Annotated in this window: 50 protein-coding genes and 1 pseudogene (1 of these 51 running past the window's edge); 18 read left to right on the top strand and 33 right to left on the bottom strand. The window is 51.4% G+C overall.

Annotated features, from left to right (window positions below; genetic code table 11):
- The 6 genes from RIC19_RS00565 to RIC19_RS00540 form a co-directional block, all read left to right on the top strand.
- Positions 1–364, top strand: partial view of a hypothetical protein gene (locus tag RIC19_RS00565; protein ID WP_350175740.1) — the 3' portion only. It extends 101 nt beyond the left edge of the window; 364 of the gene's 465 nt are visible here — the last part of the coding sequence; the start codon falls outside the window, past its left edge; its stop codon occupies positions 362–364.
- A 4-nt stretch (positions 365–368) separates the two neighbouring features.
- On the top strand, positions 369–3,584 hold the full coding sequence (locus RIC19_RS00560) for a type I restriction endonuclease subunit R (protein ID WP_350175738.1): 3,216 nt from the start codon (positions 369–371) through the stop codon (positions 3,582–3,584).
- The gene (locus RIC19_RS00555) at positions 3,584–4,297 is read left to right on the top strand and encodes a M48 family metallopeptidase (protein ID WP_350175736.1); all 714 of its coding nucleotides are present in this window, start codon (positions 3,584–3,586) and stop codon (positions 4,295–4,297) included. Before RIC19_RS00560 ends, RIC19_RS00555 begins: the two co-directional genes overlap by 1 nt.
- A gap of 128 nt (positions 4,298–4,425) precedes the next feature.
- A complete protein-coding gene (locus RIC19_RS00550; protein WP_350175734.1) occupies positions 4,426–5,100 on the top strand; it encodes a hypothetical protein in 675 nt (224 codons plus the stop codon).
- 27 nt (positions 5,101–5,127) lie between these two features.
- Complete coding sequence (locus RIC19_RS00545) at positions 5,128–5,493, top strand: phospholipase D-like domain-containing protein (RefSeq protein WP_350175732.1); 366 nt, start codon at positions 5,128–5,130, stop codon at positions 5,491–5,493.
- A gap of 95 nt (positions 5,494–5,588) precedes the next feature.
- On the top strand, positions 5,589–6,593 hold the full coding sequence (locus RIC19_RS00540; protein ID WP_350175730.1) for a hypothetical protein: 1,005 nt from the start codon (positions 5,589–5,591) through the stop codon (positions 6,591–6,593).
- A gap of 520 nt (positions 6,594–7,113) precedes the next feature.
- Here RIC19_RS00540 and tnpA read toward each other — a convergent pair.
- Positions 7,114–7,578, bottom strand: coding sequence for an IS200/IS605 family transposase (tnpA, locus tag RIC19_RS00535; protein WP_350175728.1), 465 nt, complete (start codon positions 7,576–7,578; stop codon positions 7,114–7,116).
- Between the two features lie 177 nt (positions 7,579–7,755).
- Here tnpA and RIC19_RS00530 point away from each other — a divergent pair, with 177 nt between their 5' ends.
- Positions 7,756–8,043, top strand: a complete 288-nt coding sequence (locus RIC19_RS00530; RefSeq protein WP_350175726.1) for a hypothetical protein — start codon at positions 7,756–7,758, stop codon at positions 8,041–8,043.
- A gap of 98 nt (positions 8,044–8,141) precedes the next feature.
- Here the strand turns inward: RIC19_RS00530 and RIC19_RS00525 are convergent, their stop codons facing one another.
- From RIC19_RS00525 to RIC19_RS00490, 8 genes are all read right to left on the bottom strand, one after another.
- A complete protein-coding gene (locus RIC19_RS00525) occupies positions 8,142–8,594 on the bottom strand; it encodes a hypothetical protein (RefSeq protein WP_350175724.1) in 453 nt (150 codons plus the stop codon).
- 238 nt (positions 8,595–8,832) lie between these two features.
- Positions 8,833–10,908 (bottom strand): alpha-ketoacid dehydrogenase subunit alpha/beta, encoded by a 2,076-nt coding sequence (locus tag RIC19_RS00520; RefSeq protein ID WP_350175723.1) that lies wholly within the window; start codon positions 10,906–10,908, stop codon positions 8,833–8,835.
- A gap of 428 nt (positions 10,909–11,336) precedes the next feature.
- Positions 11,337–11,999, bottom strand: coding sequence for a transglutaminase-like domain-containing protein (locus tag RIC19_RS00515; protein ID WP_350175722.1), 663 nt, complete (start codon positions 11,997–11,999; stop codon positions 11,337–11,339).
- Positions 11,999–12,259: a hypothetical protein gene (locus tag RIC19_RS00510; RefSeq protein WP_350175720.1), complete on the bottom strand. Its 261-nt coding sequence runs from the start codon at positions 12,257–12,259 to the stop codon at positions 11,999–12,001. Before RIC19_RS00510 ends, RIC19_RS00515 begins: the two co-directional genes overlap by 1 nt.
- A gap of 1 nt (position 12,260) precedes the next feature.
- Positions 12,261–13,037 carry an enoyl-CoA hydratase/isomerase family protein gene (locus RIC19_RS00505; RefSeq protein WP_350175718.1) on the bottom strand — a complete coding sequence of 259 codons (777 nt, stop codon included), beginning with the start codon at positions 13,035–13,037 and terminating at the stop codon, positions 12,261–12,263.
- 187 nt (positions 13,038–13,224) lie between these two features.
- Complete coding sequence (locus tag RIC19_RS00500) at positions 13,225–14,523, bottom strand: PQQ-dependent sugar dehydrogenase (protein WP_350175716.1); 1,299 nt, start codon at positions 14,521–14,523, stop codon at positions 13,225–13,227.
- 209 nt (positions 14,524–14,732) lie between these two features.
- Positions 14,733–15,296: a fasciclin domain-containing protein gene (locus RIC19_RS00495; RefSeq protein WP_350175714.1), complete on the bottom strand. Its 564-nt coding sequence runs from the start codon at positions 15,294–15,296 to the stop codon at positions 14,733–14,735.
- A 111-nt stretch (positions 15,297–15,407) separates the two neighbouring features.
- Positions 15,408–16,859 (bottom strand): SDR family oxidoreductase, encoded by a 1,452-nt coding sequence (locus RIC19_RS00490; protein WP_350175712.1) that lies wholly within the window; start codon positions 16,857–16,859, stop codon positions 15,408–15,410.
- A 143-nt stretch (positions 16,860–17,002) separates the two neighbouring features.
- On the opposite strand from RIC19_RS00490, the gene RIC19_RS00485 reads away from it, so the two are divergent.
- Together RIC19_RS00485 and RIC19_RS00480 are read left to right on the top strand one after the other, a co-directional pair.
- Positions 17,003–17,914 carry a peptidyl-alpha-hydroxyglycine alpha-amidating lyase family protein gene (locus RIC19_RS00485; RefSeq protein WP_350175710.1) on the top strand — a complete coding sequence of 304 codons (912 nt, stop codon included), beginning with the start codon at positions 17,003–17,005 and terminating at the stop codon, positions 17,912–17,914.
- Positions 17,915–18,017: 103 nt separating this feature from the next.
- Positions 18,018–18,146 carry a hypothetical protein gene (locus RIC19_RS00480; protein WP_350175708.1) on the top strand — a complete coding sequence of 43 codons (129 nt, stop codon included), beginning with the start codon at positions 18,018–18,020 and terminating at the stop codon, positions 18,144–18,146.
- Between the two features lie 811 nt (positions 18,147–18,957).
- Here the strand turns inward: RIC19_RS00480 and RIC19_RS00475 are convergent.
- From RIC19_RS00475 to RIC19_RS00465, 3 genes are all read right to left on the bottom strand, one after another.
- Positions 18,958–19,092, bottom strand: coding sequence for a hypothetical protein (locus RIC19_RS00475; protein ID WP_350175706.1), 135 nt, complete (start codon positions 19,090–19,092; stop codon positions 18,958–18,960).
- Positions 19,093–19,666: 574 nt separating this feature from the next.
- Positions 19,667–20,329 (bottom strand): hypothetical protein, encoded by a 663-nt coding sequence (locus RIC19_RS00470; RefSeq protein WP_350175704.1) that lies wholly within the window; start codon positions 20,327–20,329, stop codon positions 19,667–19,669.
- 466 nt (positions 20,330–20,795) lie between these two features.
- Positions 20,796–22,841, bottom strand: coding sequence for a transketolase family protein (locus RIC19_RS00465; protein ID WP_350175702.1), 2,046 nt, complete (start codon positions 22,839–22,841; stop codon positions 20,796–20,798).
- A gap of 325 nt (positions 22,842–23,166) precedes the next feature.
- On the opposite strand from RIC19_RS00465, the gene RIC19_RS00460 reads away from it, so the two are divergent.
- On the top strand, positions 23,167–23,604 hold the full coding sequence (locus RIC19_RS00460; protein ID WP_350175700.1) for a LexA family protein: 438 nt from the start codon (positions 23,167–23,169) through the stop codon (positions 23,602–23,604).
- Here the strand turns inward: RIC19_RS00460 and RIC19_RS00455 are convergent, their stop codons facing one another.
- From RIC19_RS00455 to RIC19_RS00440, 4 genes are all read right to left on the bottom strand, one after another.
- Positions 23,605–24,621, bottom strand: a complete 1,017-nt coding sequence (locus RIC19_RS00455; protein WP_350175698.1) for a TerC family protein — start codon at positions 24,619–24,621, stop codon at positions 23,605–23,607.
- A 405-nt stretch (positions 24,622–25,026) separates the two neighbouring features.
- The gene (locus RIC19_RS00450; protein WP_350175696.1) at positions 25,027–25,410 is read right to left on the bottom strand and encodes a YqaE/Pmp3 family membrane protein; all 384 of its coding nucleotides are present in this window, start codon (positions 25,408–25,410) and stop codon (positions 25,027–25,029) included.
- 114 nt (positions 25,411–25,524) lie between these two features.
- Positions 25,525–25,983, bottom strand: coding sequence for a hypothetical protein (locus RIC19_RS00445; protein WP_350175694.1), 459 nt, complete (start codon positions 25,981–25,983; stop codon positions 25,525–25,527).
- Positions 25,984–26,160: 177 nt separating this feature from the next.
- The gene (locus RIC19_RS00440; protein WP_350175692.1) at positions 26,161–27,603 is read right to left on the bottom strand and encodes a pyridoxal phosphate-dependent decarboxylase family protein; all 1,443 of its coding nucleotides are present in this window, start codon (positions 27,601–27,603) and stop codon (positions 26,161–26,163) included.
- A 111-nt stretch (positions 27,604–27,714) separates the two neighbouring features.
- Here RIC19_RS00440 and RIC19_RS00435 point away from each other — a divergent pair, with 111 nt between their 5' ends.
- The 4 genes from RIC19_RS00435 to RIC19_RS00420 all read left to right on the top strand — a co-directional run bounded on the left by RIC19_RS00435 (position 27,715) and on the right by RIC19_RS00420 (position 31,093).
- Entirely contained in the window at positions 27,715–28,845 is a 1,131-nt protein-coding gene (locus tag RIC19_RS00435; RefSeq protein WP_350175690.1) for a glycosyltransferase family 4 protein, read from the top strand.
- Between the two features lie 103 nt (positions 28,846–28,948).
- Positions 28,949–29,650 carry a glycosyltransferase family 2 protein gene (locus RIC19_RS00430; RefSeq protein ID WP_350175688.1) on the top strand — a complete coding sequence of 234 codons (702 nt, stop codon included), beginning with the start codon at positions 28,949–28,951 and terminating at the stop codon, positions 29,648–29,650.
- Between the two features lies 1 nt (position 29,651).
- On the top strand, positions 29,652–30,005 hold the full coding sequence (locus tag RIC19_RS00425; RefSeq protein ID WP_350175686.1) for a DUF2304 family protein: 354 nt from the start codon (positions 29,652–29,654) through the stop codon (positions 30,003–30,005).
- The gene (locus RIC19_RS00420; protein WP_350175684.1) at positions 30,002–31,093 is read left to right on the top strand and encodes a glycosyltransferase family 4 protein; all 1,092 of its coding nucleotides are present in this window, start codon (positions 30,002–30,004) and stop codon (positions 31,091–31,093) included. Before RIC19_RS00425 ends, RIC19_RS00420 begins: the two co-directional genes overlap by 4 nt.
- Here RIC19_RS00420 and RIC19_RS00415 read toward each other — a convergent pair.
- Positions 31,082–31,744 (bottom strand): sulfotransferase family 2 domain-containing protein, encoded by a 663-nt coding sequence (locus tag RIC19_RS00415; RefSeq protein WP_350175682.1) that lies wholly within the window; start codon positions 31,742–31,744, stop codon positions 31,082–31,084. The genes RIC19_RS00420 and RIC19_RS00415 overlap by 12 nt on opposite strands.
- Entirely contained in the window at positions 31,741–32,463 is a 723-nt protein-coding gene (locus RIC19_RS00410; RefSeq protein ID WP_350175680.1) for a sulfotransferase family 2 domain-containing protein, read from the bottom strand. The genes RIC19_RS00415 and RIC19_RS00410 overlap by 4 nt, the downstream gene beginning before the upstream one ends.
- Positions 32,464–32,764: 301 nt before the next feature.
- Between RIC19_RS00410 and RIC19_RS00405 the strand changes: the two genes are divergently transcribed.
- From RIC19_RS00405 to RIC19_RS00395, 3 genes are all read left to right on the top strand, one after another.
- Positions 32,765–35,869, top strand: a complete 3,105-nt coding sequence (locus RIC19_RS00405) for a lamin tail domain-containing protein (protein WP_350175678.1) — start codon at positions 32,765–32,767, stop codon at positions 35,867–35,869.
- A 349-nt stretch (positions 35,870–36,218) separates the two neighbouring features.
- Positions 36,219–37,412, top strand: coding sequence for a hypothetical protein (locus tag RIC19_RS00400; protein WP_350175676.1), 1,194 nt, complete (start codon positions 36,219–36,221; stop codon positions 37,410–37,412).
- Between the two features lie 24 nt (positions 37,413–37,436).
- Positions 37,437–39,137, top strand: coding sequence for a hypothetical protein (locus RIC19_RS00395; RefSeq protein ID WP_350175674.1), 1,701 nt, complete (start codon positions 37,437–37,439; stop codon positions 39,135–39,137).
- A 106-nt stretch (positions 39,138–39,243) separates the two neighbouring features.
- On the opposite strand, the gene RIC19_RS00390 is transcribed toward RIC19_RS00395, so the two are convergent.
- The 15 genes from RIC19_RS00390 to RIC19_RS00320 all read right to left on the bottom strand — a co-directional run bounded on the left by RIC19_RS00390 (position 39,244) and on the right by RIC19_RS00320 (position 57,190).
- Positions 39,244–39,546, bottom strand: a complete 303-nt coding sequence (locus RIC19_RS00390; RefSeq protein ID WP_350175672.1) for a hypothetical protein — start codon at positions 39,544–39,546, stop codon at positions 39,244–39,246.
- A 143-nt stretch (positions 39,547–39,689) separates the two neighbouring features.
- Positions 39,690–41,144 carry a cell division protein FtsZ gene (gene ftsZ, locus RIC19_RS00385; RefSeq protein WP_350175670.1) on the bottom strand — a complete coding sequence of 485 codons (1,455 nt, stop codon included), beginning with the start codon at positions 41,142–41,144 and terminating at the stop codon, positions 39,690–39,692.
- Positions 41,145–41,265: 121 nt separating this feature from the next.
- Positions 41,266–42,579, bottom strand: coding sequence for a cell division protein FtsA (gene ftsA, locus RIC19_RS00380; RefSeq protein ID WP_350175799.1), 1,314 nt, complete (start codon positions 42,577–42,579; stop codon positions 41,266–41,268).
- A gap of 33 nt (positions 42,580–42,612) precedes the next feature.
- Positions 42,613–43,386, bottom strand: coding sequence for a cell division protein FtsQ/DivIB (locus tag RIC19_RS00375; RefSeq protein WP_350175668.1), 774 nt, complete (start codon positions 43,384–43,386; stop codon positions 42,613–42,615).
- Between the two features lie 28 nt (positions 43,387–43,414).
- A complete protein-coding gene (gene murC / locus RIC19_RS00370) occupies positions 43,415–44,770 on the bottom strand; it encodes a UDP-N-acetylmuramate--L-alanine ligase (protein ID WP_350175666.1) in 1,356 nt (451 codons plus the stop codon).
- Between the two features lie 3 nt (positions 44,771–44,773).
- Positions 44,774–45,958 carry an undecaprenyldiphospho-muramoylpentapeptide beta-N-acetylglucosaminyltransferase gene (murG, locus tag RIC19_RS00365; protein WP_350175664.1) on the bottom strand — a complete coding sequence of 395 codons (1,185 nt, stop codon included), beginning with the start codon at positions 45,956–45,958 and terminating at the stop codon, positions 44,774–44,776.
- A 104-nt stretch (positions 45,959–46,062) separates the two neighbouring features.
- On the bottom strand, positions 46,063–47,202 hold the full coding sequence (locus RIC19_RS00360) for an FtsW/RodA/SpoVE family cell cycle protein (RefSeq protein ID WP_350175662.1): 1,140 nt from the start codon (positions 47,200–47,202) through the stop codon (positions 46,063–46,065).
- Between the two features lie 10 nt (positions 47,203–47,212).
- Positions 47,213–48,517: a UDP-N-acetylmuramoyl-L-alanine--D-glutamate ligase gene (gene murD / locus RIC19_RS00355; protein WP_350175660.1), complete on the bottom strand. Its 1,305-nt coding sequence runs from the start codon at positions 48,515–48,517 to the stop codon at positions 47,213–47,215.
- Positions 48,518–48,780: 263 nt separating this feature from the next.
- The gene (gene mraY / locus RIC19_RS00350; protein WP_350175659.1) at positions 48,781–50,049 is read right to left on the bottom strand and encodes a phospho-N-acetylmuramoyl-pentapeptide-transferase; all 1,269 of its coding nucleotides are present in this window, start codon (positions 50,047–50,049) and stop codon (positions 48,781–48,783) included.
- A 293-nt stretch (positions 50,050–50,342) separates the two neighbouring features.
- Positions 50,343–51,809 carry a UDP-N-acetylmuramoyl-L-alanyl-D-glutamate--2,6-diaminopimelate ligase gene (locus tag RIC19_RS00345; protein ID WP_350175657.1) on the bottom strand — a complete coding sequence of 489 codons (1,467 nt, stop codon included), beginning with the start codon at positions 51,807–51,809 and terminating at the stop codon, positions 50,343–50,345.
- 157 nt (positions 51,810–51,966) lie between these two features.
- Positions 51,967–54,120 (bottom strand): PASTA domain-containing penicillin-binding protein, encoded by a 2,154-nt coding sequence (locus RIC19_RS00340; protein ID WP_350175655.1) that lies wholly within the window; start codon positions 54,118–54,120, stop codon positions 51,967–51,969.
- Complete coding sequence (locus RIC19_RS00335; RefSeq protein ID WP_350175653.1) at positions 54,110–54,457, bottom strand: FtsL-like putative cell division protein; 348 nt, start codon at positions 54,455–54,457, stop codon at positions 54,110–54,112. The genes RIC19_RS00340 and RIC19_RS00335 overlap by 11 nt, the downstream gene beginning before the upstream one ends.
- Before the next feature lie 6 nt (positions 54,458–54,463).
- Positions 54,464–55,369, bottom strand: a complete 906-nt coding sequence (rsmH, locus tag RIC19_RS00330) for a 16S rRNA (cytosine(1402)-N(4))-methyltransferase RsmH (RefSeq protein ID WP_350175651.1) — start codon at positions 55,367–55,369, stop codon at positions 54,464–54,466.
- A complete protein-coding gene (mraZ, locus tag RIC19_RS00325) occupies positions 55,366–55,839 on the bottom strand; it encodes a division/cell wall cluster transcriptional repressor MraZ (RefSeq protein ID WP_350175649.1) in 474 nt (157 codons plus the stop codon). The genes rsmH and mraZ overlap by 4 nt, the downstream gene beginning before the upstream one ends.
- Before the next feature lie 520 nt (positions 55,840–56,359).
- Positions 56,360–57,190 carry a CvfB family protein gene (locus RIC19_RS00320; protein WP_350175647.1) on the bottom strand — a complete coding sequence of 277 codons (831 nt, stop codon included), beginning with the start codon at positions 57,188–57,190 and terminating at the stop codon, positions 56,360–56,362.
- 155 nt (positions 57,191–57,345) lie between these two features.
- Here RIC19_RS00320 and RIC19_RS00315 point away from each other — a divergent pair.
- Positions 57,346–57,537: pseudogene (locus RIC19_RS00315) on the top strand (YwbE family protein); the annotation flags it as partial.
- Between the last annotated feature and the right edge of the window lie 134 nt (positions 57,538–57,671).

The following is a 57,671-nucleotide window of genomic DNA, read 5'->3' as shown; positions in this document are numbered from 1 at the left end:
ATTTGAGCAACGTATACAAGCAGAAGACTCATTCTTGCTACCCTTTACCACTATTTTGGAATCTGGAAATCACATTGCGCAAATCAATAATGGCAATCAGCGTCGACACTTTGCAATACAATTTTCAACAGTGGTTTTAAAATCACTAGAAGGCAAATTACCTTGGAAGCCACTGGGATTCCCAACGGAAGACCTCCTGAAGCAATGGCTGCCGGACTTCTCAAATGAAGCTGCACGTTCCGTAGGACTTGGTGATTATATGATCATCAAGCAGTGGGAAAGCCAATGCGCGCGTTTTGGTGCCTACACAGTTAGAATATGGAGCTTAGATCAAGATTTACAAGGATACGAATGTAATACTTAAGAGTATGCGCACCCCATCGTTTCAAGAAGACCACATCTCCCAAATCCCCGCCCTGCGCTTTCTGCAAAGTCTGGGTTACACCTACCTAAGTCCAGAGGAAGCCCTCGCAGAGCGCAACGGCAAAACGGGCAATGTACTGCTGGAAAGTATCCTGCGGGCGCAGTTGCAGCGTATCAACCGCATACAATATAAAGGCGAAGCTTATCATTACACGGATGCCAACATCCAAACCGGTGTAAATGCCCTCAAAGAGGTCCCTTTGCAGGAAGGGCTGATCACCGCCAACCAATCGGTTTACGAATTGCTCACCCTGGGCAAGTCGCTGGAACAGACCATAGAGGGCGACAAAAAAAGCCATACGCTGCAATACATTGATTGGAAAGACTGGAGCCGCAATACCTTTCACGTTACCGAAGAGTACAAAGTGCAGCGGGCGGGCAGCCACGAGCACTACGTACCCGACATCGTGCTGTTTGTCAACGGCATTCCGCTGGTGGTCATAGAGTGCAAGCGGCCAGATATGAAGGAGCCGCTGCCGCAGGCCATTTCTCAACACTTGCGCAATCAGCGGGAAGACGGCATCCGTTTGTTGTATGCTTATTCGCAATTACTCTTGTCTTTGGCTACCCATGCTGCTGCCTACGCCACCACAGCCACCCGGGAAAAGTTCTGGTCGAAGTGGAAAGAACAAACCGTGCAGCCGGACCAATTAGAGCAGGAACTGGCTTCCGCCAAAAACGCCCCGCTCGATCCGGAGCAGGAGCAGAAGTTATTACAGAGCCGCAGCAGCTACACCCGGCATATGGTGCAAAATCTGCTGGCTGAGTCACAGTTGCCCACAGAGCAAGATCATTATCTATACTGCCTGTGCCGCCCGGAACGCCTGCTGGACCTGGTCTTCAACTTCATCGTATTTGACGCGGGCATCAAAAAGGTCGCCCGTTATCAGCAGTACTTTGCCATCAAGAAAACCATGCAGCGGATTGCGGTACTGCAACAGGGCAAGCGCACCGGGGGCGTGGTGTGGCACACCCAAGGCAGCGGCAAGTCGCTTACAATGGTCATGCTGGCTCAGGCGATTGCGCTGGACAACAACATCCGCAACCCCAAAATCGTCATCGTCACCGACCGGGTAGACCTTGACGACCAAATCTATGGCACATTCAACAAATGTCAGATTCCGGTTTTGCAGGCCAGAACGGGCAAGCACCTGGTGGAATTGCTGGGTAGCAAAAGCGATGCCGTCATCACGACCATTATCAACAAGTTTGAGACGGCCGTCAATCAGGTAAAAAAGCCTTTTACCTCCCCGGATATTTTTGTGCTGGTGGATGAAGGGCACCGGTCGCAGCACGGCATTTTCAATATCAGTATGGAGAAAGCGCTGCCCAACGCTTGTTTTGTGGCTTTCACGGGTACGCCTTTGCGCAAAAAGGAGAAAAATACGGCGAAAAAATTCGGTGGGCTGATTGATAAATACACCGTAGACCAGGCAGTGGAAGATGAAGCTGTAGTACCGCTGCTTTACGAAGGCCGCCACGCCCTGCAGGAGGTCAATGAGCGCCCCCTCGATGCCTATTTCACGAAAGTGTCTGAACCCCTTACAAAGTACCAGCGGGCAGACCTAAAGAAGAAATTCAGCCGGGCCGATCAGCTCAATGTAGCCGAGCAAAAAATCTATACCATCGCCTGGGACATCAGCGAGCACTACCTTGATATCAGTGACGGCACGGACTGGAAAGGGCAATTGGTTTGCCAGAGTAAGACTGCCGCTATTCAGTACAAAAAGTACCTGGATGAGATTGGTAAAGTCAGCGCCGAAGTACTCATTTCCCCTCCCGATATGCGCGAAGGGGAAGAAAGCGCGTATGAGGAGTCGAATGATATCGTCAAACGGTTTTGGAAAGCCAAAATGGACGAATTTGGCGGCAGCCCTAAGCAATACGAAAAGCAATTGATCAACCGCTACAAATACGACGACGAACCGGAAATCATTATCGTGGTGGATAAATTGCTCACCGGCTTCGACGCGCCTAGAAATGCCATTTTGCACATCACCCGCAGCTTGCGCGAGCACACTTTGCTGCAAGCCATCGCCCGGGTCAACCGCGTGCACCCCGGAAAGGATTACGGCTATATCATCGACTACTACGGAGTGCTCAAAGAACTCGATGAAGCCCTGCGCACCTACTCGAGTTATCAGGATTTTGATGCGGAAGATCTGGCCTTCACTATGATCAATGTTCTGGAGGAAGCACAAAAGCTGCCGCAGGCCCATTCCGAACTTTGGGATTTATTCAAAACGGTAGACAATCGCTACGATGAGCCGGCTTATGAAGAGGTGTTGAGAGATGAGGCCCGGCGCGCGCAGTTTTACGACAAGCTCAGCCAATTTGCCCGCCTCCTGAAAATGGCACTGTCCAGCGTGGAATGGCATACTCAAACCCCGGAAAAAGAGGTCAACCGTTATAAATTCGATCTGGGCTTTTTCTCCAAGCTCCGCGCTTCGGTACGGCAGCGCTTTGCCGATACCATCGACTTCAAATCCTACGAGCAGCAGATTCAAAAGCTGATCGACAAGCACGTCACTTCGCATGAGGTCAAGCCCATCACCGAACTCGTCAATATCTTTGACAAAGATGAGTTTGAAGAAGAGGTAGAAAAGATTGTGGGCAAAGCCGCCAAGGCAGACACCATCGCCCACCGCACCGCTAAGCACATCAACGAGCGCATGGATGAAGACCCGGTATTTTACAAGCGCTTCTCCGAGCTGCTCAAAGAAACCATCAAAGCGTATGAGGAGCGCCGGATTTCAGAGGCAGAATACCTGAAGCGCTCTCAGGAGATCGAAGAGGCCGTCCTTAATCGTACCGGGGATGATATTCCGGCCCCTTTGCAGGGCAGGGAAGTTGCGCAGGCCTTCTACGGCATCGCCTTTGAGTCCATCAAAGAAAAGATGGAAGCCCCTGAATCGGCTCGTTCTGTGGCAGTGGATGCCGGGCTGGGCATTGACAATTTGGTACAATCCATCGTACTCGACAACGGAACGCCCAAAGTAGACTGGAAAAACAAGACCAATCTGATCGGGCAGTTGGAAATAGCCATTGGCGACTTCCTGATGGATCAAATCCGGGACAAACACGGGCTGAAGCTTACCTTTGGAGAAATCGACCATATTGCAGCAAAAAGTATTGAAGTGGCAAAACTCAGATATCAGTAATGGGCAAAGAGCAAGGCGAACACTGCATTGCATTCGGGTCGGAAACCATAGCGTTTTCGTTGACTTATCAGGACCGGAAAACGCTGGGTATTACTGTGCATCCCGACCGTTCGGTCAGCGTTAAAGCGCCAACTGGTGCGGAATGGGAAAAAATCGAAGCCAAAATCCGCAAGCGTGCACCCTGGATTCTAAAACAACAAAGCTATTTTTTGTCCTTTGAGCCACGGACACCGCCGCGTAAGTATATCAGTGGAGAAAGCCATCTATACCTCGGGCGGCAGTACCGGCTGAAGGTTTACGAGCGCCCGGGGGAAGCCTCAGTCAAATTGAAACGCGGCTTTCTGGAAGTGTCCACCCCGGATAAAAACGATACGGAACGCCTGGTAAAGGCTTGGTACAAAAAGCAGGCGGAAATCCAATTTCCTGCAATTGCGGAAAAATGGGTGCAGCGATTCGAGAAATATAAGGTATCGCCGACCTCGACGGTTATCAAATGGATGGACAAGCGCTGGGGCAGTTGTACGCCTGCCGGGAAAATCATCCTCAACGTAGAATTGGTCAAAGCCCCGAAAGGCTGCATTGCGTATGTGGTCCTGCATGAGTTGTGCCATCTGCTGCACCCAAATCACAGCGCTGCTTTCTACGAATTGCAGACCAGGGAAATGCCGGATTGGCGGCGGTGGAAGGAGCGGCTGGAGGGGGTGGGGATATGAGGGGCTACGGTCTCTCATTGTCTTGAGGCGATGTAACAGTTTACATACGTTACCGTATAATTACGATTGAAACATAACGGGAACTATACAATGAGAGGTCAATTACTAACGAAGGCTAATAGAGACATATGAATGCAGCCCGTTCCAGTTCTTCCCTGTTCCTCTCCATAGAAACAATGCAGGAGAATGGTGTCTATGAAGTTTCATGGCGACTGGAAAGTGCTAACCAACAGGTATTAGACAGAAAAGCCTATAGGTTTAAGTCTGCTTCCGTTAGTCATAGCTTCAAATCCGGACTTTACTTTGACCATTTTGTAAGGGAGGAGGTAGCTTTGTTGAAAAACACTTACACTCCGGCTATCGTCCTCTCAGAGGAAAGCCAACTACACCTACTGAATGCTGTACTGATGCCGGAATTCAGTAAAGGTTGTCAAGTCAAAACGCTTGACAAACAAGCACTAGAACGGTTTACAGCATGCTTACGCTCGAAGACTCCTTCAGGGCAGCCTATTGAACCGAGTGTCAATAGAGCAGACTGTTTGGCTTCAGCCTATTTGAAAAAAGACGAAAAAAGTAACATTTTCGGACATACGCGCGTAAAAGAGGCTGTTACAGAGGCTATAAATAGCTTTGGCAGCACCCCCCTTTTCAAAAAGGGGAAAAAACATCATCAAAAAGCAGAATCGAAGAATTCAGCGGAAGAAGAGGGATGCGCATCAACGATCATATGGTTCTTCAAATGGGCTTTCTATCTTTATTTAATGTTCGTTGTTCTTTGGCTTCTTGGTGAGTTATTCCGATGAGAAAACCAATGTATGCACATCAAATAAATGGTAAAATCACACTTTACAGGCATTCAAAGTGCCATCCTGGAGGAACTGAAACAAGCAAGGTTTTCAATAAAGGTAGCCGTTGCCTGGTTTACCAGCGATACCCTTTTTGAAGCTTTATGCAGAAGGGCAGAGGAAGGATTAGACGTGCAGCTCATACTCAGTAATAGTATAAATGAATATGACAAAGGCGATTACTATGCCCGGCGTCTGAAAGCCTCGGGTGGTGAGCTATTCCGGCATGGCGCATCAGATTTCAAGTGTTTCAGCCCCCTAATTGCTCAGACTAGATTACCGATCAAAAACCGTAATTTCGATCATGGCAGGGCAAAAAACTATTGGCTCTATTCTAAATCGTGTGGGTAAAGCAAAAAGCGATTAAATTTGGCAAAAGAAAAGCCAGGCTTTGAAATAGAAATGGAAAGCCATCGTATAACCGTCCTTAAAAAATCATCAGGCCAATGAAAATTGAAATTGCTGAATCCCTTGTTTACAGTTATCTGAAACACGTTGAAGGATGTAGGATTGTTCAGACCAACTGGACCACGAGCGGGAACTGGACCGTGACCGAATATGAGAAAGAAAGGGCGAGAGCGTTGTTTGACAGGGTTGCTTCATCAGATCATTTTAGTGGAATTTTTAAAAAGAATTCATTTGATCAGCTGATTAAGCAGGCGGAAATTGATGTTTTGGGCATCAATACCGCAGAGGAAGCTATTTTCGGAATCGATGTGGCTTTTCATTCTGCGGGATTAAATTATGGGAGCAAAGCTGAAACGGCATTAAGAATCATCAAAAAGATATTTAGGACCATCTTTATCATGCAATCCTATTTTGATGAAAATGAGAAGTTTAATTCCTTTTTTATCACACCAAAGGTTAACCCTGCAACCCAATTGGTTATCAACGATTTGATGGTAAAAGCAAAAGAAGTGATCAACGATGATAATATCTCGATTGATTTTATAGCAAACGAGCAATTCTATTCCGAGATCGCAGATCCGCTTTTGGAAAAGATAGATAAAGAGCACGATACAACTGAGTTATTTTCCAGAGCCATAAAATTAGTGAAGCTGGATAACCGCAAAATGGATTCATCCAGAGTACCAACCAAACCTGTTGAGCATAAAGCTTCTGTTAAAAAACGGGAAGTCAACGGGATGAAAATAGGACAGTTCGTCCAATACAGTTTTAGAAAAGCGTTTGATCAAAATCTTCTCTCTGCCAGTGAAATTGAAGCACTGCAAAAACCTGAATACTCTAAGCAGGTTTTTAACTCCAATTTTGAGATTTTAAGAAGCGTCCATCGTTCAATTGAAGATGAAAAGGGTAGGAATAGGTACTATGTGAAAGAAATATTTGACGGAAAATACCATTTGACCTCCCAATGGTTTGAGCCTCAGTGGGAATTATTACTTGCCTGGCTGGGAAAAATAGGATTCCAATATGATACACCGGGCAGTTAAGCGTACCGGTTGGATATAGGCTTTGAGCTTACCCCAAACCAAGACTGAATGATGGGCAATTGTGTTTGGGATGATTGTCTTGTTTATGGTTGATGAAAATGGATACAGAATCTAAACTCAATCCCGTGTAAAAAATTACTAAAATATAATGCCGTCCTTACAGGACTGATTCCTGCTCTTCTTTCTTTGCAACAATCTTACGATTGTCGGAAGGAACTATCGTCCCTACGGGACTTATTCTAAATCTAAAAATAAGAGCGTGCTGGGACTTTTGTCTTTTAGAGCATATTTGGAGCTCGTTGATATTGCAAATCAACGCTTTATGAACCCCGCAGAAATGCGGGGCAAGCTCTGACTTCCTCGCTAAATTTTCATTTAGCCCGCTAAACTCAAATTTAGTGACTTTGCCAGAACTATAAATCCTTGATTTTCATGACGAAACCGCTCCAAACATGCTTTTATTCTAAAAACAAGTTCCGTAGGAACGGCAGTTCATTCGCATGTTCGTGAGAGCATGTGATCAATCCTCAAAAAAGTCCGGCAAATAATCCGGATCCGGCTCTATTTCATTTCGCTTCAGAATATCAAGATATTCTTTCCGGAAAGACTTCTTCGCATGGTGCGCCTTTTGGTTCTTAATGTAATGGCGCAGCGCATCCACATGCGTCCGGCTCACGGAAAAAGTGCCGCCACCAGTTTGCCAATTGAACCTTTGGGGCAGAAAGCCTTGATCGTTGATCCACTTGGAGGAATTGGCTTTGACCTTTTGGACAAATGTTGCCGGGGCCATGTCTGGGCGCAAGCGGGCGGCGATATGGATATGGTCGGGCATGCCATTGACTTGGAGCGGTGTCTGCCCAAGGTTTTTGATGATGCCTACGATGTATTTGTACAGCTCTTCCTCAAATGAGGGCAATATCAATGCCTGCCGGTACTTCACGGCGCTGACATGGTGGATGTAGAGTTTGGAAAAGGTATTGGGCATAGTACTTTGGGGTTTGGATTGAAATATAATAATGCCGTCCTTACAGGACTGATTCCTGCTCTTCTTTCTTTGCAACAATCTTAAGATTGTCGGAAAGAACTATCGTCCCTACGGGACTTATTCTAAATCTAAAAATAAGAGCGTGTTGGGACTTTTGTAACCTGTAAACAAATGGCTATGATTCTATACAAGCCGCTGAACAACCTTCAACTCGAGCTGCTCAAACGCTTTCATCACATTGCTCAGGCTCCCAATAGAAACATCTGCCCTGAAAGCCCTACTCCGCAAGCTCGGCTACGAGCGCAAAACAGTGCTTACCGCCATCCCAACCGCAGAGTCATCTTTGTTGGCGACTGCATCGACTGCGGGCCAGACAGCCCGGAGGTGGTACATATCGTCCGGGCACTACTGACTAAAGGGCACGCCTCAGCTTTTGACACCCCATACCTGCTGCCTCGACTATAGCGTAGCGAAGGGCGGGGTGCTTACCGCTCACCGGTTTGACGGGGAGCAGGCAAGCTGGTTTGGGTATAAAGGCATAATGCCTGAGCCCCTCATAAGCCCTACAACCGCCGAAACTTAAAAGTATACCAACCATGACGGGTACGGGCGCGGACGTGCAGCTTATTTCTGGTAATCAGGTTCACGCAGGTGAAGTAGGCGAAAGACTCCCGGCCGTAAAGGTCGAAGAAGTACATATCCAGGAAGAACTCGATATCTTCATCATCACCGTCCCACTGACGGTCGAAGAATAATTCCCATTCCCCGGCGTAGACGATGCCTTCGCTGTAGTCATCGTAAATTGCGGTGTAGTCTTCGTAGAATTCGATGATGTCTCCGTTGAACTGATCGATGACGTTGTCGCGGAAGATTTGCCCGTCGCCCCGGTAAAAGGCTTTATCAAATTCCCACGCGCCAATGAGGCGGTCTTCTTTGCGTTCCAGACGGGCATAGTCTGAGCAGGAAAAGGAGGTGGTGATGATGGCCAGGGCGAATATAAACTGAAGGGTTCTCATGGTGGTCGGGTTTGGTTTAATCTTTCCCATAAGATACGCCCTTCAACAACTGACCCCTAGTGACCGGAAAGGCTTTAATCTCAGCTTAACGTGTATTAAAAACCTGTTAATAACTCCGGAAGTACTATGGATTTGTTAAAATCAGAGTGCGGCCTGCGGTGAGAACGGAGACCGGGCCAAACCCCTGGTCTGGTAGTTCAAGCCAGGTGGCAAACCTAAAGCCGCCACCTGACTTGAACTAATACGCCAGCACCTCCCCTATCGCCTCCTGCACCTGCTCCATGGAAAGCACCATAGCCCGCTCCAGTACCTCATTGAGCGGGATAGCCGGCATATTCTCAGAACCGATCGTGCGTACCGGTGCATCGAGGTGCTCAAAGCATTTTTCCTGAATACGGGCGGCAAGGCTCTGCGCGAAGGTATTGTGTACCGGCTCTTCGGTGACCACCAGCACTTTGTTGTGGCGGCGGGCAGCATCATACATGGCCTCCTCATCCACCGGGCTGAGGGTGCGCAGGTCGATGACCTCCACTTGTCCGGGGTAAGCTTTGGCCGCATTCAGCGCCCAGTGCACGCCCATACCGTAGGTGATTACTGCCAGGGAATCGCCTGCCTCTATCTGCTCCGGATTGGCCTGTAAAGCCACCCGCGCTTTCCCAAACGGGATCACGTAGTCCTCATCCGGCATAATGGTCTTGGCAGCTTCGGTGCCTTTCATTTTTGACCAGTATAGCCCTTTGTGCTCGAAAATGACTACCGGGTTTGGGTCGTAGTAGGCGGACTTCAGCAGCCCTTTGAGGTCGGCTCCGGTGCTCGGATAGGCGATTTTTACGCCCCGGATGTTCGTCACCACCGATTCCACACTGGAAGAATGGTAAGGGCCGCCACTACCGTACGCACCAATCGGCACCCGAATAATGCTGCTGACCGGCCATTTGCCATTAGAAAGATAGCAGGACCGGCTGACTTCCGTGAACAGCTGATTCAGGCCGGGCCAGATGTAGTCGGCAAACTGCACCTCTACAATAGGTTTCAGCCCGGTAGCGGACATCCCCACGGTGCTGCCCACGATGAAAGCTTCCTGTATAGGGGTATTGAAAACACGATCGTCGCCAAATTTCTGTGCCAGGGTGGCAGCTTCCCGGAATACGCCGCCGAGCCGCCCGCCCACATCCTGACCGTACAACAGGCACTCTTTATGTTTGCGCATTAATTCCTCAACCGCAAAGAGGGCACTGTCCACCATCACGGTAGGTGTACCGCCGGCCGGCTCCCGTTCGCCCCGCTCTTCGGTAATGGGCGTAGGGGCAAAATCGTGGGTGTACAAATCCTCGGGTTTGGGGTCTTCCGCAGCTTTGGCGCGTTCGAAGTGTTCGGTCACTAACGTACGGGCATCCGCTTCTATCTTTTGCAGGGCTTTTTCCGTAGCTACTTCTTCGTTGACCAGCTTGTCGCGCAATACCGGATAAGGGTCCCGCTCTGCCGCTTCCTCCAGGTCGTCCCGGTACCACTCTTTGCGCACCCCCGAAGTGTGGTGGTTGAGTAAAGGGACTGTAGCGTGCACCAGAAAGGGGCGGCGTTCCTGACGGACCTTTCTAATCACTTTGCGCAAGGTATCATAACTGGCCGCAAAGTCACTGCCGTCGATACTTTCCACTTCGATGCCTTTGAAACCTGCGGCGTACTCTGCTGCATTCTGAGCGCGGGTCTCGGCAGCGTTGGCAGAAATATCCCAGCCGTTATCCTGTACCAGGTAAATGATAGGGAACTGCTTGAGGGCCGCCATCTGTAGCGCCTCAGCTACTTCTCCTTCTGTCACCGAGGCATCCCCTAGTGAACAAATCACTACCGGATCTTTGCCCCCGAAGTCTTCCGCCAGGCCCTGTTGTTCTTTATACTGAATGCCCATAGCCACACCGGTAGTCGGGATCGCCTGCATGCCTGTCGCGGAGGACTGATGCGGGATTTTAGGCTTATCGTCATCCTTCAGGCTGGGGTGAGCATAATACGTCCGGCCACCGGAAAAAGGGTCGTCCCGCTTCGCCATCAGCTGCAGCATCAGGTCATAGGGTTGCATACCAATGCCCAGCAATAGCGCATCATCCCGGTAGTAGGGCGCAACATAATCCTGTGGCAGCAATTGCATCCCCGCCGCGAGCTGTATGGCTTCGTGCCCACGGGAAGTCGCGTGGACGTATTTGGAAACAAATTTGAAGTTCTCCTCATAAACCTCTGTCATGGCCTTAGCTGTTGCCATCAGGCGGAACCCTTCGAGCAGAGATTTCTTGGCAATTTTCATGGCGGTTTTATTCATGGTTTGGTCAGGATATTTCGTATAATTTTAGTCAAAACAGAGCATTAGTGCTTTGTAAAATATGACAAGCGGAATCAAGGTGTCAGCAGGTTTTTGTCCAGATCAAAGCCTGTCCCACTGAATATCAGGAGCGGCGGTTGGCGATTAACTTCGGAAAGGGGGCTCTTTAACCTCCTTCCCTCGTGGAGCTACATGAGCGGTTCGCTAACGCAGAGCTGGGCAAAAAGATGCCACAGATTACCCGTTGTTTCATACTTGACGAAGCTCTAAGAGCTTGTTGGGATTTTACACTTTGGGCTACTCTTGCCAAATTTTGTCCTGCTCTTTGTTGCTCTTCGGTCACGTAGCTATGGCTATGCTCCCTCATCGCGCCTCGATCAGAACGAAATTTGGTTACGTTCGCTCCAAAAGCAAAATCTCAACAAGCTCTAATTTTCCATCATCAGCTGTCCGTGCTTCAGGTAGTTGGCGTAAGCCTCCGGATAATGCGCCTGCATGAGTTCCCGCATACGCTGCAGAGGCACATCCGCAAAAGCTCCGTAGTCTTCAAGGTACTCCATAAAAGTTCCCCCTGAATGGTCAAACTCCTGAAAGAGGGAGTCCTGATGACCATCGAATTCAAGCGGTGCAACACCAAGACGGTCACACAAGCCTTTATTGAAGGCCGGCGTGGCTTTCACCCATTTGCCATTGAGCCAGAGCTCGGCATAACCGTGGGGTACCAGCACATCGGTGCCAAAGGCCGCTGTCATTCGTTCGGCAGCGATATGGTTACGCACTTTTGAAAGGCAAAGGCGGGCAGGAATGCCCACCGCCCGGCAAGCTGCAATAAGCAAGATAGCCTTATCAATGCAGTGCCCATCGGACCTTGGCAGTAAAGCCGATACTTTCAGGGCGTCGGGCTCCAACCGGATATCATAGGGATTGTACCGCCAGCCATCGCGAACGGCGTAGTACAACTTAACGGCTTTCGCAATGGGCGACCGGGCTCCTTTCACCACCCGGTTTACAAAAGTCAGCAGTGCTGGGTCATAGGTTTCGTAGAAAACCGTAGGCTGAAGATTCTCTTCTAATGCCGTTCGTTTTACCATTAGGATTTGGATTCTGGCGGTTCGGGTAAACGATCTAGATTTTGAGCATAGCGGGCCGCATTAAAGGGTTCTCCGCTGATCATGACTGTCCGCATTTCTGCCGCCACACACTGGGCGATCATGAGGCGGACGGTTTCTTTGTTGTGGCCGGCTGCCTGTAGCCGCTCAAAAGTGACCCGGGTATGTACCGGGTCATCGTCCTTAAGCTGCTGATCCACGATTTGCAAAAACTGGTCTTTCAAAATTGCTCTGGGGTCCATATCAGGCTTTTTGCTTGAAAGCATGAATAGCATTAACGGTGAAGTCAGAAAGCACGAGTTCGCCACTCACTGCAGCGCGGGTTTCCAGTAATTCATCCCAGTTTTGGGCTTCCTCCCAGAAGACAGCCTTGAGCTGCCGCATCGCTTCGGGGCTGTAGGTAGACAGCTTTTCAGCCAGGTGGCTCACGTAGGCATCTAATTGCTCGACGGTGTCAAAGACTTCTGCAAAGAGTCCTTTTTCCTTCGCCCACTGTGCGGTGCGCCACTCCGAGGCATTGATCGCCATCTGCGTCATAGCTGATTTACCTACTTTGCGCTCCACGGCTGGCCCAACGACAAAGGGGCCAATGCCAATGGCGAGCTCACTTAGCTTCACAGAAGCCCATTGGCTGGCAATGCAGTAGTCCGTAGCTGAACATAGCCCTACCCCACCGCCAACTGCTTTGCCCTGTATGCGGCCAATGATGAACTTAGGGCACTTGCGCATGGCGTTGATCACATTGGCAAACCCCATAAAAAAGCGTTTGCCAGTATCCAGGTCCTTGATCGCAATCAGCTCGTCAAAGCTCGCACCGCCGCAAAAGGCACGGTCGCCCGCACTCTGCAGGATGATGACTTTTACTGCCGGGTCCTTGCCCGCTGTAGTAATGGTTTCGGCCAATTGTGCCAGCAGGCGGCCGGGCAGTGAATTGCTTGCGGGGTGTTCGAAAGTGATCCGGGCAATGCCCTTCGCACTGATATCCATAGTTACAGCGCCTAGTTTGGTTTTATCAGTCATGGTTTGGTTAATGCGTTAATCAACAGACTTCAGAGTACGAATGAATGTTCGTTAGCAAAGGTAAGAAATTGACGGGGGAATTCTAAGCCAGTGGGCCGCTGCTGATTTAGAGCGTGTTGGGGCCTTAGTAATCGGTCTATAAACTGTACTTTTTGACTGGGAGACCAAAACCCCAACACGCTCTTACTTATCCGAGGTAGCGGACTTTCCAGACCTTTCCCTCTACGGAGTCGGTAATGTAAAGGCTGCCATCGGGCCCGACGGCCAGTCCGGTGGGGCGATGTTTGGCATCTTTGGGTTTTTCGATGGTGGTCTCGGCAGCGATATTGTCCACAAAGATTTCCCAGTCGCCGGTAGCGGCACCGTTGCGCATGGGCACAAAAGCCACGAAGTAGCCTTTTTGAGGCAGGGGTGCCCGGTTCCAGGAGCCATGGAAAGCGATGAATACGCCTTCTTTGTATTGCTCCGGGTACTGATCGCCCTGGTAAAAGACCAGGTCATTGGGTGCCATATGCCCGGGGAAAGCAACAACGGGCGCTTCTATACCTTCACACCGGCCCTGCGTTTTTCCATCACCACCGTATTCAGGGGCCAGTACTTTCTTGCCCTGCTTGTGATCAAAATAGCAGTACGGCCAGCCGAAGTCGTCGCCCTGATCTACTTTAAGGAATTCCTCGGAAGGCAGTTCGGCGTTTTGCTCATAGCTGTACATACCCGGGAAAAGGTAGCTGAGCTGATCCCGCCCGTGCTGCATAGCGTACAGCTGATTGCCTTCATGGTTGAACTGAATGCCTACGCAATTGCGCAGCCCGGTAGCGAAGCGGGTCCCGTTGGCTTGCTGGGATTGCCCGGTTTGGGCTGCATCAAACTGCCAGATGCCGGCCTGCCATTCCAGCTGAGGGCAGGGGTCCTGCCCGGTGGAGCCTTTCGTGCGCGCTTCTTTCATACAGGAATTAGAAGGTGCCCCTACATTGACATACAGGTGCCCGTCGTTGTCGAAGGTCAGGGACTTGGCTTCGTGTGAGCCTTGTTGCGGGAAACCGCTCACCACGAGTTCGCGGCTGTCTTCGTCGGGGACAAGAGCACCGTCTTCCGGTAGTGGATAGCGGAAAACCTCCGTTGTGGAAGAGCAGTACAGGTAGCCCTTGTAAATTTCCATGCCGGTGCCGGTATGCGCACCGAAGTAAGCCAGGGTATCAGCCCGGCCGTCGCCGTCATTATCGCGCAGGGCAGCAATGCCTTTTCCGTCTTTTAGTTGTTGCAATTGTATGTAAATATCGCCATTGTCGCGTACCGCAATGTGCCGGGCTCTGCCTACGGAATCAGCAACCACTACGGCTTCAAAATTATCGGGCAGGATAAGCGTAGGGTCTGACCAGCGGCTGGACTTTGCCTTGGTCGTTGCCGGCAGCTCTTCAGATACGTTGGTGTTGTTGGCGCAGGCCATAAGCCCGAGCAGTAACGTTAAAGTCAGTAAATATCGCATGAGTAGTTGGTTGGTTCTTCTGTTGTAACAGATGTGCAGGCGGGGGGTTCAGGGGGACTGTAACGTCGGTTCAATTGGAGAGATACTATAAATAAAGGCTAGACAAAAAAAGACTTGGCAAAACCCTGATACGGGCACTTGCCAAGTCTGTCAAATAGGCATTTTAAGCCTGTTGTTTACGTTAATGCAGGTTGATAAACCCTGGCTTGCTATGGCATCACCACGGTATCAATGACGTGAATGGTGCCGTTGGACGCCTCAAGGTCAGTCTTAAAGACCTGGGCGCGGTTGCCATTCTCATCAATCAGGTAGACGGCGTTGCCTTCAGCAATTGCTTTGAGTTCTGCGCCATTGACGGTGGTCAGGGTAGCGGTGCCGTCGTTGGCTTTAATGGCTTTCACGACCTGATCGGCAGTGATTTTGCCCGGCACAACGTGGTACGTCAGCAAAGCCTGCAGCTTCTCCTTGTTCTCTTCGAGCAGGAGCGTGGCTACGGTGCCTTCCGGCAGCTTCTCAAAAGCCGCATTGGTTGGTGCAAACACGGTAAAAGGCCCGGGCTGTTGCAGGGTTTCTACCAGACCGGCAGCCTTTACGGCAGCGACAAGGGTGGTATGCATTTTGGAAGAAGCCGCTACATCAACGATGTCCTTTTCGCCCATCATCTTGGTTTTTTCCTTCTTCATCTTTGCTTTTCCATCGTACTGAGCCTGCAAGGGAGAACCTAAGAGCGCGACCATCATAATACTGGTTACTAATGCAATACAATTTTTCATAGCTTACTTTTCAATTAAAAAATGATTTATCGGGTGATTTCAATAGGCTTACGAGCTAAAGGAAAGATCAGATTTCCAGAAGGCCGTTTTTTTTCAAAAAAATCAGAGGCTTTATTGCTCTTCCCGGAAGCGCTCTACATTGTCGACCATGCCACGGAACACAAAGTAGTGAAGGGGCTGTATGGCACCCCAGTAAAGGCGTCCGGCAACGCCAAAGGGCCGGAAGGTTGCTTTTTGCCGCAGGTAGGCTTTCCCGTCTTTGTGCTGAATGCGAAATTCCAGCCAGGCTTCACCGGGCAGCTTCATCTCGGCGTAAAGGAGGAGCCGTTGTTTGTCTTCGTCGGCAATGAGCACCCGCCAGAAGTCGAGGGCATCGCCATCGTGGATGCGGGTGGGGTGGGTACGCCCCCGGCGCAGCCCGATGCCACCGACGAGCTTGTCCAGGTAGCCCCGCAGTTTCCATAGCCAGTTGGCATAGTACCAGCCTCTTTCCCCACCAATGCTAACTATATTTTGCCAGACTGCATCTGGTGTATTATGAGCAATTGGAATGATTTGCTCGTCCTTAAAACAACCATACTCCGGCACCTCTATGTAACGGTTCAGAGAAGCTTTGGCTGAGCTGGACACCAGAGAATCTTTCCAACTACTCACGACCATATTTTGCTGGATTTTATCAAAGGCGAGCGCTACTGCCTTTTTGTAGGGCACTAAGTCAATCCCCAACTCCTGGGCAAGATTATTAGGCCGGCAAATGACGTCAATCTTCATACTATTCACAAGATTGACCGCCAGTTCGTAGGTGGTGGACGTTACGAAGTAAAGCCAATAAGAAGACAAACGCGGGGTCATGACGGGGACGATATACACGTACCGCTTCAAACCACGCGCCATGGCATATCCGAGCAGCATTTCCCTGTAGGTCAGGATATCCTCTGCACCGATATCGAAATTTTTGCCATAGTACTGTTCTTTGAGCATCACACCAGTCAGAAACTTGATGACATCCCGGATCGCAATCGGCTGACAGCGGGTACTCAGCCAGCGCGGGGCAATCATTACCGGCAGTTTTTCCACCAAATCTCTGATGATTTCAAAGGAAGCGCTGCCGGAACCGATGATAATTCCTGCACGTAACGCTGTAAGGGGTACTTTGCCCCCTTCCAGTATTTGCTCCACCCGCAGCCTGGACTCCAGATGGCTTGACAGTTCATCGCTGTTGACGATGCCCGTGAGGTAAATAATCTGCTGACAGGACGTTGCTTCCAGGTAGGCCTTGAAATTCGTAGCGGCCTGTTCTTCCAGAGATTTGAAGTCATCAATAGCAGCGGAGAGCGAGTGGATCAGGTAGAAAGCCACATCAAATTCCAGGGGCGCCACCTCAACCGGTACCGGGTTCAGGAAGTCTACCTGAAAAATATCTACCTGTGCCTCCCACCCTTCCGGCACTTCAAAAGTGGCAGCATTGCGAACACAGCATATTACCTCATATCCTCCCTCCAGGAGCACAGGGAGGAGCCGTCTTCCGATATAACCGGTCGCGCCGGTGAGTAAAATACGCATGTGGCGTTGTTTTGTTGTTGGAACGGTATGCCAGGGCGGAGGTTCACCGTTAAGACAAAAGCCTGTACGGTAGTAATATACAGGAAAGCCCATGAAAGTTGGTTGTAGCGGAGGGCTATTTTTATCCAAAAAAAGGACTTGTTATGATCCGGATGATTTTTTTACTGGCTCTTTCCATAAGCCTGGCCCTCGCTCTTACCGCCCAACCTGCTGCCCAGTACACCGCCTCCGGGCTGCGCCTGCAACTACCCGATGGCTGGCTGCTGGGCGAAGTGGCAGCAGTGGAGAAGAATGCCGAAGGCCACATCTTCGTTCTTAACCGAGGCGACCACAAACTGCTAGAGTTTGATGGAAACGGCACCTTTATTAAAGAGATCGGAGCAGGCCAGAATACCTTCGAGGTACCCCATGGGCTAAAGATTGATGCCGATGGCAACATCTGGACGACTGATGTGGGCAGCCATATCGTCATTCAGTTTTCTCCTGCAGGCGAAGTCCTGAAAGTACTGGGCAGAAAGGGGCAGCAAGGCGAGTATATGAAAAAGTGGAACTACGTCATCTTTGATCAACCTACAGATGTTGACTTTGGCCCAGACGGTAGTATTTATGTCGCCGATGGCTATGGCAACAACCGGGTGGTGAAGTTCAATAAAGCCGGCGAGCACATCAGAACCTGGGGTACGAAAGGTATTAAACCCGGAGAATTTGACCTGCCGCACTGCGTCACCGTGCACGATGGTAAAGTCTATGTAGGCGACCGGGAGAATAAGCGCATACAGATTTTTGATCTTGATGGCCATTATCTGGATCAGTGGGACAATACGGGCTACCCCTATTCCATCAAAATCCACGACGGTTATCTGTACTCCCTGGATGGAGTGGCCACCAAGGTTTTCCTTTTTGATCTTAATGGCCGAAAGGTAGGCGAGTTTGCACCACCCAGAGGTTTCGCCCGAGGCGAGCTGAGCCTTCCCCACTGGATTGCGGTGGATGCTGAGGGGATATGGATTGCAGAGGTGCTCTCCTGGCGGGCCCAGCATTTCCATAAAGAGTGAAGCATAGCCCTTATACTCCCGGGGCCTGTGTTTAAATTCATTTGCCTCCTTTGGCGTCGCAACCATCCCGGAAGTTTGGATCATCAACCTGCCGAAGCAGCAGTTGGAGCAGTACACCGAGCCCGCTGCGGAAGGCTACCGCTGTATACGGATTTACCGGGCGGGGGATACATTGGAGCTGGATTGGATTGAAGGTAGATTGGAGATGGGGCGGTTGTTTGGGGCATCCTGATTTTTGCCTCTTTTTTGTTTCTGAATCTGCTTAAGCATAAGTGTGACACCTACGGCGTCAATTAAAGGGGAAGACCATTTTTTTACTGACTGTCGACCCCTACTGGGGTCGTACATCAGTAATCTTAAGCTTAAATTGTGGCTTCGACTCCAGCGGACCTGTCTGCCGTGCGCAAGCGGGCAGGGTCGCACTTTTTGTCTTTCAATGCTTGTTTAGAGGTGCTGCTTTGGTAGCGAACCTGCCCTGCGTATTGAAGCACTTGGGCAGGCAGAAATGGCAGATTTAGGGTTCTCAAGCAGCCATTTTTCCGCCGCTGGAAAAGCTGCTGCCTCATCCGGATTTACCGGGCGGGGGATACATTGGAGCTGGATTGGATTAAAGGTAGATTGGAGATGGGGCGGTTGTTTGGGGTATCCTGATTTTCACCCCTTTCTTGTTGCTGAATCTGCTTAAGCATAAGTGTGACACCTACGGCGTCAATTAAAGGAGGAAGGCATTTTTACTTACAGTCGACCCCTGCTGGGGTCGTACATCAGTAATCTTAAGCTCAAGTTGTAGCATCGACTCCAGCGGAGTCGCACTTTTTGTCTTTCAATGCTTGTTTAGAGGTGCTGCTTTGGTAGCGAACCTGCCCTGCGTATTGAAACACTTGGGCAGGCAGAAATGGCAGATTTAGGGTTCTCAAGCAGCCATTTTTCCGCCGCTGGAAAAGATACTGCCTCATCCGGATTTACCGGGCGGGGGATACGATGGAACGGGAGTGGATTGGGAAATAGACAGGGGACACTTCATTCTTCAAAATCAGGGGCAACTACGCATGGGTATTGATTTTCCGGGCTACACTGATGGCTTGCTGCATGCGCTCCGCCTCCTCATCGCTCAAAGCACCCGCAAATTCTAATAATCCTGCCCCGGAATACAGAGCAACTGTTTCTTTCGGAGCCACTTCGCTACGTTCTTCTTCCCGGATTTGCTTAAGGATAGCCTCTACCAGGAGAATAAGTGTGACACCTACGGCGTCAATTAAGGGGGGAAGACTTTTTTTACTGACTGTCGACCCCTACTGGGGTCGTACATCAGTAATCTTAAGCTTAAATTGTGGCTTCGACTCCAGAGGAGTCGCACTTTTTAAAAGGTCTGTTCTTCCCATATTTTTAAGGTTCTATATTACAGGTAATTTCTTACGATCCTTTTGTTGGCCCCCACGTAAAGCTGGGGCAGAGCGCTTGGCAATGGCTTGGATTAAGCTCTACGCCAGCAGCCCAAGGCTCCTGTCGGGTCCCGGTTTTTACCGGGATCCGATAGGTTACACCAGGATTTTAAGCTGGGGCAGAGCGCTTGGCAATGGCCTGGCTTAAGCGCTACACCAGCAAGCCCAAGCCTCCTGTCGGAGAGCTTCCCTCCCGGTACTTTACCGGGATCCGATAGGTTATCCAAGATAAAGCGGGGGCAGAGCGCTTGGCAATGGCCTGGATTAAGCGCTACACCAGCAGGCAACGCTCTACGGCAAGTTTAAAAAATCACAAATATCGAATCAGCTCCTGCCCCATCTCCAAATTACACAATGTGCCCTTTCGAAGCCCCGCATACTCCCTTGCGGAAGAATAATCCCAATCTGTATTTTTGCTAACCAATCCTGCTTCGGTTGGGTTGTCGTGGATATAACAGAAGCAGTTGTAGAAATAACCGTTTCCGGGGGCAAAGGGAGCATTCGTAACCCCTCCAACAGTTACAAATTCATCTATCCAACCATCTTTCGCTTTGCACTTAGGGCGAAAAACCACCCCTGTATGCCCCTGCTCTTTATTAATGGCCTGGGCATACGACTGCAAAAGGATCCCTATGGACTGGTTGATACTGATGACCTGTTCATCTTCTTTACTGCCTATGCGCTGCCGGTTAACAGCTTGTGCCGCATCACCATATTGCTGCTTACGCCTCAACCACTCGATATGATCTACATGGGACCATAGTGTATCCCTCGAGATTTCTGCCGCCTTTACATAAAACAACCAATGAAAGTGATTGGGCATTAGGCAATAGCTAAGTAAATCACCAAAAGGCAGCAGGTAAGCACGCATTTTCCAGAGGAAGAACTTGTAATTACGGTCTGAATGGAAGACCTGTTGCTCGTTATTCCCTTGGTTATAAATGTGAAAGGACTGATTGGGGTAAAGCTCCATACCGCCTTTATTTGGTATACAAAATAGCCTAAATTCCGTAAAAAACAGAAGTGTAGAGGTGTTATCCCCGGATAAAGCTGGGGCAGAGCGCTTGGCAGGGGCTTGGGTTAAGCTCTACACCAGCAGCCCAAGGCTCCTGTCGGGTCCCGGTTTTTACCGGGATCCGATAGGTTACACCAGGATGAAGCTGGGGCAGAGCTCCGGGCAATAGCTTGGATTAAGCGCTACACCAGCAACGCAATGCTCCTGCCGGGTCCCGGTTTTTACCGGGATCCGATAGGTTACACCAGGATTTTAAGCTGGGGCAGAGCACACGGCAATGGCCTGGCTTAAGCTTTACACCAACAGCCCAAGGCTCCTGTCGGGTCCCGGTTTTTACCGGGATCCGATAGGTTACACCAGGATGAAGCTGGGGCAGAGCTCCGGGCAATAGCTTGGATTAAGCGCTACACCAGCAAAAACAAGCTTACTCAAAATCCTCCAGGTAGCTCACCGCACCTTCGTAGACGCGCTCGGCAGTGAAGCCGAACTTCTCGTCCAGGACGTCATAGGGGGCGGAGGCTCCGAAGTGGTCCAGGCCAGCGACCTCGCCCAGTGGGCCGACCAGGCCGCGCAGGGTGACCGGCAGGCCAGCGGTAAGGCCGTAAGTAGGCACATCGTAAGGCAGTACATCGAGCTGATAATCAATAGGCTGATTGCGGAATAAGCCTTCAGACGGAGCGGAAACCACCCGTACTTTGAGTTTTTTCTTTTCCTGAAGCAGCTTAGCACCTTCAATCAAGGTGGCTACTTCTGAACCATTGCCCACCAGGATCAGGTCCGGGTTGCCGCCTTTTTCCTTTTGAACGATGTAGGCGCCTTTTGCCGCTTCCAGTGCAGCCTCGTAACGGCTACCATTGGCCGGCAGGCTGGCAATATCCTGACGAGACAGGATTAGCCCGCTTGGCCCATGCGTATTTTCCAAAGCCAGTTTCCAGGCTACTGTCGTTTCGTCCACGTCTGCCGGGCGAAGTGCCAGGAAGCCATTGCGGCCCGAGTGGTTTTGCAACTGCTCCAGCAGGCGGATCTGCGCTTCCTGCTCAACAGGCTGATGCGTAGGCCCGTCTTCCCCTACCCGGAAGGCGTCGTGGGTCCAGATAAAGATCACCGGCTGCTCCATCAGGGCGGCCAGGCGGATGGTAGGTTTCATAAAGTCGGAGAAGACAAAGAAGGTAGCGCAAACGGGGACAACGCCACCGTGCAATGCCATACCGGTGCAGAGGGCTGCCATCGTCAGTTCGGAAACACCCGCCTGCAGGAAAGCCCCGCTGAAGTCGCCTTTGGTGAAAGAACTCGTCTTCTTCAGGAAGGCGTCTGTTTTATCACTATTGGAGAGGTCGGCCGAAGCGACAATCATATTATCGAGGTGGTCGGCCAGGTAGCTCAGCACGGCACCGGAAGCATTCCGGGTAGCCTGCCCCGGTTTTTGCTTAATGCCCGCCCAGTCCAGCTCAGGCAGCTCTCCGGACAGGAATTCCTCCAACTGCCCGGCCTTTTCCGGGTGCGCTGCAGCCCAGGCTTCATGCTCCGTCCGCTTTTGCTCAGCGTAGGCGTGCTTTTCTGTTTTTACCTCTTCGTAAAATTCGGCAACCTCCGGGAAGACCGCAAAGGGGTTTTCCGGATTACCCCCCAGTGCTTCTACTGTTTTATTGAAGGAAGCGCCCGCACCGCTCAAAGGCTTACCGTGCGTAGACACCTGACGCTCGAAGGAGCTGCCGTCTTCTGTCACTGCGCCTTTGCCCATAATCGTTTTACCAATAATCAGGGAGGGGCGCTCTGTTTCTGCTACTGCGGCATCCAGTGCCTTGCGGATAGCATCCTGATCATTGCCCTCAATCGTTTGTACATGCCAGCCCCAGGCTTCGTATTTCTTGCCTGTATCTTCGTCCATGACCTCGCTCACCTCGCTCGAAAGCTGAATGTCATTGGCGTCATAAAACATCACTACATTGCCGAGGCCCAGGTAGCCTGCCGTACGGCCAGCACCCTGAGAAACTTCTTCCTGAATACCGCCGTCAGAAATGTAAATGAAAGTCTTGTGCGCCATCCATTCCCCGAAGCGGTCCACCAGGAAGCGTTCCGCGATTGCGGCACCAATGCCGAAGGTATGCCCCTGACCAAGCGGCCCGGAGGTGTTTTCCACGCCACGCGCCACATCAAGCTCCGGGTGGCCCGGCGTTGGACTGCCCCACTGCCGGAAGTTTTGAAGGTCTTCCGTACTGTATAGCCCCAGCAGGTGGAGTTGGCTGTACAGCATCGCAGACATGTGGCCGGGATCCAGGAAAAAACGGTCGCGGAAGGGCCAGGCCGTGTCTTTGGGGTCATAGTTCATATACTCCGTAAACAGGATGTGCATGAAGTCAGCACCGCCCATTGCACCACCGGGGTGGCCGGAGTTCGCTTTTTCTACCATTGCGGCGGATAGCACGCGAATGTTGTCAGCAGCTTTTTGTGTGATTTTCGGATCTGCCATATTATAACTGATAATTTTTGATCAATAAAAAGCAGCAAGCCGTCAGGAACCATCGAAACAGCGGAGGACAGCCCGATTAACACTGCGCTCCGGCCCGGGCGGGCTTTTCTTCCGCATTCTCCTACCAAACACTTGCTCCAATTTCAAAGGATACCTAATTCCGGATGTTCAACCGGCCCTCTGATTTTCGCCCGAATATAGCTAAACTCTGAAGTAAATTGGGAGCGTAGCCTTGACGGAAAACAATTCTCAACAAAAAATCATGCTTGCGCTTGCATTAAACACAATTTGTTTTTAAAATTGCATCAACAAAACAATCTGTGCTATGGTAAAAATATTGTCTTATGAAGACTTTCAGACCGTCCCGGTTGTGGACATGGGTGAGATGACGCCCTACCTGCAGGTCTCGGAAAGTGATGGAAAAAGCTTTCCACTGCCGGGCGAAGCGTACCATTTTATGCGGCTAGATTTGAGCCTGGCGCTGATTCGCCACCCGGCGCACACTTTTTTCTTACGTGTATCGCAGGAAACACTGGGCAGCGAAGGTTTCCTGACCGGAAATATTACGATTGCAGACCGGCAGGCCACACCGAGGCACCGCGACATCATCGTTGCTTATTTTGAAGGCAGCTTCATCGTCTGCCGCCTGTTGATGAAGGAAGAGCAAATCAGTATACAGACCGATGAGGAAACCCTGATGCTTGAGCCCGATATGGAGTTCGCCATTTGGGGTGTGGTGAAGGATATGCTGATACCGAGGTAACTACTGCTCCTCTGAGCTTGCATCCAACTGGTCCGCAGCTGACTTAGCCGTATCCTGTGCAGCCTGCTCAGCCGGAGGTTCTTCTGCCTTTGGCGCAGCGTAGAGCGAAAACAGTACACCGGCGGTCAAAGAGGAAAAGATAACCAACAGGGACATCCATTCCGGAATATGCACGTGGTGCACCAATAGCATCTTCACGCCCACATAGGCCAGAATAAAGACCAACGCATGCTGCAGGTATTTAAAGCGGTCAAGAATGGAAGCCAGCACAAAATAGAGGGACCGTAGCCCCAGAATAGCAAAAATATTAGAAGTGAAGACCAGGAAAGGGTCGGTGGTAATTGCAAAAATAGCGGGGATGCTGTCAAAGGCAAACATGACATCTGTGGTCTCCACCACCATAAGAGCAACGAACAGGGGCGTTGCTGCCGTGATGTGTTTCCGCTTCACAAAAAAATGCTCCCCATCAAACTCTTTGGTCACGGGTATCAGGCGGCTGACGTACTTGATGACCGGATTTTGGTGGGGGTGTACGGCCCCATTAGAGGACCACATCTTGTAAGCAGAGTACAGCAGGAAAACGCCAAACACATAGGTTAGCCAGGCAAACTTTTGAATCAAAACTACCCCCAGAAAGATCATGATGCCCCGGAAAACCAAGGCACCAAGTATACCCCAGAAGAGTACCCGGTGCTGGTACTTTTGGGGTATGCTGAAGTAAGTGAAGATCATAGCAATCACGAAGATGTTGTCCATACTGAGCGACTGCTCTACGAGGTAGCCGGTCAGGTACTTCAATACCGCATCCCGGGCGGTCAGGGATTCCGGATTACTTATCCAGCCATTGCCGTAAGCGAAGTAAACGAAAACACTAAATAACAAGGAAAGGCTGACCCAGACCGAAGTCCACCCGAGTGCCTCACGCGTTGTGATGGCATGTGGTTTACGGTTGAAAACGCCAAGATCAAGCGCCAGAAGAAAAAATACCAGGGTAATAAACCCTATCCAAATAAACATGTAGTTGCTTTTTGGCAGTAAGCGCGTGTTTGCACTTTACCTCTTTACCTGAAAATGGCTTCTTGAGAACCTTATGCAGCCCATTTCCGGCTTCAAAAGCAAAGTTCTAATATACGCTCTAAGAACCTGCTGCTGTGTTGTGCTGTGATGACAAGTAAGTACTGTTTGGACGCTGCGTAACAGCGAAGTAACAGCTACTATTTGTTAAAGGCATAGGTACAGCCTTTGTTGTTTCCCCAAAGCAGCGCCCGGCCACTAACCGGCCTTTTCGGCCATTCTTGACATTTACCGTACAAAAAATGAGCTGCCGGCACTAAAAGCACGTTTGGAGGACTTTTACGTTGCAAATCACCTCCAAACATACTCAAACACTTGACAGACCACTAATGTGAACTATGGGAAATACTAACCCAAAATGACCACAAGCGTGTAAATCAGGCCAGGCAGGTAGAACAACAGCCACAAGAGCAAAGATATCAGCACACGTGTGGTGAAGTCGCCCTCATACAAAAACATACCCAGTGGTGGCAACAAGATCGTAATGATGATCAAGAGCAGTGTATCATCCGATAAGTCGGCCTTGCGCCAGTCTTTGACAGCGGTACGGATCGCCTTGCGTTTTGCACGGCGTTCCTGCCGTTTCTTTTTACGCAACGCTTTCTTCGTCAGTGTTGGCGCTTCCTCTACAGCAGTAGTGGTGGCAGCGGCTTCTACTGCAATAGCCGCCTGAGTGGGCACGGCAGCAAGTAAGCCAAACATTAAGGTCAGGGACAGTAGTAATCCTTTCATCAGATTTCTGTTTTGGTGAAATAAAGGCCAGGAAAGTACCCTGGCAACATGTCAAAGTACTATTTTCCTTACCTGAAATCCAAATGCATGTTCACTACGCCCTCAAAAATCCTATCACATTGGATCAATCATGGGCAAATCGGTCACTTTGGCTTCATTGGGCCCAATGCTAAGCCAGCCAATGAAACCACCGGAAGCTTTGGCAACGTGGCCCGCGAGGCTGAGTAAGCCTTCGTAAAAGTGCCGGGCTTGCCGCTTATCGATCTTTTTCAGCACGGCATTAACTTTGGAAAGCTGGTTGACCAACTCCGTCTGACGAGTGTCAGTATCCCGCGGCAAATCCACGATCATTGCCAGCAATCGTTCGTGGAGGTCCTGATCCAGTTTTTCGTAGAATTCCATCCACTCCGGGTGGAAATCAAAAGACCTGACGTGAGCTACCTTTTCGCTGGCAGCCAGCTCGGAATCATCAATAATGCCATCAGCACCAGCAACAAGCAAGACTACCTGAGGCACAGCATCGTACAGTACTTTTTTATCCTGAGGGGAAAGGGCATCAATACTTTTGAACATATGTTTATTGTTTTGTCGTCTGTTTACAGGTTATAGCGGCTCAAATCGTGAATCCATAACACCTCAAGAGCTTGTTGAGATTTCAGGCTTTAAGCCGCTGTCACTTTTGCTGCAAAAATAGTTTTTTGCTGTAAAAATAGCAGTGGCATTAATCATCAATTCTGTTTTTTATGCCTCCTACCTTCGGAATGGGTTGATGCTGAGCAGCCGGTTGAGCAGCCCCATCCACCGGGCAGGCTCGGGTATATTGTCTCCCCGACCGGCTTCCTCTGCCTGCTCCGATGCGGGCTCGCCGTAGAGGTCTTCGAACATCTTCCGCACATTTTGTTCTACCATTCCCCGGAAGGGGATACGCGCCATCAAACCATACAGGGCGGCATTTCCTTTGGCTTTCGCCTGTGGGTTCGCTTTCGCGAAATCAACGGCGGTGCCCAGGTCGTCAATGTACTGTTGCAAAACCGGCAGGTTTTGTGGCATAACGGTCACGTGTATGCAGTTGGGGCGCTGCTGACGGTCTACGTACCAGCCTTGCTCTGACAGCGCATCCGCCACGACAAAAATATCGGGGCGGTTATTCCGGGTGGTGAATGCCAGAATATTCATGCATGGCGACCCGATCAACTCCAATTCCGGTAGGCCATTTATTGCCGCCTTCAGCTGATCCACGCCCGACATCACCTTTTTGGCCAATTCCAGGTAGCGGTCCTGCCCCAGGCTGTTCATGGCCGCCCAGGCAGCAGCAATAGGCCCTCCGGAGCGGGAGCCAAGCAGGGTTACGGAGGCATAGATACCGCCCGCCCAGTCCGTCGTGATAAAAAACTGATGCCTGAGGAAGTCCATTTTCCGGTACAGCAATACCGAACTTCCTTTGGCCCCGTAGGCAAATTTGTGGGTATCCGCTGAGATGGAGGTCACTCCAGGGAGCCTGAAATCCCAGGGATGCACCAGGTCCGGGCGCAACTGCTCTACCCATGGCAGCATAAAGCCTCCAATGCAGGCATCCACATGCAAGGGCAACTGATGTTGCAGGGCCAATGCGGAAAGGGACGGTATCGGGTCCAGCAAGCCGTGCGGGTAAGAGGGCGCAGAGGCTGCCAACAGCAAGGTCTTCGGGCCTATTTGCTTTTCCATCGCCTCCACATCGGCTTTCCCGCTGTCCCCAACGGGCACCTTTTTGATGGTAAGCCCCAGTATGTGGGCGGCCTTCTCAAAAGCCGGATGTATAGTTGCCGGCACAACCACTTCATTGCACCCGCGCCTGGCTTTCCGCCCCCACTCCCGGTAGGTGTACAAAGCCAGGAAGATACTCTCGGTCCCGCCCGAAGTCATGGTGCCCGCCGTCTGCTCGTCCCCGTGGAGCATAGCCGCGGTCATAGCCACCACTTCCTTCTCCATCCGTTGCAGGCTCTCAAAGGCAAAGGGGTTGATATAACTTTCAGAAAAAAACAGGTTGGAGGCTTGCTTCAATAAGGCGTTATGTGCCTCATCTACTTGGTAGACCATGCTCCAGGTACGCCCTTCTTTCCAGCGGACATCGCCGGATTTAAAGCTTTCCATTTCCGCCAGCAAAGCTTCCGGGCTGCGGCCGGTTTTAGGTATGCGCTTTTTTTCGGTGTTCATAGGGGCGAATATAATGGATTGGTTTTGCTTTGCCCACCACCTGGCGGGGCTTCCAAAATTTACTGAATAGGGCAAAGATTGTACCTTAGCCGCACAGCACAGGTGAAAATTATGAAAATAGCTATTCTTGCCGACCCTATTGACAATCAGCGGGGCGGCGTGCACGTCTATACCCGGGAGCTGATCACTGCTTTGGTCGAGCAAGACCAGGCCAACGAGTATATTCTGGTGCGCGAGAAAGCCACTCCAGCTATTCCCGGCACACAGTCGCTTGTGGTGCCCAATTATCGCTTCGGGCTGGTTTTTGCGGCCTTCCGGATGCTTTTTATCATCCCGTTCCTGCTCCGCCGGCACAAGGTTGATGTTGTCCTTGAGCCTGCCCACTTTGGCCCCTTCAATTTGCCCCGGCGTGTGCACCGGGTCACGGTGATCCACGATCTGACCCCTTTGTTGTTCCCACAGTACCACCTTTGGCACAGTCAGCTGTTGCAGCGCTTATTCCTGAAGGGGATTCTGAAACGGGCCAGCCTGGTCATCACCAACTCCAGGCATACCCAAAAGGACGTGCTGGCGCATTTCCCCTTTTTAAAAGGCCGGGTTATTGCCGCCCACCTCGGAGCAAACCCCGACCTGGCTCCTGTCGAAGACCGCAGCTGGCTGGACAGACAAGGCATTGAAGCCCCCTATTGGTTGACCGTAGGCACTATAGAGCCACGCAAGAATCTGGTGCGGCTCCTGGACGCCTACCAGCAATACCGGCAGGAAGGTGGAGAAGCCCTGCTTGTAGTAGCTGGTCAACGGGGCTGGAAGTCGGAAGCTTTCTTTGGTGCGCTGTCGCAACATCCATACCGGCAAGACATCCGCCTGACGGGCTTTGTGCCCGATGAAGCCCTGCCTCAGCTGTACAGCCATGCCCTGGCTATGATCTACCCCTCAGAGTACGAAGGGTTTGGGCTGCCCGTGCTGGAAGCGATGTGTTGCAGCTGCCCGGTCATCTGCTCTTCTGTCTCCAGCCTGCCCGAGGTAGGGGGCGAGGTTGCCTATTATGTAGATTACCAGCAGCCGGCCAGTATTGCGCAGCAGATGCATGCCGTAGCCCGGCTCGATGATCAGGGCAGGGCTCAACTCAAACGCCGGGCGGTCAGATGGGCGGCACAGTTCACCTGGAAAGCCCACGCTGACGCCTGCCGGGAAGCCTTTCAAAAACTTGCGGTGAAACAACCACAGTCCGGTAACGTATAATTATCTTGCACATTCATCTGGTGTTCCAATTAAACTCTTAGAGCATGTTTGGAGCAATCTTTAAGTTTTGCACAACCTCTATTCTGAAGCTGAAAACCCCGAAATGACATCACCGGAACAAATATGGGTCATCATTCCCGCTTACAACGAAGGTCCTGTTATTGAGCAGGTCGTTTCAAAAGTAATTGCAACGGGTTTTCCCCATGTACTGGTCATAGATGACGGCAGCAAAGATGATACCGCCCGGCAAGCACGCAATGCCGGGGCGAGAGTCCTCTCCCACCCCATCAACCGGGGTGCCGGTGCAGCAGCCCAAACCGGGCTTGCTTACGCCCGAAGGCGGGGGTGGCCATACGTGGTACAAATCGATGCCGATGGGCAACACCATCCGGAAGATATCCACCGCCTCGTTGCAGCACAGGTGAAAACAGATGCCGATATTGTCCTGGGCAGCCGTTTCCTGTCTCCCTCTCCGGGCATCCCGCCTACCCGTATTTTTTACAACCGTATTTCCAATATCCTGACCAACACCTTCTGCAAGCGCAGTTATTCGGATACACAGACCGGCTTCCGGATGCTCAACCACCGCGCCATCCGCAACCTGCGCCTGCGCCTCGACGGCTTTGGCTATTGTAGTGAGATGATTGTACAGGCCGAGGAAAAAGGGCTGATCATTGCTGAGGCGCCTATACAAGTTACCTATACCGATTACTCCCTGAACAAAGGGCAGGACTTACTGATGGGGATTACCACTGCCATAGATTTGCTCTGGAAATTGCTATTTTACCCTTCAAAAATGAAATGACGTGAAGTTTGAAGTCTATCAGATCATCGTTCCACTGGCATCCCTGGGTTTTGTCTTCAACTTATTCCGGCGTTTCCTGAAATCCAAAGCAAGCTGGCAGGAAGCAGTGCTCGGAGCCACTTTTTGGCTTTCCGTTGGCGTATTTGCCCTCTTTCCCGATACGATCTCGAAAGCCATTGCCGACTTTTTCGGTATTAAGAGTAATATCAATGCCATCATTTTTTTCTGCCTGGGTATTATTTTCTTCTTCCAGTACAAGTTATTTTTCATGCTGAAGAAAAACCAGATGGCCACCACCGAGCTGGCCCGTAAAATCACCCTGCAACAAGCCGAAAAAGAAGACCTCCAATCGTGAAAATCCTTTTTGTCCTTGAGCACTTCTATCCTTACATCGGTGGAGCCGAAAAGTTATTCTATGAGCTGACTACTTCCCTGGCCAAAGCCGGCCACCAAATTGCAGTAGTGACGACCCTGTTCCGGCCCGATCTTCCCGAAGCGGAAGAGTTACAGGGCGTATCCGTCGTGCGGATCAAATGCCGCAACCGCTATTGGTTTAGCATGGCAAGCTTGCCTGCCATACGGCGGATGGCGAAAGACTATGATGTGGTCCATACCACCTCTTACAACGCTGCCCTCCCTGCCTGGCTGGGGGCATCTCTGAGCCGTAAACCGGTGCTCATCACCTTTCATGAAGTGTGGGGGAAATTGTGGTGGCAGCTGCCCTTTGCCAATTTCGTGCAGCGCAGCCTGTTTTACACCTGGGAGCAACTGCTGCTCAAGTTGCCTTTCCGGTACTTTATCGGGGTATCAGACTATACCCGTCAGGCTTTGCTAGATAGTGGGATACCTGCCGGAAAAGCCCTGCGGATTTACAACGGCCTCGACTATTCAGTATTCGAAGCCTACCAACACCAGCCACCGAAAGCCTTTACCTTCACCTACTTTGGGCGCCTCGGCATGTCAAAAGGGCTCGAACTCCTCTTGCCTGCAGCCCGGGACTTGCTGAACCGGCACCCGGAAGCCCGGTTCAAGCTGATCGTACCGACTTACCCCAAGCCGATGTACAACTGGGTGTTGCAGCAATTGGATGACCTGCAGATCCGGCAACAGACCCAGCTGCTGCACGACCTGCCCCGGGCTACCCTTTACCAGGAAATTGCAACATCATCCTGCGTAGTCATTCCGTCCTACAGCGAAGGGTTTTGCTTTGTCGCCGCTGAAGCCGCTGCCATGGGCGTACCCATTGTATCTTCCGGGCGCGGTGCACTCCACGAAGTAGTCAGCGGCCCGTGGATCCCCATGCAAAACATGACCGCGCAAGCCCTGTCGACAGCCCTGCACCGGGCTTTTGAGGGCAATTGGGAGCAGCGCCCCTTCCGGCCTTTCCAGCTACAGGAAGCCGTACAAGCGTACATTGACCTATATGCCGGCTTACCCTCCTGACCGTTTTTGACGCACCCAATCGTACAAAGCCATATCCTCTGCATTGAGCGCCTGAAGTTGATGCCGGGAAGCAAGGTCTCCCTGCAGGAGCTTATTCCGGAACCGGCGGTTGTCATTTAGGCGTGGCAAAGCCGGTATATCCTGCCAATCGAGCAGCTGGCCCAACCGCTGATAGTCGGCTTCAAAATGCTCCAACAGGCCAATAAAGAAGTAATCTCTGGGGTGCAGCCCCTGCATGAATTTCGACATGCGGTTGCGGTTCTCTTCCAGACCGGCGTATTCCAGAAGGGTCTCGTTTTTGCGGTGCGCGTTGGCAGCCGCCACCTCCGGGTTGTGTTCCGGGTGCAGTAAGCGGTGCTTGAAAAAAGAAAAGTTAGAGATCACCCGCTCAACGGGGTCACGCAGCCAGGTAATCACTTTGGCATTGGTTTGGATGTGCAGAGGCTGTACCTCCCCGTAGTATAAGTGGCCATGCAGTACTTTCAGGTGCGCGGGCAACGCCTGAGCAAGCCCACCCTGCTTCAGCGCGGCCTGATAATCGCGCCGACGGAAGGAAGCGGAAACCCGCTCTTCTCCGTAAGCCGTTTGTAATGCCCGGTAGAAGGAAGTGCCCCCGGTCTTCGGAATATGTATGGAAATCAGCTCAATCATGGCCGCCACTGCCCTTTCCCGCGCAATTCCAGCGCCCGTTGGTAAAGCGCAAGGTCCCCGGCATTGCAGGCTTCAATAACAGCCCGTTCTTCAGCAGAGATCTCCCGTTTACGCTTGCCCGTTGTATTGTGTTGGTAGGCTTCTTCAATAACCCACCCCATGCGCTTCGACAAGTGCTGCAGGTCTTCTTCCATATGCTCCAGTATACCAACAAACAGGAAATCGGTCAGGTCAAGCCCTTCCAAAAACTTGGACATCCGGTTCTGATTGATCGGTGCCTGCGCATATTCTGTAAGGCTGCGCTCCATTTTGCTGAGGATATTCACGCCCTGTCCCTCTTCGTCGAGGATCTCACGAAGGCGTTTGGACAGGTAGAAGTAATTGGACACCACCCGCTCCACCGGGTCGCGCAACCAGGTAATTTTGGGGATATCCGGCGGCAGCTCCAAAATGTTATTTACATGCGCCCAGGAGAAATGCCCATGTAGCACCCGGGCACGGTTGGGCAGGGTACGGCCCGTATACGGCTGTTGTTCCACCCTGAATTTACCACCACCACGGAGGGGCGTATCAAAACGTAGTACAGCTGCTTCCCCATACACATCGCGCAGCATATTGCGGAAAGAAGTGCCCGCAGATTTAGGGATATGGAAAGACAGCAACTCCAGTTGGTTGCCAATCTTGGGAGGGGAAGCCGGAAGGATCGTCTGCTCGCTCATTTCCTGTTTTTTACGAACAGCTAAGCTAAAAAAAAATCATTTGACACTTGCCGGCAAGTGCATACAGTCGAAATTTTCTGAAAAGTATACAAATAGTTAACATGCGTGAATTGGGCAAATCGCTGAGAATTGTTTATTTTGTGGCATCATTAGAAAAAATATGCACGCTCCCCCCGCACCGTAATTCTATTTACGACTATTTTAGGCTACTACTTATCATAAGCTCCCCCTTGTCTTCCACCCGGAGACCTCTTGATTTATTGGTAAAAAATTACTGAATCTATAAAACTATTACTACAGCATGAGACAAATTTACTTAATGCTCTTTGCGCTATGTATGTTCGGAACAACACTACAGGCACAAGTGCTCAATGAATTACTAATCAGCACGACCAACGTAGATGGCGCTGATGTGGAATACGTCGAAATTTACGGTGAGCCGGGCACACCACTGCTTGGTCTAAGTGTCATCGGAGTGGAATCTGATGATCAATCGAATAATGGAGCGATTGACTTCCGATTTGACTTTGGAGCCGATGACGTCATTGGTTCCAATGGGTTTTATCTTATTGGAACATCAAATGTCAATACTGAATACAGCGTAACCCCTAACAAAATTATTAGCAACAATTCCCTCGAAAACAGCAGTGCCACTTATGGTTTGGTGGTAACAAGCAGTATTTCCGGATCGGCTATTACCGGTGGAGAATTCTGGCGGGATGTGGTAGCCATTACTGATGGAGAAGGTAGTGAGTTCTTCTACTTTGATGCCCCGGTTATTGGTCCTGATGGCACTTTCTTACCGGCAGGCGTACGCCGGGTAACGGATGGCGTAGACACCGATATGGCCAGCGACTGGGTACTTAGTGACTTCAACCTGGGCAGTGATAATACGCCTACTGCAGGTACGCCAATGATGCCCTCAGCGCCAGTAAGCGACGGCTGTGAAGACCTGTTCATTTCTGAGTATATGGAAGGCGGCAGCAATAATAAATGTATTGAAATTTACAACCCTACCAGCTCATCTGTAAATCTTAATACAGGGAATTATCAAATTCTGATTTATGGTAATGGCGCTACTAGTGCAACTTCAACTATTGACCTCACAGGCGCTATTGCAGCGGGGTCAACCTATACCCTTTGTGACGATGGCACCGACTTTGAGGGGCTAGACTTTGAAGCTGACCAAACGTCCACTGCTTCTTTTTTCAATGGCGATGATGCTGTGGAGCTAAGGGCAGATGGAACCACACTCGATGTGTTCGGACAAATTGGAGTTCGAACCGATTACGGGACAAACAATACCTACCGCCGTAAATCTAATATCACCTCCGGTGATGCAGATGGCAGTGACGCTTTCGACAACACTACAGAATGGGACGAGTTCCCTCAAGATACAGCTGATGGCTTTGGGGCTCATACCTTTGACGGTTGTGGCAGTACTGGCGGAGGTGGCGGTAGCACCTGCGGCTTCACCAACGTATCCTTCTCTAACCTGAGATGCGGTACAGGTTTTAACGAAGGGGATTCTTTTTTTGATGTATCTGCAAATGCATCCGGTTCCTCAGGCTCCTACTTAAGTATTAATCCCGAAACAAGTATCGGATATGGCATCTTCTCTGGTACTGGAAATGGGCCTATATCTGGATCCGGTCAGGCAAGCATCACCGGCAACATTCCGGGAGAAGTAGCAAAAATTGACCTGCTCGATCAGATGAATGCTGATTGCAGGACGCCAACTTACTACTTCCGTGTACCCGAGTGTGTTTCCTGCCCAACCACCGATGACATCTTCATCAGCGAATTCCACTACGATAACGTTGGAACAGATGTCAATGAATTTGTGGAAGTAGCCGTATCGGATGCTTTTGAAGGCGACCTGTCCGGTATTGAAGTGGTGCTCTACAACGGCAGCAATAATACCTCCTACGATAGCGAAACCCTTGATAACTTTAGCGAAGGCAGCACGGCCAGCGGTATAACCTACTACTATTTCGAGTTCAGCTCCCTTCAAAATGGCAGTCCTGATGGTATCGCTTTGGAGTGCAACGGTGAGATTTTCCAACTCCTGAGCTACGAAGGCAACATGACCGTGAATGGCTTCGCCAGTACCAACGTAGGTGTGACTGAAGGCAGCGGCACTCCGGAGGAAGGCTCTCTGCAGCTTATTGACGGAGTCTGGACAGAAACCTGCCAGAATACCAAAGGTGGGGCTAATGCAGATGTAGACTGCTGCGAAGACCCAACTTTTGAATGTTTAGACAATGACGTAGTCCTCGACTTTGGTGCTTATAACCTTAACGAGGCGGATGTGGTTAACATCGACAATCAAGACAATCCGGAATCCTGCCCGGCAATCACGCTCGGCATGATCAGCCCTGCTACGCTGACTTGTGACGATTTGGGGCAAACCGTTATGGTGACTGTTATGGTCAACACACCGGAGGGGCCACAGAGCTGCACCGCCAACATTACCGTGACTGAAGAATCGGGTGAACTACCTGCGCCATGGGGCAGCAGTGATGTAGGCCTGGGCGATAATGCATTCAGCTACGGAGCTTGTAATGCCAATAATGGTGAATTCTCCATTACCAGCGGGGGCCGGAACTTCCCGTTGAAAGATGTCTCGGACAACACCGGCTTCATTTCTCAGGAACTTTGTGGCAGCGGTTCTATCACGGTTAAAATAGAAAGTCGTCAGGGCGGCTTCCCAGGTATTGCTATCCGCGAAAGCACAGCAGCCGGTGCCAAGATGGTGACGATGTTCACCAATCTGACCGGCAACGTATACTGGAGCACCCGTTACGAGACTGATGCCAACCGCAGCTTTACCTCTTTCTACCGCCCATTCCCACAGTGGTTGCGCCTGGTGCGCCAAGGCAATTATATCATTGGATACAGCAGCACCACCGGTAACAGCTTCTCCTTTGTGAATGCAGCTTACGTACCAATGGACGCCTGCGTTGAAGTCGGCATGTTGGTATTCTCCGTTAACAACAATCCTGGCTCCGGCGTATTCAGCAACGTGACCGTAACGGGCAACTTCAACCCTACCCTTTCTGAAGAAGTGCAGGATGCCATTGCCGGCATCAGCATGAAGCGTGGTGCGGAAGCGAATACGGGCAATACGGTAACGTTTGACGTACCGGCATCCACAGCGCTTACCACAACCTTATTCCCGAACCCAACCCGCGGAGCACTCAACCTGCGCTTTGAGAATGCAGCAGAAGGCACGACAGTAATCGTAGTGCGTAACCAGTTGGGCCAGGCGCTGAAGCAGCAGCAGGTTCCAATTGGTGCGGTACAAACCCAGCTTGATGTCGCTGATTTGCCAGCCGGCTTGTACTTCCTCGAAGTACAGGGTGAGGCGGGTATTTTGGAGACGCTGCGCTTTACCAAGCAGTAGCATCCCGGAGGCAACTGCCTCTTGAGTTCTACTTTTTGAACCCATAGCGTGCCCCTCTGCAGCATCACCTGCAGAGGGGCATTTTTTTTGCGCTCAACCAAACTGGCGAAACACTTATCAATACAGCAAACGCCCCGCACATATATAAAAATCACTCCTATACAGCGCTGAAAAAAAGAGTTCCAAACTGCAACCTCCTTAAAAAGATACCGTATATCTTTGCAATGCCCAAAAACAAACACAGCTAAAACTACACACTAAGGGCAATAGAAAAAGGAGTATTCCTTGCCTCAAAAGGCAAGTGTTTATAATCAAAATCCAAATCCGGATTTCTTAACCCTTTGTTACTATGAGAATAAAACTACCCGTTCTGAGCGGAATACGAGTTTTCGTATTTGCGCTTTGCCTTACAGCAGCCCCAGTCGGCATGATACTTGCCCAGGAAGCTGCTCCGCCCGCTGAAGCCAGCACCGCTTCCACTTTCCAACCGGCCATGTCCGTAGGTCTGAGTACCGGTACTCATGCTTTCTTCGGAGTCGATGCCACCCTGCGTATTATAGAACCCGTCAACTTTCGAATATCCTACAACAGGATGCGCATGGAAGTAGAGGGTATCAGCTTTGATGCGGCCTCACTTGGGTTTTCCGGGCAGGACCTCATCCTGAGTTCCGACCTTGACCTTAGCACCCTGGGGCTGATTGCAGAATTGCCGCTGGGCGAGCAAAAAGCCTTCCGCCTGATGGGCGGGGTGATGATCAACCTCAATAACTACATCAACGTCAACGGAGAATTTGCCGAAGGAGTAGCCGTAAATGATTATGAACTCACGCCTGAGCGTATTGGCACCATCAACGTAAACTATACCACCGGCTCACCGGTATACCCCTACTTTGGGCTCGGCTTTGGCCGCTCACTGGGGCTCAACCGGCTCAGCTTCGCGCTGGAAGCAGGGGCGATGCTCAGGGGCCGCCCTGATATCAAATTCAACTCCACAGGCTTACTAAGCGATAATGCTCAAAACGGGCCTGTCCTTTCTGAAAACTTCAGTAATGTACGGGTACATCCATCGGTTGGCTTCCGACTCGCTTACAAGTTCAACCTGCCCAATGACCTGTTTGGCTTAAGGCCTGGCATGGAAGGCACTTCCGAATCAGATGGCGATGATACTCCGGTTGTAACCGAAGATGAGGCAGCGCCAAAAGAGCAGCTCACTAATGAGCAACCCGCACTGCCAAAGCCAGCAACGCCTAATGCCTCACCCTATCTGATCGTGGAAGGCACCGCTGTGAATGCAGCCACCAATGAGACACTCCGTCAAGCCTATATCGAGCTTTACAAGGTACTGCCCGATGGTAAGAAGACACTGGAACGTACCGGCCCTTACCCCAGCGGTCAATTCACCCTCGGCCTGAACCCCGGAGATACTTACGAACTCAACATCACGGTGTCAGGTTATCAACCCTTCAAGAAGGTGCTCAAGGCTGACCCGGCAGGAGCGGCTAAAACGATTTCACAAAATTTCCTGCTCGAAGCCGAGCAGTAATCCCGAAAATCCAATCAACACGACATGAAAAAACAATCCACCTCTATGCTGCGCTTCAGCACGATCCTTGGTCTTGTCTTTTTGTTAATGACTTGTACACAGGAAGCGCGGGAAGAACTGATCGACGGCTACGTTGACGGCGTCAACCTGAACCTCAATACTGATATTTTCCAGGTTCCCGTTTCACTTTATTTCGGGGATGCGAACCCTGATACCGGAGGGGAAGCCCCCGAAAACCTGAGCATTACCATCGCAGGGCCTGATAAAGACCTGATCTACTCCACCGATGGGAATCGAGACCTGAAGCCCGTCGCCGGTTTCCTCGAAATCGGGTTGGACAAAGAAGTTATCATTTCCGGAGAAGACCCACTCGAGCTTACGATTATTGCCGAAGCTCCGGGCTATGTAAAAACGGTTCAGAATATCGTACTCTACGATACTGCTTTTCAGTTTATCCCTGTCAATATGGTCAGCCTGAACAATCCACCAGAAGGTGTTAGCCTTCAGGTCGGCACAACGGCTTCAGATGCAGATGGCGTGGTGCAGGATACGGCTTTTACCACCCCTATGGTGACGGGCAAACAAGAGCAGGCCAGCGTGAAACTCAAGCAGGGCACTAAAGTTATGAATGCAGATGGAGAAGAGCTCATCGGTAATATTGAAGTGCAACTTGTGCATTTCGACAACCGCAGCGAGGCGTCTTTGGCTGCCTTCCCTGGCGGCTTTACGGCTACCAACGTGGTAGATGAAAATGGCAACCCTATGGACCCCGTGGAGTTTGTGACGGCGGGTTTCGTTGCCCTCGATATGTTTGTAGGCAATGACGAGGTCACTGACTTCTCCGAGCCCGTTGAGGTAGAGGTCGGCATTAATCCTGAAACCATTGACCCCGAAACCGGGCAGCAGGTCAAAGAAGGCGATATCATCCCCATCTGGTCCCTTGATGACAATACGGGGCAGTGGAAGCATGAGGGTGAAGCTATGGTGGAAAAGGATGCTGATGGCAACCTCACTGCGACCATGCAAATCACCCACCTCTCTTGGTGGAACTTTGACTATTTCTACAATTCCTGCCGGTGGTATGAACCGGTACAGTTGGTCATAGAATCTGATTATGACAACTACTACGAAGCGCCCTACCTCAGAGGGCAACTTTACGATGCCAACACCGGGCGCAGGTTCAGCTACAGCCGCTACTTCCGTGCCTACAACGGGCAAACCATCAACATGTACAACATTCCCAGAAACAGGAATCTGTACCTGCAGGTATCTGAGAGAAACCAAGTGATTTATACCTCACCGCAGTTTACCACCACTTGTAACTCTACGACCATACTGGATATGAAAACCTTCCAGCCGCCCAGCCCGCTGACGCTTGATGTACGCTTTTCCGGTCTCTGCGAAGGTGCTGGCCCTGACATCATCATCCGGCCTGATGCAACTATTTACTTCCGGCAGAATAACCAGCGCTGGGAGCCTTTGGCCCGGATACGGGGCGGTCAGTTTTCTACCAGTCGCCTCTACCGAAATGAAGTGTACGACTTCCGGCTTATTTACGCTGGCCGCACATATGATTTCATGGATATCGCAGTGGCTTCCCAGGTCCTCATAGTGGAGGACTATCGCCTGGAAATTAATCTGGATAATCTGGGTGACCGGGCTACTATTATTGTAGAAGACGTCATCATCCCGGAAGAATACTGCAATATCTTACTTGGAGGATAAAAATACAGACGCATTTGAAGAGAAGCCCCGCCAGTGCTCATTTACTGGTGGGGCTTTTTTTTTAGCATTTGCTTATTGTGCCGGGCGGCGGTTGCGTTGTTTCGGACTAGGCGGCTGAGGCGGCTGTCAGCGCTTCAAACTCAAGCTTATTAATTGATTCTGTATTATCACTTGTATTGCTTACAATATCCAGGTTCAGCGTATAGTACTCAAAGTCAAGTGCGTAAGCATCCAGGGTATAAGAGTTACTAATCACTTGATGCTCAAGCTGACGTAACCCCAAAAAGCCACCTACATCAGTCCGAAACTTGCCCATGAGTCTCTTAACCAACTGCAGGATATTGCCCTGACCAGGCTTCCGGTTCAGTAATCCTACGGTTAATGCAAGCTTTAATTTTCGGTTGTTCATTGTCTTGGTGTCTTATTTCAATGGTATAACTCTAATCCAGGTTTTTTGTTCATGTTTTTCGAATCAAAAGTTAAACAAAAAAAGCGGCTTAACTACTAATGAGTTAAGCCGCCTACGAAAGCAAAAGTATCTAATACGATTTCTTAGTCCACGTTGTCGTGTAGGAAGGAATTTCCTCCACGGACTTCGAGCTCGTCTTCATCGTTGATGCTCCAGGTAGAATGTGACTCTTCCTTAGAGTCCGGCACATTATCCAGGTCTACGCCCCGGCGCAGGTAGGCCGGTTCATTCTCCAGCTCGATAATAGCCTGAGGGTTGCTCAGCTTTACGCGATTGCTGCGCAGCCGTTCGCGGCGCTTGCGTTCGCGGTCCAGGTACATTTCCCGGTCTTCATCAGGCGCTCCTTCCTCTTCTGAGTTCACATAAGGCTCATCGTAAGAATAGCGACCGCGGGTTTGGTACTTGGCGATGGTCTCGCGCACATCATCAAACTCTACGGTATGATCAACAGTGGGAGAAGGCTCATACCCAATATCTGCCAGGCCCTTTTTTTTTGGCTGGTCCTCCCTGATTTTCGGCTGGTCTTCGTCCAAAGCCACCACCACCTTGTCGTCTGCAACTTTATTTACCTTTTTCTGCTTGTTGTGCTCAAAGCCCGTGGCAATAACGGTCACGCTGATCTTCTCGCCCAGGTCTTCGTCGTAGCAGTTACCCCAAATCAGGTCGGTACCATAGCCCGCTTCTTCCTGCACGAATTCAGTGATCTCGAAGATCTCGTCCATCGTCACCTCCTTAGTGCCGGAAGTGATGTTGAGCAGGATATGCTGTGCACCACGGATGTCGTTATCCTCAAGGAGTGGAGAATGCAAGGCGTCATCGACTGCACGCTTAGCCCGGTCTTCGCCTTCAGCAGAAGCGGTGCCCATGATCGCGACACCACTCTCCCTCATGACGGTGTTAACGTCTTCAAAGTCTACGTTGACGTAGCCAGGAACGGTGATAATCTCAGCAATGCCCTTGGCAGCAGTAGTCAGGATATCATCCGCTTCTGCAAAAGCCTCAGAGATGGAGAGGTTGCCATGGATTTGGCGCAGTTTGTCATTAGAAATAATGATCAGCGTATCCACATTCTTTTTCAGTTCCTCCAGGCCTTCCATACCCTGAGAAGTACGCCGCCGTCCTTCAAAGGTAAATGGCAGTGTAACGATAGCCACCGTCAGGATGTCCATCTCTTTAGCCGTTTTGGCAATAATAGGTGCTGCACCGGTACCGGTACCTCCACCCATGCCTGCGGTAATGAAAAGCATGCGGCAATTATTCTCCAGATAATCTTTGACCGCTTCGATGGACTCTTCACAGGCCATCTTACCGATATTAGGTTTGGAGCCTGCGCCCCGCCCCTCGGTGAGGTTGGGGCCTAATTGCATGCGGGTCGTCACCGGGCTGAGTTCCATTGCTTGTGAATCCGTGTTACAAACTGCAAAGTCAACTCCTACGATACCCTGCCGGAACATGTGTGTCACGGCGTTGCTGCCGCCGCCACCCACGCCCAGTACTTTTATAATCGGGCTTTCATCTTTTGGCAAATCAAATACCATAACTGCTTGTTTTTTGTTCTGCTGGGTTTTCCTGCTGCGCTTTGCACCGACCCAACATGGTTAATTGAAGTATCAGCGTTCGTTTGTTGTGCTCTTCTATGTGAAGTGGGGTTCCCTCCCACTAAAACTCATTGTCCGGTTCAGCTTCAAACCACTCCTTCGTACGCTTGAAGAGGTGATCATACCAATTGCCGACAGGCTCTTTCTCCATAACAGTCTCCTCGTCATCCTTAGTCTCCACAGTCTGTGCAGGAATAAGGCCTGCTTCCAGATCGTCGAGCCCCTTAATGAGCAAGCCAACACCGGTAGAGTAAATCGGGCTGCTCAACTGCTCGTGGTATCCGTGCGCCAGGTGCTCAACGGGTGTACCGATCCGGGTGCTCATACCCGTATGGTATTCCGAAAGCTTGTCGATATGGTTGAGCAGTGCCCCGCCACCGGTGAGCACAATCCCGCCAATGAGCTTGCGCTCAAAACCGGAACGGCGTACCTCCCAGATCACATAGTCCAGAATTTCCTCCACCCGCGCCTGAATGATGCGGGCCAGGTTTTTCTCGGAAATCTCTTTGTGGTCCTGCCCCCGCAAACCAGGGATGGAGATGATCCGGTTGTCGTAAACTTCCTCTGCCAGTGCAGAACCAAACCTCACCTTGAGTTTCTCGGCCTGCGGCTTCATCACCGTACAGCCTTCCTTGATATCCTTGGTGATCACATTGCCTCCAAAGGGGATGACAGCCGTATGCCGGATAATCCCTTCCTGGAAAATCGTAATATCCGTGGTACCTCCGCCAATATCAACCAAGGCAACCCCCGCTTCTTTTTCTTCTTCGCTCAAAACGGCAGATGCTGAAGCTATAGGCTCAAGGGTCATATTAGCCACCTTCAGCCCTGTACGCTCTACACAACGATGAATGTTGTTGGAGGCAGAAATCTGACCGGTGATGATATGGAAGTTAGCTTCCAGCCGGATACCGGACATCCCGATTGGATCGGTAATGCCCTGCTCGTTGTCCACGGTATATTCCTGCGGAATCACGTGTAGTATCTTATCGCCCGGAGGCAAAACCAGTTTAAACATATCACTAATCAGCCGGTCAATATCCCGGCGGCTGATTTCGGTATGGTCGGAGTCTCGAGTCAGAATGCCGCGGTGTTGCAGGCTCTTGATATGCTGCCCGGCAATTCCGACGTGCACGACCTTGAACGTCTGCCCGGCCGTACGCTGTGCCATGTTGACGGCTTCGGCAATCGCCTTGACCGTTTTCTCAATATTCGACACGACGCCCCGCAGTACACCTTCGGAGGCGACTTTGCCAAATCCCAGCACCTCGATCTTACCATGCTGATCGCGGCGGCCCGCAATCGCACAGATTTTTGTTGTCCCGATATCGAGCGCAACAATGATTTCTGATTTGTTTACATTGGTCTCACTCATGGGTATCATTTGACTGTAGTTTTCGTTTTCAAATTACTTCCTGCCAACGACTTGGTCCTCGTAAGCTACGCTGATCTCGTCATAAGCGCGCCACCCGGTATAAGGCAGCACTTCTTTATAAAATATTTTAATCCGCCGCAGCTTACTGCGGGCGTCTTCAAAGCTTCCAAACTCGATGCGGCTACTGCCCATCTTCGGCACCAACGTTATTTTCCCCCGGCTGTCGAAGTAAATCTGCTCCGAAAGCGGTGCCAGAAACGGGTCACTGAGGATCAGCTGCGCCAACAGGAATGCTTCTTTCAGCCGGTTGCGCTTCCGTTCCAGAAAATCCTCATCGTAAGTCGGCAGACTCCCGGTTGCCACGAGTACCTTTGCCGTAAAGTGCTCCGAGAGTGGCATCTGCACCCCATCCCGGTCCAGGTAGTAATGATAACCGTTGTTATCAATCACCCGGAGAATAGGTTCCCGTGGGTTGATGTCAATTACAATATGATTGCCCGCCGTCACATAGGCTTCTGCATCCAGAATAAAGGGCTCGGCTTCCAGCACCTGCTCCAGGCGCTCGATATCGATATCCGAGAGTGACTGCCCTTCCAGCGGTTGAGTGAATGCCCGCTCTATAGAACCGAGCACATCCTCATCAGCCAGGAGACTGTTGCCATCCGGTAACGGCTCAATATTGACCATCACGTCTTTAACAGCGCTGCCGCCTTTCTGCTCCACTGCGGAGATATAGATGACCAGCATACCCAAAAACAGGACCGCCCAGCCGATGCGCCGGAGCGTCCGCTGCGTTTTAGGGTCCATATTTTGTAGTAGCGGTATAGCCATTTCGTTATACTTGTTCCCCGAAGAATTCCTTCAGGGGGTTTCTTAATAAATCAATATCGCCGGCTCCAAGGGTGAGCAGCACATTCGGCTGCCGCTCCCGGGACAGGCTAAGCACCTCATCCGCTTGTACCAGGTACTTGCGGGGGTGGTTTATTTTGTCAAAAAGCCAGGCACTGTCCACTCCCGGAATCGGCGCTTCGCGTGCCGGGTAGATGTCCATCAGCCAGATTTCGTCCAGCAGCTCCAGTGCCCGCGCAAACCCATCGGCAAAGTCGCGGGTGCGGGAGAACAGGTGCGGCTGAAAAATGCCCGTAACCTGCTCCTGCGGGAACAGCGCTTTCGCTGCTCCAATAGCGGCACGCAGTTCTTCCGGGTGGTGCGCATAATCATCGATGTAGGCGCGCTCCCCACTGCGGTACAAAAATTCAAACCGCCGGCGAATGCCCCGGAAACTACGCAGCGCCCGCCGGATGTCTGCTTCCTGACCGCCCAACTGCAAGGCCACCGTAATGGCTGCCGTTGCATTTTCGACGTTGTGACGCCCGGGCAAGCTCAATTGCAAGCCTTCCATCCGGTGGTCCGGGCTTTGGTAGTCGAAGGTAAAGTACCCTTCTTCTACCCGGATATTGTCCGCCCGGTAGCGGCCACCTTCCACTCCGAAGAGCGACAAGCCCGGGACCGCGCCCATTTCTTTTTCCCAACGGTGCTGCAAAAACAGCCTGCCCCCCGGCTCCAGCTTCCTGGCAAAAGCCCGGAAGCCGGTCTCGTGCAGGGATTCCTCGTCACCGTAGATATCAAGGTGGTCCGCGTCCATTGAAAGGACGACCGCAATATCGGGGCTCAGGTGCAGAAATGAACGATCGTACTCGTCGGCTTCCACAACCACCCATTCAGACTGCCCTTCCACGAAGTTGGTCTCAAAATCCAGAGCAATCCCACCCAGAAAGGCGGTGCAGTCTATGCCACACTGCCGCAACAGGTAAGCCGTCAGCGTTGTCGTGGTCGTCTTGCCGTGCGTGCCAGCAATCGCAATCGCCTTCATACCGCGGCTGATAATGCCCAGTACTTCGGCCCGCTTTCGGACGGGCGTACCCTGCTGCCGGAAGTATTGCAACTCCGCATGCGAATCAGGCACGGCGGGCGTATAAACCACTAAGTCAACGTTTTCCGGAATTCGGGAAACATCCGCTTCGTAATGTATGTCAATACCTTCTGCTGCCAGCGTTCTGGTCAGCTCGGTTACTGTTTTATCGTAGCCGTATACTTTGGCGCCTCTGCCGTTGAAGTAGCGGGCGATAGCACTCATGCCAATCCCTCCTACCCCGATGAAGTACACAGTCTTAATCCTTTTCAAGTCCATCGGTTATTGCTTTGCCGATTGAGCCAGCCGGAGCACTTCGCGGGCAATCCGCGCTGCGGCATCCGGTTGTGCCAGTTTTTTGATGTTAACGCTCAGTGCCTGTCGCCGTTCCTCATCATCAATCAAAAAAATGGCATCCCGGAGGATTCTGTCCCTGACTTCCGCATCCGGAATCATCAGGGCCGCATCCTTTTGTACGAGGGCTTGCGCATTTTTGCTTTGGTGGTCCTCCGCCACGTTTGGGGAGGGTATAAAAATCGCCGGTTTCCCGGCAAATTGCAATTCTGAAATCGTCAGGGCACCGGAGCGGGCTACGATGACATCTGACATCGCATAAGCCAGGTCCATACCGTCGATGAAAGCCTTTGCTTTCACGTTGGGTAGTTCTGCCGTTTCACAGGTTGTGTATTCCGCTTCGTAGAGCTCACCGACCTGCCAGAGCACCTGCACATCCGCACGTGCTTTCAGGGCTTCCGTATTCGCGGCCATCGCTGCGTTGATCGAGCTTGCGCCCAGGCTGCCGCCAAATACGAACAGGATAGGCCTGGCCGGGTCAAACCCGAAGTGTTTCGCTCCTTCTTCCCGAGTAGCCTGAATCTGCTGTAGTTGCGCGCGTACCGGATTGCCGGTCAGCAACAGCTTTTCAGCCGGGAAGAAACGCTCCATGCCTTCGTAAGCAACACAGATCTTATCTGCCTTACCACCCAACAAACGGTTCGTGATGCCGGGGAAGGAGTTTTGCTCCTGCAACAGCGTGGGAATCCCCATGCTATTAGCTACCTGCAACAGCGGCCCGCTCGCATACCCGCCAACGCCCACTGCTACATGCGGCTTAAAGCGCCGTATGATCTGACGCGAGCGCCACAAACTACTGAGTAGCTTGAACGGGAAGCTCAGGTTCCGAAATGTCAATTTTCGCTGCAATCCGCTGATCCACAGCCCGTCGATGGGGTAACCCGCTTTCGGGACCTTCTCCATCTCCATTTTTCCTTTCGCCCCTACAAACCGGATATCTCCTTCCGGCACCATCGCTTTTATTGCATCAGCAATGGCTATGGCAGGGAAAATGTGGCCGCCGGTGCCGCCTCCCGAGATAATGATTCGGGGGGTGCCGGACCGAGGGTTGTCCCCCCGCCCCTCAACTGTTGAGTCGAGGGTAACGCCCTGCTCCGGATTTTTCAATTTCATTGCCACATTTGATCATTTTATCCTCTATTCATCCGGCTTCATTACCTTCAACCAAGATAAATTCACCCTGCAAGTATCTCCCATTCCTCTCTAAACCACAAACGCTATCCCCCGTCAACCGTCTCAATATACTTGCTCACACTCAGGATGATCCCAAACGAGATACAAGTGAAGAGAATCGAGGTACCGCCCATGCTCACCATAGGCAGCGTCACTCCCGTAACGGGCACAAGGTGCACCGATACAGCGATATTGATAAAGGCCTGCAGCACCAAACTGATGCTCAACCCGATCACAAGCATGGCACCAAAGGCTTTAGGGCTCTTGGTCACCAGCCGGGTAGACCGGAAAAACAGGGCAACATAAAGGCCAATGACCGCAAAACCGCCAAAGATGCCATACTCTTCTACGATAATGGCGTAGATAAAATCGGAATACGGGGAAGGCAGGTAATTCCTTTGAATACTGTTCCCCGGCCCTAGTCCTATCCATTCGCCGTTGGCAATCGCAATCTTAGCTTGTTGGACCTGATAGCCGCCATCGGGGTTGTCCATATAGTCTCTGACCCGGTTGACCCAGGTATCCGACCGTACAATCTCAGGGAAAAACTCCCCCAACAACACCAACATAGCAAAAACGACGATGCCCAGCAGCAACAGTAATGCGACATACTGCAGGGCTACCCGGCCCACAAACATCATCAGGACGCTTGTAAAAAACAGCAGGATCGCCGTCGATAAATCCGCCGGCGCAATCAGCCCGCAAATGATGAGTACCGGTACAATGATCGGTACGAAAGCCGACTGGAAATCTTTGATATAATCTTGCTTGGACCCAATCATACGGGCCAGATAGATGATCAAAGCCAGCTTAGCAAAATCCGATGTCTGGAACGTAATACCCACAAAAGGCACTTCGATCCAGCGGCGGGCATCGTTGATATCCGCCCCGAAGGCAATCGTGTAGATCAGCAGCGGTACCGAAATCAGCAGCAGCACAGGGGCCGAACGAGAGTACTTCATGTAGTGCATCAGGTGTGCCAGATAAGTCAGGAACAACCCGCCCACTACGATGAGCAAATGCTTCACCAGAAAAGACTCCGTATTGCCGCCCATTTCCCGGTAGGCCAGTGTACCCGTTGAGCTGTACACCGCCATGACTGAGAATAGGGCCAACACGGAGATCACCGCCCAAATGGCGCGGTCTCCCTGAAGCTCTGCGTATATTCTCGTTGCTAGCGACATGCTTTTTTGTCTATTTTAAATCCAGGACGGCAGCTTTGAACTGCTCACCCCGTTGTTCGTAATTTTTAAAAAGGTCAAAACTCGCGCAAGCTGGCGAAAGGAGCACTTTTTCTCCCATTCTGGCCAGGCTGCCTGCTTTTTCAACCGCCTCTTCTGCCGACCGGGCCTCCACAAAAGTGTCAACCAGTCCGCCGAAAGTGGCTTTCAGTTTCGTATTGTCAATGCCCAAGGCGACTAACACCCGGACTTTTTCCCGGACGAGTGGCAACAGAGGCCCGTAATCATTGCCCTTGTCTTGCCCGCCGGCAATCCAGACCACGCCCTTTGGCATGGCATCCAACGCGTAGTACACTGCATCCACGTTGGTGGCTTTGCTGTCGTTGATGTACTCAACGCCCTGCCGTGTTGCGACAACCTCCATGCGGTGCGGAACCGGCGTGAAGGTTTCCAAACCTTGCTGTATGGCTGCCGGCTCTGCGCCCCAGTGCAGTGCAGCGGTGACCGCAAACAATGCATTGAAAGCATTATGCTCCCCTCTCAGCCTGCTGGGCCGCAAATCAAAACGATGGGCCCCGGCTTGTATGCCGTTTTTCAAAATCGCCTGTCGCTTCATCGGTATGGCTTCCGCCAAAATCTCATGCTCCGGCAGGAAAGCAGCGATGTGCTCATTTTCTGCCTGGTACAGGAAGATATCCTCTGCCCGCTGATTCATGGTGATCCGGAACTTAGACCGGATATAGTTTTCCATTTTATAATCGTAGCGGTCGAGGTGGTCGGGCGAGATATTCAGGATCATCCCAATATCCGGCCGGAAGTCCACGATACCATCCAGCTGAAAGCTGCTCAACTCCAGGACGTAGTGCGCGCGGTGGCGCTCCGTCAGGCAGCGGGCAAAGCTTTTGCCGACATTTCCGCCCATTTCCACATCAAAGCCTGCGGTTTGCAGGAGGTGGAAAGCCAGGCGGGTGGTCGTCGTTTTTCCGTTGCTGCCCGTAATCCCCATCACTTTTGATTGGTGGTAGCGGGCCGCGTATTCAATTTCAGCAATAACCGGTATGCCTTTGCCTACCAGTTCTTTTATCAGTGGCACGTGATCGGGGATACCCGGGCTTTTGATCACCTCGTCGGCCTGCAGGATACGCTCGGGGCTGTGTTGCCCTTCTTCGTACGCAATGCCGTGGCTATCCAGCTCACGCTTGTATTTTTCTGCAATGCCCCCTCGGTCGGAGACAAAGACATGATGCCTGTTTTGTTGGGCCAGCAGTGCAGCGCCTACGCCGCTTTCGCCAGCTCCGAGTATGACGATGTTTCTCATATTCCAAAATTCCGGTTACTGTACCGAAGTCGTTTACCGGGGGAACCCTTCCCCTTTATTCTTGCTTAGAGCGAAAACCCTTCCCGCAAACTGCGGGACAGGCTATTTAGCTAAGGCTAAACTCCGGTTTTCGTGCCTCGTCTAACCAAAAAACGGCTAGTTTTCGACTAGAAGACAAAAGCCCTAACACGCTCTTACCCAAAAGCCAGAACCGCGATGTCGATTCTGGTGCATATTTGATTCTTCATTCTAGGTGTCGGCGCTTACCTTATTTTCAGGGTGATAATCGTAAGCACAGCCAGCAGAATTCCTATGATCCAAAAGCGGGTGACGATCTTAACTTCCGGCATTCCCTTTTTCTGATAGTGATGATGCAGGGGGGACATCAGGAATATGCGCCGGCCTTCGCCGTATTTTCGTTTAGTATACTTGAAATAGGTCACCTGCATGACTACAGACAGGTTTTCTATCAGGAAGATACCACAAAGGAGTGGGATCAGCAGCTCTTTGCGCAGCACAATAGCCATGGCAGCGATAATACCACCGAGGGTCAAACTTCCCGTATCGCCCATAAAAATTTGGGCAGGGAAGGAATTGTACCACAGGAAGCCCAGCGTAGCGCCTACGAAGCAGGCCGAAAAGATGACCAGCTCACCGGTACCCGGCAGATGCAGGATATTCAGATAGTTGGCAGCGATGGCATTACCGGAGACATAGGCAAAAATACCCAGTGCTGCGCCAATGATACCCGAAACGCCCGTAGCAAGCCCATCCAGCCCATCCGTCAGATTGGCCGCATTGGATACGGCGGTGACGACAAAAATGACCAGAGGCACGAACAACAACCAAACCCAACGAGACGCAGAGGTTTCCGGCATCGGCATCAGCCAGGCGTAATCCAGCCGGTTTCCTTTGAGGAAAGGCACATTGGTCAGGTTGGCTTGATAATCACCTTTTTTGGCCGGGCCAACGAAGGCAAGATCAGCAGGAACGTTAATGGTATCACCTACCATCTTGGTGTAGCCCAGCTCTGCTGCTTCTTCCACTTCCAGGCGGACGACCACATCCTCATTCAGGATCATGGTCAGGGCAATCAAAAGCCCCAGTCCAATCTGCCCCAGCACCTTGAATGCACCACGCAGGCCTTCCTTATTCTTTCGGAACACCTTAATGTAGTCGTCAATAAACCCAATCGTGGCCATCCATACCGTGCTGACAATCATGAGCACGACATAAACGTTGCTTAGGTCAGCCAGCAACAGGCAGGGGATCAAAATCGCCATGATGATGATAACGCCACCCATCGTAGGGGTGCCCTGTTTGCTCAACTGCCCGGCCAGCCCCAGGTCGCGCACCGTCTCCCCTACTTGCAATGCGCGCAGGTAGTTGATGATTCGGCCGCCAAAAACCATGGAGATGATCAGGGATAAAACCGCTGCAGCCCCAGCCCGGAATGTGATGTACCGGAACAAGCCTGCGCCAGAAAAACCTCCTGAAGAATTGTCGAGCCATTCGACGAGTTGAATGAGCATAGTGTAGATCAGTTATTAGAGTTTATGAGCATAAATTTTGTATGCCCCTGAATCATCTTTTCCGCCAGCTCTGCATCACGTCCTCACCTAAGTAGCTACATGAAGAAAGGGAATTAAAGAGCCCCTTTCTGAAGTCTGGGTTCCGGGCGCTCTCCCGCTATTTGGCGGGAGAGGTTTTGATCTGACAAAAATCTTGATTCATAACCTATACAAAACCTCCATTCGTAAACGCTATTGGGTGAACGGAAGCGCCGCTAAAATAAGTATTTAGGGCGCAGCCGCCGCGGATTAGCTCAGGATTTCTCCTGTAGGGCTCCTTCTAATTCTACTTTATCATCAAAGGGTAGCCGTTCCCCGTTTATCTCCTGATACTTTTCGTGCCCTTTTCCTGCAATCAAAACAATATCGGCACCCTGCACCAGTGCAGCAGCTGTCCGGATGGCTTCCCGCCGGTTAACGATCGTCAGCACTTTGCGGGTAGCATCTTTCGGGACGCCCTTCCACATATCTTCCAGAATCGCTTCCGGATTTTCGGTGCGGGGGTTGTCGGAAGTCAGAATGACCTGATCACTCAGTGCGCAGGCTGTTTTGGCCATCACCGGGCGTTTACCCCGGTCACGGTCCCCTCCGCATCCCACAACAGTGATGACGCGGCTGTCCCGCTGCCGGAGCTGACTTATGGTTTCCAGCACTTTCTCCAGGGCATCCGGGGTATGCGCATAATCGACAATGCCGATGTAGCTTTTACCCGGTGTGACGATGGTTTCGAAGCGCCCGTCTACCGCGCCCAGCTTGCTGAGTGCGGTGAGCGCTTCCGTACGGTCCTGATCAAGCAATACTGCTACACTGTAAACCGCGAGCAGGTTGTAGGCATTGAAGCCACCAATCAGGCGGCTGAACACCTCCTGCTCATCGATGAGCATCTGTAGCCCTATCACCGAATTATCCAGGATTTTTGCCCGGAAGTTGGCCATAGACCGCAGGCTGTAGGTATACCGTTTGGCTAAAGTATTTTGTAACATCACCTCTCCCCTGCGGTCGTCTATATTGACCAGGGCAAAGGCGGTGTCAGGCAACATGTCAAAGAACATTTTTTTGGCCTCTATATAGGCCTTAAACGTTTTATGGTAATCGAGGTGATCATGAGTAATATTGGTAAAAACCGCTCCTGCAAAATTCAGCCCGGCAATGCGGTGCTGATGCGCTGCGTGCGAACTGACCTCCATAAAGGCAAAATCGCAGCCGGCATCCACCATTTCCCGAAGCAAGGCATTGATGGCCAATGCATCGGGTGTAGTGTGGGTAGCCGAGAGTGGTGTCCCTCCAATTTTATTGCGCACCGTAGACAACAGCCCTGCTTTGTAACCCAGGCTGAGAAAAAGCTCATGCAGTAAGGTTACCGTCGTGGTTTTGCCATTGGTGCCCGTCACCCCAACCAATTTCAATTGTCTCGATGGCTGGCCATAATAAAGGCTGGCCATCTCGCCGAGCGCCTTTGCGCTGTCGGCTACCTGCACACCGGCTACCTGATCCGGTAGCGATTCGGGCAGGGTTTCAGCTACAATAGCTACGGCGCCCTGCTCTATGGCCGATGAGATATACTGATGCCCATCGGCCTGTGTGCCCCGGATGGCGATGAATACATCACCGTGCTTTACTTTCCGGGAATCAAACTGTAAGCTTTCAATCTTCTGGTCTAGCGGCCCGTTGGCAGCTAATACCTTTACAGGTTCCAGGAGGTCTTCGAGTGTTGTAGACATGCTACATCCAGGTTTTTTTTGCGGGGCCTGTTCTGCCCCGCGGTGTTGGTTTCGTTTTGTTTTGCTGGTGCGACTAATGCGAAATAACGCAGTGTGTTTCACGCTTTAAAGCCTTAGGTTGCTGAACTTTTACGCTCAATACTTCCCGGGCAATTCACTAGCGCAGGTAAAGCTTTATTTTTTGCCCCCGGATTCTCGTGCCGGGTATGATGGATTGCCGAGCCACCTTGCCTACGCCTTCTACCGAGACTTTCAACCCTCGGTTTTCCAGTACGTGCAAGGCATCCCGCAGCCCTAATCCGACAACGTTGGGCACTGTTTCCTCCGCCATTGTTCGGTTTTCCATTTTCAAGCTATCCGAGTAGGGGCGCAACACCGCCATTTGGGTGGTTGGTTCCCCGTAAACATTCATATCAAGGTACGCCAGCAATGAGCGGAAGTCTTCTTGTGCTCCAATGCTCAGGCCTGGCAATGTATTTTCAACAGCAACAGGCGGTGCCTCTGCGTTCATGACCGGGTGCAGTGCAGGCTTTACCCGGTAGATATTGTCGGCAATCTCCCGGAAAACAGGACCAGCCACATCACCACCGTAAAATCCGCCCCGGCGTGGCTTATTGATGACCACAATGCAGGAGTACTGCGGTGCTTCGGCCGGGAAATACCCGACAAAAGAAGCTTGGTGCCCACCAATACTATTACCCCGTGGCCCTTTCTTGTAGTTGACCTGAGCCGTGCCGGTTTTGCCTGCAAAAGCATAATCGGTGGTGTAGAGGTCGTGGGCCGTGCCCTGCTCGTGCTCAACCACTGCCCGCAACAATTCCTGCAGCTGACTGATCGCCTTTTTGGAAGCGATCCGGCGGTTGATAACCGTAGGGTAAAACTGCTCTTCTGTTTTGCCCATACGCTGTATTTCAGAAACCAGGTAAGGCTTCATCATTTTGCCGTCGTTGGCTACTGCGTTGTAAAACGTCAATAGCTGCAGAGGGGTCAGTTCCAGCTCATAACCGATCGACATCCAGGGCAGCGTAGTGCCGCTCCAGTAATCGGCTTCGCTGTAGGCCTCCTTTATGTAAGGATTAGCTTCGCCTTCGATTTCTATGCCAATTGGCTGATGCAGGTTGAACTGCTTGAGCCGGCGAACGAAGCGGGCGGCGCCCTCATCGTCGTTACGGTCATTCTTTTCTCCGTAGAAGCGCTCTATCGTTTTGGCGATACCAACGTTGGAGGAAATCTCGAAGGCTTCCCGCAGAGAAATGGTATCAAGGCGGTAGCTGTAAGGCGAGGCATCCTCCATGGTCTCCTCGTAAAACTCCGCCTTGCCATTGTAGATTCGGATGGAGTCATCGAGTGTCAGGTAGCCATCTTCCAGCAGCGCCAGTACAGAGGCTGCTTTGAAGGTGGAGCCAGGCTCACTGGCCGTACCTACTGCAAAGTTATAAGTCTCCCACCAGCCCTGATCCGTACGGCCAAGGTTGGCGACAGCCCGGACTGCACCGGTTTCAACTTCCAGCACAATAGCGGTGCCCCATTCGGCATCATGAGCATTGACGGCCCGGTTCAGCGCCCGTTCGGCAATGTCCTGAATATCCAAATCGAGGGTAGTGACGATATCATTACCACTTTGAGGCTCAATAGCGCTGAGGTCATCCACGGGCATCCAGAGGTCTTTCCTGCGGTCTACGCAGACCATCAACTGCTGACCAGGCTGACCGCCCAGCACTTCGTCGTAGTAGCCTTCCAAACCCACCGGCTTGGCCCCCTCGCGTACGTACCCTACGGTCCGTTGCGCCAGAATACCAAATGGCCTCTTGCGCTCGCTGCGTTTCACTGCGATGAAGCCACCGCCGTTTCGGCCTAAGCGAAATAATGGAAACGATTCAATGAACTTTTTCTCCGCGTAGGAGACTTGTTTCTTCAAGAGTACGTAGCGGTCTGTGCCCTCCCGCAATTCGAGGAGGTACTCCCTTGCCCCACCTACCGTTACATCTTCCAGTACGTAGTAGGCCAGACAGTGCGCCAGGGTATCGAGGTTTTCTTCAAAAGCCTCATCATCAGCCGCCAAGGGGTCAAACCGGATATTGAAGTACGGTATGGAAGTGGCCAGCAGGTTGCCATCTCCAGCAAAGATGTTGCCCCGGTCGGCTTCCACAGTCCGGTAGTCCAGGTAGTTTTCCTTACCCGCTTCCCGCCATTTATCCCCGTTGAGGATGGCCAGGTCAACCGTACGATAGACCAATACCAAAGCAGCCGGAACGACGATGCCGAACAGGAGAAAGTAGACCCGGTAAAGGACTTCGTTCTTAATATCCATCTCCTAACTGATATGCTTCCTGTCGTACCTGTATGCGGTTCAACTGTTTTGAATGCGGGCGCAGACCGTTGTCGCGTACCCGTTTAGCCACCTCGGAACGCTTAGCGTTGTACATGTTCTCCGATTGGAGGGACATGTAGTACCAGCGCATCTCTTTGAGGTCTTTCTGCAGGGTTTGAATCTCCCGAACATTTCCCTCAGCGAGGTGAGCATTAGCGATGTAGACAAAGGTCAGGAACCCCAGGAACAGGATGTAAAACAGGTGGTCCTGCAGCAGTCTTCTACTCCAGACTCCCATGTCAAACAGGCTCGCTATGGGGCTTTGTCTCTTTGCCATTTGGTTTTATACTTCTGTTTGGCTCTCCCCGATCCGCAGTTTTGCACTACGGGCGCGGGAATTGCGTTCAATTTCTTCTTTAGCGGGCACCACTGCTTTTTTCGTCAGCACCTTAAACGGGCGGTGGATATTGCCGTAAAAATCTTTTTCCTGCACGCCTTCCACATTTCCGGTTTTCAGGAAATGTTTGACCATGCGATCTTCCAGAGAGTGGTAAGCCATCACCACCAGCCGGCCGCCCGGCCTGAGCACTTCCAGGCATTGCTGCAGGAAGTCTTCCAAAGCGCCCATTTCGTCATTCACAGCGATACGCAAAGCCTGAAAAACCTGTGCCAGGTACCTTGCCCGGTTGCCGCGGACGAGTGGGTCTACCACCGTCAAGAATTCACCTATCGTTTCGATCGGCTTCACCCGCTGTTCGGCTACCAGCTGCTCCGCAAGCGTTTTGGCGTTGCGCACCTCCCCAAAGCGCCCCAGGATATCCTGCAGGTCTTCCGCATTGAGGCGCTGCAACAGACTCGCCGCAGTCTCGTCCTGCTGCTGATTCATCCGCATGTCAAGCGGTGCATCAAAGCGGAAGGAGAACCCCCGCTCCGGCACATCCAGCTGATGGGAAGAAACGCCCAGGTCTGCCAGGATACCGTCTACCTGACGGATGCGGTGCAGTTTCAGGAAACGCTTCAGAAAGCGGAAGTTATGCTGCACAAAAATGAACCGGTCATCTTCCGGCACATTGCCCAACGCATCTTCATCCTGATCGAAGCCCACCAGCTTCCCCCCTTCACCAAGGTGATCGAGGATAAGCCGGGAGTGCCCGCCCCCGCCAAAGGTGGCATCCACATAGGTCCCTTCCGGGTCTGTGATCAGCCCGTCTATACAGGCCTGTGCCATCACAGGGAGGTGGTAACTCATAGCTCCGGTGCTTTACCGTTAGCCTTGCCCAGTACGTCTTCTGCCAGGTCGGAGAAATCTTCCGGTTCTTCATCCAGCAGTGCCTCGTACTGATCGGCTGCCCATATTTCAATTCTGTCGTGATAAGCCGACAGGACCACTTCTTTATCGATGCCCGCGTATTCCAGCAGGCGTTTAGAGACCAGGATGCGGTCGGCACTGTCCATTGAGACTTTTTGTGCGCCGCGGTAGAAGTAGCGTACGAAGTTGCGGTTCTTCTTATTGTAGAGATTCAGTTGGTTGATCTCGTTGGTGATCCGCTCCCAAACAGGCTCCGGGTACAGCATGAGGCATTGCTCAAAGCCCCGGTTGATGACGAATGAGAGTGCGTCGCCCTCGCCGAGTTGAGCGATCAGCCCGCTCGGCATGCGCATGCGCCCTTTGGCGTCTATTTTGCACTCGTATTCACCTAATAGCTGTTCGATATTCACTACTTCACCTAGTCATTTGTTCAAATGTATTACTTTCTGACACTTTTTACCACTTTTTACCACGATTTCTACCTAAAAAGTTCCCCACAACCCACATAACAATGCAATTACAGCACCATGTAATCAAAAAAATGGCATTAATTATTGCTTTTTGGTGACAAAAATGGGAAGGCGAGTTGGAACGCCTGGGGGAAGAAGTGGGAATCCCCCACCCGTATTCCCACTTTTTGACCCAGAGTGGGCAAAATGGGCATAAAAAGAAAAATTGGATACAGCGCACAGCATGCTCCAAACCCCAAAAACATTGGATGGAAAATCAAATAAGATCGGGAATTCTGCTCCGCCCGGTCATCAGAAGGCGTGATCGCTGCTGAACGATGCGCGGAGTTCTTACCTGGAACGGGGCAACCCACTACTTACGATGCTCAAGTTGACTGCTTTTCAACCCGCACCGCAGAGCGAATTTCCAGATCAGTTTATTGACAACCAACCGGTTGGGCACAAGAAAGCAGGCACCTGCTTACTTCAACCGAATCCCCCCTTCCACCAGCTCAATCAACTGCTGCTTGTAAAGCCCTCCGATTGCTTTTTTAAAGGTCTTTTTGCTCATTTGCAGCTGCTCGCGGATAAGATCGGGGTCGCTTTTGTCGTGGAGCGGAAGGAAGCCATTGTTGCTGCGGAGCCGGTCTAAAACTTTTTCCGAATTAGGCTCTACTTTTGCATAGCCTTCGGGCTGAAGCGTAAGATCGATTTTGCCGTCCGGGCGGATGGTCTTGATGTAGCCTTTGGTTCGCTCGCCCGCTTGCAGGGGGCGGAAAATATCACTCTGGAAAATCAGGCCCTCGTGCTGTCCGTTGATCGCGGCCTTGGTGCCGAGATCAGAGAAGCCCAAAATGAAGAGATCGACCTCCTGCCCCTCCTGTACGGTAATGTTCTCTTGGGAGAGGAAACGACGGAAACGGTTGGAGCCTACGAGGCGGTCGGTTTCTTCATCCACATAGACGTAGACCGGGTAGTACTTCCCGGCTTCCATGCGCAGGTCCTGCTCGGAAAAAGGCACGAGGAGGTCTTTGTCCAGCCCCATGTCCATCCAGGCCCCGAGCGGAGAGATTTCCTTGACCAGCAAATTGGCATACTGATCGCGCTGCACGAAGGGGCGCTGTGTGGTAGCGATGGGCCAGTCCTCGGAGTCGGTATAGACAAAGACCTCCACTTCCCCACCCTCTTGCAGGCCTTCCGGCACATACTTATTGGGCAGCAGGACATCATCGCCTTCTTCGTTGTGAAGGACCATGCCGTGAGGCGTATCGCGCACGGCTTTGAGGTTTTGGAAGGTACCAATTTCTATCATGCTACAAAGTTAAGTGGTTCTCTGTCAATTTCCGCGCCTTGACGCAAATGCTTTCGCGAAAAGCCCTGCGCTCTCTGGTTGTATTCCTTTTCGCGAAAGCATTTCCCGCAAAAATTGCCAGCGAAAGGAGTTAGGTTATCTTTGACGAAAAAAGAATGGACGGCAGAAAGCGATCAAATATCAAGCCCGGGCAACTGGTGCACATCGTGCAAAAAGAGGATCAGCGCACCGGCGACCTGACGGAAGGCTATGTGGCACGTATTCTTACTAAATCACCTCAGCATCCCCACGGAATAAAGGTCAAACTGGAAACTGGCGAAGTGGGTCGGGTGAAGGAAATTTTAGAGCGTGTTGGGACTTTAGTAATCGGCCTGCAAACTACACTTTTTTGCTTATACTTCGTCCCGAAAATCCTCATTTAGCTAAGGCTAAACTCCGGTTTTCGTGCCTCGTCTAACCAAAAAATTGTTAGTTTTCGACT

The organism is Phaeodactylibacter sp., from assembly GCF_040219495.1.
GTDB lineage: Bacteria > Bacteroidota > Bacteroidia > Chitinophagales > Saprospiraceae > Phaeodactylibacter.
Note: the sequence above shows the minus strand (reverse complement) of the source record. Positions and strands in the feature narration are given on the sequence as shown.

Excerpts from the sequence above, each read along its gene's own strand:
- RIC19_RS00560 (WP_350175738.1), top strand. The coding sequence starts at position 369 with ATGCGCACCCCATCGTTTCAAGAAGACCACATCTCCCAAATCCCCGCC.
- RIC19_RS00555 (WP_350175736.1), top strand. The coding sequence starts at position 3,584 with ATGGGCAAAGAGCAAGGCGAACACTGCATTGCATTCGGGTCGGAAACC.
- RIC19_RS00550 (WP_350175734.1), top strand. The coding sequence starts at position 4,426 with ATGAATGCAGCCCGTTCCAGTTCTTCCCTGTTCCTCTCCATAGAAACA.
- RIC19_RS00545 (WP_350175732.1), top strand. The coding sequence starts at position 5,128 with ATGGTAAAATCACACTTTACAGGCATTCAAAGTGCCATCCTGGAGGAA.
- RIC19_RS00540 (WP_350175730.1), top strand. The coding sequence starts at position 5,589 with ATGAAAATTGAAATTGCTGAATCCCTTGTTTACAGTTATCTGAAACAC.
- tnpA (WP_350175728.1), bottom strand. The coding sequence starts at position 7,578 with ATGCCCAATACCTTTTCCAAACTCTACATCCACCATGTCAGCGCCGTG.
- RIC19_RS00530 (WP_350175726.1), top strand. The coding sequence starts at position 7,756 with ATGATTCTATACAAGCCGCTGAACAACCTTCAACTCGAGCTGCTCAAA.
- RIC19_RS00525 (WP_350175724.1), bottom strand. The coding sequence starts at position 8,594 with ATGAGAACCCTTCAGTTTATATTCGCCCTGGCCATCATCACCACCTCC.
- RIC19_RS00520 (WP_350175723.1), bottom strand. The coding sequence starts at position 10,908 with ATGAATAAAACCGCCATGAAAATTGCCAAGAAATCTCTGCTCGAAGGG.
- RIC19_RS00515 (WP_350175722.1), bottom strand. The coding sequence starts at position 11,999 with ATGGTAAAACGAACGGCATTAGAAGAGAATCTTCAGCCTACGGTTTTC.
- RIC19_RS00510 (WP_350175720.1), bottom strand. The coding sequence starts at position 12,259 with ATGGACCCCAGAGCAATTTTGAAAGACCAGTTTTTGCAAATCGTGGAT.
- RIC19_RS00505 (WP_350175718.1), bottom strand. The coding sequence starts at position 13,037 with ATGACTGATAAAACCAAACTAGGCGCTGTAACTATGGATATCAGTGCG.
- RIC19_RS00500 (WP_350175716.1), bottom strand. The coding sequence starts at position 14,523 with ATGCGATATTTACTGACTTTAACGTTACTGCTCGGGCTTATGGCCTGC.
- RIC19_RS00495 (WP_350175714.1), bottom strand. The coding sequence starts at position 15,296 with ATGAAAAATTGTATTGCATTAGTAACCAGTATTATGATGGTCGCGCTC.
- RIC19_RS00490 (WP_350175712.1), bottom strand. The coding sequence starts at position 16,859 with ATGCGTATTTTACTCACCGGCGCGACCGGTTATATCGGAAGACGGCTC.
- RIC19_RS00485 (WP_350175710.1), top strand. The coding sequence starts at position 17,003 with ATGATCCGGATGATTTTTTTACTGGCTCTTTCCATAAGCCTGGCCCTC.
- RIC19_RS00470 (WP_350175704.1), bottom strand. The coding sequence starts at position 20,329 with ATGGAGCTTTACCCCAATCAGTCCTTTCACATTTATAACCAAGGGAAT.
- RIC19_RS00465 (WP_350175702.1), bottom strand. The coding sequence starts at position 22,841 with ATGGCAGATCCGAAAATCACACAAAAAGCTGCTGACAACATTCGCGTG.
- RIC19_RS00460 (WP_350175700.1), top strand. The coding sequence starts at position 23,167 with ATGGTAAAAATATTGTCTTATGAAGACTTTCAGACCGTCCCGGTTGTG.
- RIC19_RS00455 (WP_350175698.1), bottom strand. The coding sequence starts at position 24,621 with ATGTTTATTTGGATAGGGTTTATTACCCTGGTATTTTTTCTTCTGGCG.
- RIC19_RS00450 (WP_350175696.1), bottom strand. The coding sequence starts at position 25,410 with ATGAAAGGATTACTACTGTCCCTGACCTTAATGTTTGGCTTACTTGCT.
- RIC19_RS00445 (WP_350175694.1), bottom strand. The coding sequence starts at position 25,983 with ATGTTCAAAAGTATTGATGCCCTTTCCCCTCAGGATAAAAAAGTACTG.
- RIC19_RS00440 (WP_350175692.1), bottom strand. The coding sequence starts at position 27,603 with ATGAACACCGAAAAAAAGCGCATACCTAAAACCGGCCGCAGCCCGGAA.
- RIC19_RS00435 (WP_350175690.1), top strand. The coding sequence starts at position 27,715 with ATGAAAATAGCTATTCTTGCCGACCCTATTGACAATCAGCGGGGCGGC.
- RIC19_RS00430 (WP_350175688.1), top strand. The coding sequence starts at position 28,949 with ATGACATCACCGGAACAAATATGGGTCATCATTCCCGCTTACAACGAA.
- RIC19_RS00415 (WP_350175682.1), bottom strand. The coding sequence starts at position 31,744 with ATGATTGAGCTGATTTCCATACATATTCCGAAGACCGGGGGCACTTCC.
- RIC19_RS00410 (WP_350175680.1), bottom strand. The coding sequence starts at position 32,463 with ATGAGCGAGCAGACGATCCTTCCGGCTTCCCCTCCCAAGATTGGCAAC.
- RIC19_RS00405 (WP_350175678.1), top strand. The coding sequence starts at position 32,765 with ATGAGACAAATTTACTTAATGCTCTTTGCGCTATGTATGTTCGGAACA.
- RIC19_RS00400 (WP_350175676.1), top strand. The coding sequence starts at position 36,219 with ATGAGAATAAAACTACCCGTTCTGAGCGGAATACGAGTTTTCGTATTT.
- RIC19_RS00395 (WP_350175674.1), top strand. The coding sequence starts at position 37,437 with ATGAAAAAACAATCCACCTCTATGCTGCGCTTCAGCACGATCCTTGGT.
- RIC19_RS00390 (WP_350175672.1), bottom strand. The coding sequence starts at position 39,546 with ATGAACAACCGAAAATTAAAGCTTGCATTAACCGTAGGATTACTGAAC.
- ftsZ (WP_350175670.1), bottom strand. The coding sequence starts at position 41,144 with ATGGTATTTGATTTGCCAAAAGATGAAAGCCCGATTATAAAAGTACTG.
- ftsA (WP_350175799.1), bottom strand. The coding sequence starts at position 42,579 with ATGAGTGAGACCAATGTAAACAAATCAGAAATCATTGTTGCGCTCGAT.
- RIC19_RS00375 (WP_350175668.1), bottom strand. The coding sequence starts at position 43,386 with ATGGACCCTAAAACGCAGCGGACGCTCCGGCGCATCGGCTGGGCGGTC.
- murC (WP_350175666.1), bottom strand. The coding sequence starts at position 44,770 with ATGGACTTGAAAAGGATTAAGACTGTGTACTTCATCGGGGTAGGAGGG.
- murG (WP_350175664.1), bottom strand. The coding sequence starts at position 45,958 with ATGAAATTGAAAAATCCGGAGCAGGGCGTTACCCTCGACTCAACAGTT.
- RIC19_RS00360 (WP_350175662.1), bottom strand. The coding sequence starts at position 47,202 with ATGTCGCTAGCAACGAGAATATACGCAGAGCTTCAGGGAGACCGCGCC.
- murD (WP_350175660.1), bottom strand. The coding sequence starts at position 48,517 with ATGAGAAACATCGTCATACTCGGAGCTGGCGAAAGCGGCGTAGGCGCT.
- mraY (WP_350175659.1), bottom strand. The coding sequence starts at position 50,049 with ATGCTCATTCAACTCGTCGAATGGCTCGACAATTCTTCAGGAGGTTTT.
- RIC19_RS00345 (WP_350175657.1), bottom strand. The coding sequence starts at position 51,809 with ATGTCTACAACACTCGAAGACCTCCTGGAACCTGTAAAGGTATTAGCT.
- RIC19_RS00340 (WP_350175655.1), bottom strand. The coding sequence starts at position 54,120 with ATGGATATTAAGAACGAAGTCCTTTACCGGGTCTACTTTCTCCTGTTC.
- RIC19_RS00335 (WP_350175653.1), bottom strand. The coding sequence starts at position 54,457 with ATGGCAAAGAGACAAAGCCCCATAGCGAGCCTGTTTGACATGGGAGTC.
- rsmH (WP_350175651.1), bottom strand. The coding sequence starts at position 55,369 with ATGAGTTACCACCTCCCTGTGATGGCACAGGCCTGTATAGACGGGCTG.
- RIC19_RS00320 (WP_350175647.1), bottom strand. The coding sequence starts at position 57,190 with ATGATAGAAATTGGTACCTTCCAAAACCTCAAAGCCGTGCGCGATACG.